The sequence below is a fragment of the Planctomycetia bacterium genome (genome assembly GCA_016795155.1).
Classification (GTDB): Bacteria; Planctomycetota; Planctomycetia; order Gemmatales; family HRBIN36; genus JAEUIE01.
The window spans coordinates 1-57,671 of sequence record JAEUIE010000045.1 but is presented as its reverse complement, the minus strand read 5'-3'; the positions used below and the strand labels follow the sequence as shown (position 1 = coordinate 57,671).

Below are 57,671 nucleotides of genomic sequence, written 5' to 3'. Positions count from 1 at the left end.
AGCCACCCACCGTTTAATGGATAGCCACGGTACAGCACTTTTCCAGTAATGGTAACAGGCGTCGAATCTTCCTCGAAAAGATCGACTCCTCCGCATCCAGAAACGCACAATAGCCCTGTAAAACCCAGCAGAATCGAGCAAACCATGCGTAGCATGAAACAGCCTCTGCGATGTTGTTACCATCGACAGGGAACCCTTGAATCAACTTCTTATTTTCATCGAAGTGAACTCGACAAAAGGACCCATTAAAGCCCACACAGCACAATCGGAATAAGTTCACTCCGGGGGCTTCTTGCAGCAAACTGATCTGCCCATACACTTTGTTTATCCCGTATTTATGGTGATCCGTGAGCGATATTCCCAAAACTGCCTTGTATCAGCAACATGTCGATCTGGGCGCCCGCATGGTGGAGTTTGCGGGCTGGATGATGCCCGTGGTTTATACCAGCATCGTAGACGAACATCACGCCGTACGCAGTCATGCAGGTTTGTTTGATATTGGTCATATGGCACGACTCAGTTTCAGCGGCACCGATGCTTTAGCTCTTCTGGAAAAAGTCTGCACCAATAACATCAGCACCATGAAAGATGGCCAGGTGCGTTACAGCCTGATCTGCAACGAACTAGGCTGCATCCTGGACGATGTCCTGGTCTACAAGTGGCCATATGGATATTCCATGGTGGTCAATGCCAGCAACCGAACCAAGATTGTGGAATGGTTGAACAGGCACCGTGAGGGAATGAAAGTTGAACTCAACGATCAGACGATGCACACAGCCATGATTGCTGTCCAAGGTCCTCGAGCGATTGAGATCGTTCGCGGTCTGACTGAAGTAGACCCAGCCAGCCTGAAGTATTACTTCGCCGCAGCAACACGATGCATGGGACAGCAATGTGTGCTGAGCCGCACGGGATACACCGGAGAAGATGGCGTAGAGATCATGATCGGCAATGATCATGCCAACAGCTTGTGGGACGAACTGGAAACGCTGGGTGGTAAGCCTGCAGGCCTGGGTGCTCGCGATACGCTTCGCCTGGAAGCCTCCATGCCCCTCTACGGTCATGAACTGAGTGAATCCATTGACCCAATCCAGGCTGGTTTATCGTGGGCTGTCAAATTTGATAAGGGAGCCTTCATCGGCAAGACCGCCATCATGGAGCGGCAACAGAAAAAGGATCTGCCGGTCAGAGTTGGATTGGAACTGGAAGGCAAACGGCCTGCACGCGAAGGATGCAACATTCAATTGCAGGGACAGACCATTGGCACTGTAACGAGTGGCACCTTCACTCCGACGCTGCAAAAATCAATCGCCATGGGCTACGTGCCTCAGGCACAATCCAGTCTGGGAACCGTGGTATCGATTGATATTCGAGGCCAATTGCAGCCGGCTACTGTTGTTAAAATGCCGTTTTATTCTAGGCCAAAATCGTAAAACTGTCACCGAAAAACAACCTCTCTAAGGACGACCGCATGAACCTTGCAACCTATCGCTTCAGCCCTTCCCATGAATGGTGCAACAAGGAAGCCTCCGGTAATGTTGCCGTCGGTATTACCCAGCATGCGGTCGATATGCTAAAAGACCTGCTCTACGTGCAGCTACCCAAAGTAGGCAGCGCCACCAAGGCAGGTGAAAGTTGTGCTGAGATTGAATCAGTCAAATCGGTGGGCAACTTGTATGCTCCCTGCGATGGCACCGTGGTTGAAGTGAACGAAAAACTATCAGGCGATCCCATGCTGATTGCAGAAAGCCCCTATGAAAAAGGCTGGATCGTCAAAATCAAACCAAGCGGATCACTGGCTGATACCCTGATGAATCAATCGGAGTATGACAAACTGCTTGCAGAAGAAAACGCTTAATAACTATCTCAAGAAACCTGAGACTTATCAGGTTGCACAGTTGTATTTCATTTTCGGAGTTACTTCCTTTGTCGTACGTGCTTAATACCCAGGCTGATCAGGCTGCGATGCTGAAAGCTATTGGCGTCACCTCGCTGGATGCACTGTTTGCACCCATCCCTGAATCATGTCGACTTGACAGGCCATTGAACGTGCCTGCTGCACTGGCTGAAATGCCGATGACCAGCGAGATGACCAGACTGGCTCGCAAGAATATCTCTCCTGAGCAGGCAGTCTGTTTCCTGGGTGGTGGCAGCTACGATCACTTCATACCAGCCGTGGTCGATCAGGTGGCAGGGCGCGGAGAATTTTACACAGCTTACACCCCTTATCAGGCTGAAGCCAGCCAGGGCAGCCTGCAGGCATTCTTCGAATTCCAGACATTGATCTGTCAGCTGACTGGCATGGATATCGCCAACGCCAGTCTGTACGAAGCAGGATCAGGTGTCGTGGAAGCAGCATTGATGGCGCATGCTTCGGTTGATGGCAAATCAAATATCCTGATTGCTGAGAGTGTTCATCCACAATATCGTCAAACCCTGGATACCTATCTGGAGAACTTGCCTCCCCAAGCAGTGCTGATCCCTACTCCTGGTGGAACGATTGATTCAAAAACGTTCCAGTCTCAACTCAACGATAATGTTTCATGCGTTGTGGTTCAAAGCCCCAACTTCTTTGGACACTTGGAAGACATTGAAACACTGGCCCGCATGGCATATGAGAAGGGCATTTTCTTCATTGTTGCTACAGATCCAGTGGGCTTGGGTATTCTCAAACGGCCAGGTGATGTTGGAGCAGATATTGTGGTGGCTGAAGGCCAGGGAATTGGAACACCTATGCAATATGGTGGACCTTACCTCGGACTGTTGGCCTGCAAGGAACCCTTCATCCGCAAGATTCCAGGCCGACTGGTCGGGCAAACCATAGACAAAAACGGAAAAACCTGCTGGGCGCTGACACTGCAGACCCGCGAACAGCATATTCGCCGCGACAAGGCAACCAGTAACATCTGCTCCAATCAGGGACTTATTGCCCTCAGGGCCACCGTGCATCTCGCAGCACTCGGACCAAAGGGACTCAAGGAAACTGCCGAGCTATGTCTGCAGAAAGCTCACTACGCTGCCAGTGAGTTAGCAAAGGTTCCTGGGATCAAACTCAAGTTTCCTGACAAGCCCTTCTTCAAGGAATTCACTATCGAAGTCCCAGGTAATACCGAATCGCTCTTGGCAAAACTGCTTCATCAAGGCTACCATGCCGGTTTGTCACTCGGTCGATGGTACCCCCAGCTTGAAAACTGCATCAGTGTGGCAGTAACCGAGAAGCGAACCAAGGCCGAGATCGATGGCCTGGTGCAAGCCTATCGATCTGTTCTTGCCGTCTGATTCATTTCGTCATATTTCAACGTACCACTCAAAGCCATGGAGGGCTGAGCCATGTGGTTGCTGCTTTGTCTGATCCTTCTGCCTGACCAGAACGATAATGAAAAGCGCGTGCAAAAACATGCCAACGAATTGGCAAAGCAGTTTTACACCGCTTACGAAAATGGGCAGGCTGATAGCATGCTGCCCTTAGCAAGTATTCCATGGTATCACGATGGAAAACTGGTGGTTCAGCAACAGGATGCTTTAAAGCAAGAACTGCAGAAATGGATTGAACAGCGAAACACATCTTATGGCGTCAGGCAAATTGAAGTCAAATTGGTGGCAACGATGGCAGCGATGAAATCACGCATGCCAGCGAAAGACCGCAGCATGCTCGAGCAAGTTGTTCACGATGACGACTATCTTGTTCTGGTTATGCTCAAGCCCACAGACGCCACAATCAAAGTAACAGAGAATGTAGTTCTCCTCATGCGAATCCGTGATGGCAAACCACAAGCCATCGGAGTGAAGCATACTCCCTGATGCATCACCATTTTTGCCTGTCCTGGCAAACGGTCCATCGATTGTAACGAAACATTTCACAGTCTGTCACGGAAGAGATGCATGAAGTCAATTACCTGGCTATACCGCCCCGGCATGGAGTCGATGGCTGCCTTGCAACAACAGGCCATCAGAGAGACTTTGCAGTACTACGGCTTTCATGTCACCGTGCAGCCCTGGATGGCTCGATCTCCCTGGAGACACCAGGGCACCTGCGAATGGTTGGTCTGGAGTTTCGTTCCCACTCAACTGGAAGTCTGGTCTGCCCGCTTGAAAGCAAGTCATCAGTTGGGTGTCCTGCATGAATTGCCTTCTGCCAATACACGATTGCCCGACCTTAACCACTGGATGGTTGCATCAGAATCTCTTCGAATGCACTGTCTCGATGTTGGGATTGCCGCTGAGAAAATCACAGTCAGCACTGCTTTTAATCCACCTCGTTCCAGCCAATCATCAATACTTCGGCAGAAATACAACATCGTAGAGCAAACTCCGCTGATCTACGTTGGCGGCCCAATGCAAACGCCTCAAGGTAATCGCATGGCAGTCTGGGCGTTGAGCATTCTTCAATACCTTCATCCCCATGTACGCATGATTCTGCATGGTAGCGGAGAAGCCACTGCCAGTGTTGATCTCTGGGCACAGGGCATTGTCAACGGCGATGTGATTTACCACGAGCCTTGCGAGACATGTGTCCATGAACTGGTCAGCCAATGCGATGCAGTCTGGTTGCCACGAGAAACCGATGGCGTACCCGACGCACTGCTGTCTGGTTTAACTGCAGGCAAACCAATACTTACCAGCCGACAGCCATCGATGTCAGAATATATCAGACATCGTCACAATGGCATCTTGATTGAGAATAACACTGCACCAGCCTGGGCCTCGGCCATGCACCAGTTGTTACAGGATGATGCATTACGAATGAACATCTCAGCACAGGCAGCCAAAACCAGTATCGCTAAATCAGTTGCTTTACCCGACTGCCTGATCGACCATTCGTATCAACGTGCCTTTTCAGCGGCATGAGGAAACAAGAGTGTGATCGTGGTGCCTTGATGCTCCGCACTGACAATCTGCATGCTACCTCGATGCTGCTCCATGACCCACGACACAAAGGATAAACCCAGCCCCAGCCCGCTGGCGAGTCCTTCATGAAGTGCATTGTTCCGCTTCGTAGTAAAGCGAGCCTGCGTGCATTGATTCAGAACTTCCTCACTCATGCCTATACCGTTATCGGTTACCACGATCCTGACATATTTATCATCTTGCTCAACTCTGATCGAAACCGTCCCCTGCCACGCTGTTGCATGCAATAGTTTCTCTTTTTTATTTTCACTGCCTGATGCATCGTACAATCGCGCCTGATCACGACGAAATGTTCTTTCTTCAAAGGTGGCATCTCGGGCATTGCAAAGCAGATTTTCGAGCACCTGGGTCAAATGCGACTTGTCCCCCTGGATGACAACAGGTTGCGTAAACAGTTCCTCCCTGATTTCCATTTTCCACTGCTGCCTGGCCATAGGCTGCCACTGATGTGAGAGCACTGAAACCAGTTCATTGAGTTCAACAGAACAGAAAACCGGCTTGGAGAGATCACGGTGCACTGTTCTCAATATCTGTTGGGTTCGCTCTGACACAGCACGAAGACTTTCGCGTGCTTCACCAATCAAATGCCTGGCATCCTCAGGCGTAACTGGTTCTGTCATGAATCGGTTCAGCAGATCATTCGGACGTACCAGGAGATTCTTGATGTTGTGAGCGTACGACCCAGCCAGCACATTGATATCTGAGTATATCTTGGTTTGGGCTTCAAGGACTTGCTTTTCAGCTTCCTGTCGTTTCAGTTCTTCCTCTTCGCGTAGCAACTGTTCCTTGAGCCGATTGCGTTCCAGCATATCTAGCTGCTCACGCGATTGATAATCTTTCAGTTCGAGCATACGCTCATGTCGCAGAAACAGCACAACCCAGAATAATGCCACACCAGCGGCGAGGATGGCTAGCAGGCTCAATGCATGCCTCATTGTGGTCTGGCGCTGGATGATTTCTTCCTGGCGGTTGGCAAACGCCCGCAACTGCACATAGATATGCAGGCTCGACTGAACACCGTCGACCTCAATGATCGGGAACACCTGAGGTTTGATATCACGCGGAATGGGGCTGTTTGAATTCCAGAGAATGTCCAACTCACGATCCGGAACAAATCTCATCTCCATTCGATACACAAATGGAAAAAGAGGCATCAGTCCCTGATTGATTTTCGTCAATTCGCCCAGGACTGTCATGTGGGTCAGGATGGCATCTCGTTTTTCGTCTTTATCCTGCGGCGATGACGTCAGTAACTGCTTCACCAGCTCTGGAAGTGTTGATTGGCCCACGCGGGTTTCCGTTACCCACTCCTTGAGAATATTGTCTTCGAACTCCATTTCATCGCGAAGCCGATTTTCCACCGCATAAATGATGATTCCAACAACTAACGCAAGTAGTATGGCAGCCGGGGTTAATCCACGAAGATATCGCCACCAGCGGCTGGAGGTCGATTTCATGGTTTACCTCGCACTAATCTGTCATTGCTGTATGTCGCTTGCAGTTGGATGATTCGCTGCCAGGATTTCGCCTGCGACTTGCGTACATACACTTCAATTCGACTGAGCGGTGCAATCCGCAATTCTTCGTGTACAGGTCGCAAAAGGGTGATGTATTCCCCCGCCATATCGGGACGATTACCGTCTTCATCAAACAGCGGCTGCTGATTCTCGTTCACTTCCGCGCGAAGCGATTGACGCAAAATGTCTGGCTGTGATGCCAGTTGCTGGTTCCGAAAACAAGCTGTAACCAGCGAATGCCCAATATCGCGATATAGCAACAGGTCATCAGTGCCGGAAGGATTGGGCGTTTGCTCTGTCGAATCATCAGCCACAAATCCCCGTCCAAGCTTCAATTGCATTTCTACCGGATTACGGTGCATGAAGGCAATCAGAGGAAACGGAACATCCACCACAGGCCACGTTAAACGACGATCACGATAAAGTGTATTCCAATCAATCGCATCTCCCACGGTAACCACCCACAGGAATCGTTCATTCGGATCGGTATGGTACAGTGATCGGAGAAATCGTCGTGCCGGTGCAGGCCCAGCGGGCAATACCAGGAGTTCACGACCTCTCACTGCAACGGATTCACCACTGACTTCACGTACCAGTTTCTCCACAGTTGCCATTTCCAGCTTGTTAGGCTGATTCAATGCACCCACACTGTGAGCGATGGCATAGGATGCCACTTGTGGTTGAGGCACCTGCTCGCTGGGTATACGCCAAGATGCTTCAAATTGCTCTACTAAATCGTGCGAGAATGGATCGTCCTTCCACGATATCAGACTGATGCGTGAAGAGGTAATCTGCAGTTCTCTATCCTGGCTGATCTGTTCGCGAACGAAGTGGTGGATCGCTTCCGCCATCTGTCGGTTGGTGAAACAATACCGAAACGATCTTTGTGGATAAATCTGCATCAGGTCAACAATTCCCAATTCGGGGTGTTGTACTTTCTCTGCAGTTGCAGTCGTGATGAGAAAAACCGGAAGCAGCTGGCGATCGACCAGCTTCTGCCTGGCCAGTTGGAGGGCAATGTCTCTAGCCCTTTCGCTGTTGCCACCACCCACCACTGCTAACGGGCGTGGCTGGCGTTGACACAGCTCGGACACCCATTTTTCAATGGTTCGTAACCCGGTGAGCTTATACCAGCGAATCCATAATGTGCCTGAATAGCCAGGTTTCGATAATCCTACCACCGGCAACTTCATGCTGTCTTCAGGAAATGCTGCACTTTCATCAACCACGACATCAGGCAGTTCTTTCAATCCCACAACAAAGCGTTCCCAAGTTGCAAAATTGGTGGCCGGATGAAGCCAGGCTACTTCCTGATCACCAGGTGCAATCACAGCTACGTTGATGGCTGACAGCTTATCTACCGGCCCCAGGATCACCACATATAGACCGGCAGCGACTAGTATTATCCCTGACAGGATGATCAGAACCGTAAACAGACGTTGCATAGTATCCATAGCATCAGGTTGGCTTAACAAGTTTAACCTGTAGATGCTCTGGCTAACAAGACTTGTCTGAAGAAACCGGCTAGGAACCCTTTATTTCATGAACCGGTAGTACGTTCTTTCCCGGTTTGATGATACATCGCCACGGCGTTTTTTGCGGATCAGCATAATGAGCTGGCAACTGATTTCTTCCCGAGCGTTCTTTTTCCTCACCCCGCTGGACTAATTGTCTCCAGGTAATGGTCACGGCGTATTCGCCTACTGGAGCACCATCCCCCTGCTTCAACCAACTGACATCAAATTGCCCATCGGCACGGGTATATGCAATCGGCATCGGAGTTACGTCGTTCTTCACGGAGTGCAGTGTAACCATGGCATCGGCAATGGGTCTTCCATTGAAAAGCACTTTACCCGCAACAGGATGTGGCTCAGGCCGCGCTCTGCTACACCCCGCCAGGGATATAACCACGGTGATGAGAATGATTCTTCGGATCATTCTTGATTCACCACAACTTCACCGCCTGAACGGGTTGATAACGCTCCCAATGTCCACAAGCTGGTCGATTCACCCAGGAATCTCACTGAACCATCAGCGAATGCGAAGTTGGCGCCGGTTGGATGAAAACTATAGAAGCAGTGCCCCCACTCGTTGGAATTGTTGATTTTGATTTCACCGGGGATTGGGCCGAAAGCAACATCCCAAGCCTTGCGTGAACCAATCATGTAGGCATTATCGGTGGTTGCCCAGGCGCCGCCACGGGCACGAACACGTGGAGTGCTAGTGTAATTAACTGGATAAAACATTCGTCCACGATACACATCTTCTCGGCCTGCACATTCACCAATGATAAACGAGTTGGCTGTGCCATCACGCACATCAGCAATGCGGTTCTGCTTGTTGACTGCTGAATCGTACCAGCAAATCACTCCGCGAAGATCCGTAGTGATGTTAAATTGTTGCGTGGGAGGCAGAGAAGTATTGATGTCGGGATGAACACCCGCTACTGCAAAGTAATCGCCACAACTGCCCGTTTTGTTGGGCGGAGTTGTTTCAGGCTTATCCTGAATACGATCCGGGTTTGGAGTTGAAGGACACTGAACCAGTTTAATACGCTTGATGACAATATCCCGATTGGTGCCAACCCACCAGGGAAGGCTGGTGTTATAGTCTTTCGCCAGGTTCTGCCCTTCAACATAAGGCAGAGTGTAGGCCATCCAGTTATGCCAGGCTTCAGGCGATGTCACGTCGGTGTAGGCGAGCGGAAATTTGTTATGGTCATTGTGGTAATGGTGCAAGGCAATAACCAACTGGTGCATGTTGCTGCCACATATCATTTTGTCTGCTGTAGCTCTTACTTTCTGAATGGCTGGCAAAAGCAACGCCATCAGAAGCGAAATAATAGCTATTACAACGAGTAGTTCGATCAGAGTGAATGCCCGTCGGTTGTCCAAATGGTTCATATATGGGCCTTTAAGGCGTTGAGGTTGAGCCTACAGCAGAATACTGTTCAATAAAAAGTAAATCCGGTTAAGTTGAAGAGTTCAACTCTGGATTTGCTTGGCAAATCCTGATTGTACTTTACACTGATAGTATAACTGTACTATTGTAGTGTTTGTCAATGCTCGATGGGCATACCTGTTTTCTGCAAGAGAGTTAGAATATTGTTCTTATGACTCGCACGCCCATCGAATCATTTCTGGATTTGACGCGTAAAAGCGGGCTGGTTGATCCCACCCGGCTCGGATTGTATCTGGATCGGCTCGAAGCAGCTCAGCCTATTCCCGAAGACCCAAAGGAAATGGCGAATGTCCTGGTTCGCGATGCCGTCTTGAGCAGATTTCAGGCAGATCAACTGCTATCAGGCAAATGGCGTGGATTCTATGTCGGCAAGTATCGTGTTATCGAAAGAATTGGAATAGGTGGAATGGGTCAGGTTTACCTGGCTGAACACCGAACCATGAAACGTCGCTACGCCATCAAGGTATTGCCTCGTGCCAAAGCTTCCGATCCCGCTGCATTGGAACGCTTCGAACGCGAAGCTCGCGCTGGTGGAAGTATTGATCATCCCAATATTGTGCGTGCTTACGATAAAGACCAGGATGGTGACCTGCATTACCTGGTTATGGATTTCGTGGATGGCTGCAGCCTGTCCGAAATTGTCCATGCCAGTGGCCCGCTCGACCCTCAACGGGCAGGCCATTACATGTACCAGTCTGCACTGGGACTGCAGCATGCTCACGATTCCGGGTTGATCCACCGCGATATTAAACCTGCGAATATCCTTATTGATCGCGAAGGCACTGTCAAAATTCTTGACATGGGCCTCGCTCGATTCTTCAACGATCACGAAGACATCATTACCAAGAAATATGATGAAACAGTTCTTGGCACCGCCGATTACCTGTCGCCCGAGCAGGCCATAGACAGCCACAGCGTTGATATTCGATCAGATATCTACAGCCTGGGATGTACGTTCTTTTACACCTTAACCGGGCAGCCACCATTTGGTGATGGTTCGGTTGCTCAAAAATTAATATGGCATCAGACCCGCACCCCCCGACCTGTACATGAGTTACGTGCTGGCGTGCCTGCTGAACTGGAAGCTATCCTCGCTAGATGCATGATGAAGAAAGTGCAAGATCGCTTTGGCAGCCCCGAAGAACTGCTTGAGGCACTTCAACCATATGCAAACTTCAGTTACCCCCCAACCGAAGATGAGCTTGCTGAACTAAGCCCCATGGCGCGAGGTGTTCCATTCGGTGGGGAGATATTATCTGGCGTCACTGCCGCCAGCATTCCAGTAATTCTTGAGCCACTGAGCCGCGATCCTGATTCCAGATCACCCATTTTTGATTCACAGGTCGCTCAGCGTGGAACCGACGACAGTACGGTAAGCATCCGGAGTGGCGATAGTTCAGTCAAAGGGCTGAATAAAGGAACAGATTCAACAGCCCCCGTGATTTCCGCCGTGGCTCCTGCCCCTACCATTCCCATGATGGTTACACCAGCCAAAGCTGCTGGCATCGCACCCAGACCGCAGTCATCGCCACCGATTGTGATTGGTAAAGATCCACCATCACCTATGGTTTCTGCTCGCAAAAACTGGGATCAATACCCATCACCTGTTCTCGATTCAAAAAACGCTGGTGATCGTGTAGTAACAGTCATGCAAGCCAAGGAAGGCCCCAGAAAGCAGAAAAAGAAACAGGCTGATGCAATAGAACAGGTACAGGAAGAAAAACAGGGCTGGCCGCTATGGGTCTGGCTGACCCTGGTTATAGCAGGACTTGCCATCTTTTTCGCTGTTGCACTTTTTCTGGTTTTGAAAAATCGTTCTGCTGCTGGCGCGGGTCCCTCATCCCCGGCAACTGCAAGCAATACTGCTCAGAAACCGGCCGGTCCGCGAACCTGGTATGTTGCACGCAACAAACTCGATGGAATTGACCACACCACTATCACACAAGCCCTGCAGCAGGCTGGGCCGGGCGATACCATAGTGATTACTGATCGACAGACCTATCAGGAGTCACTCCATCTTACGCCAAAAACCAGTTCGCAGGGTTTAATTAATATCACTTTGAAAGCTGAAGTGGGAGACGATGGCAAGCGTGCTCGGCTGGTTCCACCTCCGGGACATCCACCTGTTAAATCCCTTGTGACAATTGATCAGGTCGAAGGATTTAAACTTTCAGGTTTCCTGCTGGATGGTGATGATGCTGTTCAGACAACGCTCTTAGTCAATGGGCGATGTAGCGGGCTTCAACTGGACGATGTTCGCCTGGAAGGATTTCAACAGCATGGCATAGTAGTAGACAACCTGACAGGCAGCGGTCGTCGGGAAGTTCGGTTTGATCGTGTCCACGTTAAACAGAACGCGTCCCAGCCTGCCTCTGCTGCAATCCGCATTCAAGGAGCCTCCTGCGATGGCCTGCAGTTACGCCATTGCCGCATCCAGGGGGCCTTCCAGTCAGCCATCTGGTTCGGTGCCCCAACCCAAAGATTTCTCATGGAACAATGCCGTCTGTTTGGCGGCCAAGGCCGGGCAATGCTCTGGTCTGATACTATAGGCGCCAATCCACGAATGAATGCCATGATCCAGCAGAATACCTTCTGGAATTTTGAAACTGGCTTTGCTTTGGATGTGCCCGTCAAAACAAGCGACATTTATATGACAGTTCGCAACAATCTTTTCTTTCAGGTAAAAAACCTGTTGCAGGTGGATGCAACTAAGACCAAAATAAAGCCTGAGGCACTCTCTGGTGGCTGGGTTGGAAGCGGTAATGTTTTCGACAACGCAGGCAGCAAGCCCGGGATGGGGGCAATGATTCCCAAATTTGTCGTCAAGGGTCTGGATTTCACCTTGAATACCAGTCCGACTCCTCCCAATGATTTCCTGCGTTACCCCGCCAACAGTCCGCTGGCCACTGCTGGCGAACGAAAAGATGCAGTCGGTGCCACTGAATAAGGGGAAATAGAGCCATGGATATTGTTCCCATTTTTGGCCCTATGAACCCGGGCGACTTAAATTCAGCATTGACCATCCTCACCCCGCCTGAATTGCCACCAGGCCATGTATCCTGGACTTCCAAAGACATCTCAACCGCTGATCAGACATTTGCCAGCGCAGCACTGCCACCTGTTCATACCTTCCTGCTGGCAAGCGCCTGCCTGGTTGCCTGGAAAGAAACCACCTTTAACGAAAAGAAAAAGAGACCTGAAGATGATCAAGACACTGAGCCTGCTGACAGTAAGTCTGTTGACGATAACCACCATCGCCGCAGCAGATGATTTTTATGGCAGCATTGATGATTTGAAACTGGCGAAGCCTGAAGACAAAGTCGATATGCCCAGTGTTCCTGCACCTGAAGGTGCTCTGGTATTGTTCGATGGCAAATCTCTTGATAACTGGCGTCGCAAGGCGAATGATGAAGTTGCCAAATGGAAACTGCTCGATGGCGGCTTCATGCAGGTCAATGGCACTGGCGACATCATGACCAAAGAGGAATTCACCGGCCACTTCAAGCTTCATGTCGAGTTCCGTGTTCCCTACATGCCTAAAGCCAAGGGCCAGGCTCGAGGCAACAGCGGTGTTTATGTGCAAGGCAGATATGAAGTACAAGTACTCGACAGCTATGGCCTGGATAGCAAGTGGGATGATTGTTCCGGTATCTATTCCATTGCCAAGCCACTGGTGAATGCATGCAAAGCGCCAACCGTCTGGCAAACCTACGACATCGAATTCCATGCACCCGTTTTTGTCGATGGTAAGAAAACAGCACCCGCTTGGATTACCGTCTGGCACAACGGCATCAAGGTACACGACAAAGTACAACTCACCAAAGACAACACCCCCGCCGGCCGAGGCGGCGACCCCAGCCTGCCAGGACCGATACTGCTCCAGGATCATGGTAACCCCGTACAGTACCGGAACATCTGGCTGGTGAAGTTGGGGAAGTGATAGTTAGTCAGAATCTTTTTTGATATCCGTAGCCCCATTAAATTCTTTATCTTTTATTGTCGTGTTAATATCATCTTTGTTAACTATTGTTCGCTTGTCTGTTTTGCCATCAAGCTCAAACTGTACTTTTGTCTTATCAAACAAGAATTTACACACTTTGGTAATCATTGCATCTGTATAAGTCATAACATAGTGCGGACTAGTGTCCATAACAATGAAAATACAGGGCTTGTCCCCAGCAAACGGATACCCTCCAGTTGCGACTTCTACATGCTCAATCACAGGCATTGCTCATACTCCACGTTTTGCAATCACTGTATGTCAAACCGTTTGACTCACAGATTTCGCTGGTTGCTTTAATGATTTCATGACTTGGTTTATTCTGCCCCTTGATTCGGTACAGGGGAGACCCCAGCCTGCTGGACCGATGTTGCTTCAGGATTATGGCCACCATGTACAGTACCGTAACATCTGGCAAGTGAAGATGCGGAAGTGAAAACAAATGCAATCGTCGAATCGCTATTGTTTAGTAAACAATTCAATTTAAATTGATAATTGCATCCGCATCTATTGGTACCTTATCATGTTCGATCAATCTTTGCTGGAATAAATGTCTCTTCCCCTAAACTATCAACCTTCACTGTATCATCAAAGTATACATACCGATGGCCATTTTTCCCTGAACCTAATTCTTTAATCTTAACATCGCTTTTTCCAATCATAGCAACTGTAAGTGTCATAAGATCATCGAGTGAAAAATCAAGTAAGTAATGCTTATTCCCAGGCTCATACGTACCATCGGCCTTTTGTTGTATTGTAACTACATAGATTACTGCCTCGATGAAGCGCCCGACGAGTGGCGGAAATCCACCTGCAACAACTTCGACGTGTTCGATCTGAGGCATCTTACTTTCTCCGGTTTGTGACATGGCTGCAACAACTAACTGTAAGCTATCGCAGTTTCTGTCGTGTGATTTGTAATGCATCATAAGCCTTTGCCCGTTCTTTCCCCGGAAGGTACTCAGAAGGCCTGGGTTTTTTCTCAATGTCTTTTTTCTCTTCCTGCTTATCTTCTTGGAAGAGCCCCTCGCTTTTCTCGGCAGCCATTTTGGCTAAACTTTTGTCACCCATGGCAAGGTAATATTCAGCCTGATAGTAATGATGGACAGCCTTTCGCCATAATGGTATTTTGGAGTAAGCTGGACTTTTATCGTTGAGTTCAAGCAACTCTTTGCATGATTTTAGTTTGTTGATTGCATGCCTTACCCTGACGATATTCAGCCTGTTTTCGAACAGATTAACCTCAGAAGGCGGTGTTACTTTGCTGTTGATCGTCAATACTTCCTCAAACAGGCGTTCTGCCTCCGTTTGCTTTCCTGCTCGAAATTCACATTCGGCCATCGAATTGGTGAACTTCATATAGTCATGGTTATCTGGGCCATATTTTTTACGTGCCGCTTCTCTTGCATAATTGAACAACTCTGCTGCAGTACTAAAATTACCTCTTCGAAACTGAATTCCTCCCAATCCAGCTTTGGCAGCCATCAGTCCATCGTATTCATACTCTTGCACACCATATCTGCTTTTGTATTTGCTGCAAACATCATTCAGGATTTTATCGGCCTCATCCAGTCGTCCCGTGTTTACATATAAGGTGGCCAGGTTATTTCGCGCAATGAGTACGGAGTCATGATCATCATCTAAAACTGACTGATAATGTTTTATCAGTTCGTGCCGAATTTCTTCAGCTTCCTTAAACATCTTCCATCGAGATAAAAAGACTGCCTGATCATTCATGGCTTCCAGGAATTCTGGATGTTGAGTTCCCCGCAATTGCTTAAGTAGTGGCATATTCACTTCAAACTGTTTTCTTGCAGTCTCCTGCTGTTCTTTTGACTGATGTTTGACTGAAACTGTCCCCAATGTGCTTGCTAAACTGACATTACTGATCACCGTTTCCAGATGTTGTGGGCCGAAATGCCTTCTACAGTCTTCAGCCAACCCCTCCAGTAATTTCTGTGCCACTTCGTATTGATCCAGTTTCTGTTTCGCCAACGCCTGTAACCTTCTGGCAGTAATGACAAGCGGTGCATGTTCAGGCAACTGTTGTCTGAGTGAGACCAGACTTTCTTGAGCCAGCGCATCTGCCTCCTTATTGGAACCCATTTCCAGCATCGCTCTCACGCGATAGAGTTGGCTCTCCAGCAATACCAGATCCTGGCTGCCTCCAATCTCTCTTCGAAGTTCTTCTGATTTCTGCAAATGAGGCAGAGCCTCCTTATAATCTCCCAGCGCAACCATCGCTCGACCAATTGTTCGATGCAGCACAGCTCTTACGGCAGGCTCTTTGTCCAGTTTCCCCTGCATCAGCAAAGCACCAGCCCGGTGAACTGCATCTCGCAGTTTAATGTCTTTGTTAACAAGAAGCCCCGCCTCCGCCTGCACGCTGACGTCTGCCAGTTTCAACAGATCATTTTCCAGATAATGGATAACTGCTTTGGCTGTTTCTGCTTCGGTCTTCGCTTCCTTCTCTGCTTTTTGTGCCTTGAGCAATCCCCAGGTGGTACCAATCAGCCCGGCTATGAGCGCAAGTGCTATCAGCGAAGCAGCCGCCATCTTGGCTCGATGCCGTTTCAAAAACTTCTTGAACCGGTAAGCAGCACTGGGTGGACCAGCCTGTACAGGCTTATCCGACAAGTAGTTTCTAATATCCTGTGCCAGTTGCGAAGGTACTTCATAACGCCTGGCACGTTCTTTCTCCAGGCACTTCATCACGATCCAGTCGATTTCACCCTGCAATTTCCGTGTGAGCGCACTGGGCTCGATCTTTCTCACTGCAGCTACGCTCGGCAATGATCCCGATGCAGACAGCTTCGTGCTGGGCTTATCAGGCTCTTCCTCCCGAATAACCTGCAACATATGCAGCATGGCGGCTGCACTCAGTTCTTTCCGCGAAAACGGCACTGTGCCCGTCAGCAATTCATACAGGATAATGCCCAGCGAGTAGATGTCTGAACGCGTATCGATATCCAAGTTATCAACTTTGGCCTGCTCAGGTGACATATACTCCAGCGTACCAATGACAGCTCCCAACTCGGAAAAGATGCTTTTCTCCGTCAGTGGAGCAATAGTTGCCTTGGCTACACCGAAGTCGATGATCTTGGGCACTGGTTTGCCGTCGTACAGCCCGACCAGGATATTCCCCGGTTTCAGGTCGCGATGGATAATGCCCTTCTGGTGAGCATGCTGAACTGCCATGCACACTGGAATAATCAGTTCCAGTCGTTCATCGACAGTAAGCTTTTCCTGATCGCAGTATTTGGTGATGGGTATGCCTTTGATTAATTCCATCACAAAATAGGGCTGGCCAGATGGGGTCGACCCGGCATCAAGAAACTTGGCAATATTGGGGTGATCCATATACGCCAAAGCCTGGCGTTCCTGTTCAAATCGCGCCAGGACTGATTTCGAATCAAAACCTGGCTTGATGATTTTTACAGCTACCTGATGCTTAACATCTCGGATAGTTTCCGCGAGATAGACGGCCCCCATTCCACCTTCACCGAGCTTTTGTCGCAGCCGGTATTTTCCATCCAAAATAGTGTCGATAGTGATTACATCAGGTTCATCAAACGCTTTGGTAGATGGCTCCCCTGCACTTTTTTCGAGAAAATGGGCAGCCCGTTCATCAGCACGCAGCAAAGATTCAATTCTTTCACGGAGCTTATCATCTCCAGCACAGGCACGATCAAGGTAAGCCGCCCTTTCCTGCGGATCAGGTATTTCAATAGCAGACTCAAAGATTTCCTTCTCGTTCATAGCAGATCCTGATTCCTGGCTCTAACCAATAAGCGTAAAAACGACTTCGATTGTGCCAGAATTATTTATTTTCGCTGATAAATTTAAATAACCAGGCTTTAGCATATCTCCAGTGCCGTTGCGCTGTTCGCAGTGATATCCCCATGACTTCCGCAACCTGTTGCAGCGTCATACCCACAAAGAAATGGAGATTCACCAGTTCTGCCGATTCCGGATCATGTTTGCCCAGGCACTCAACCGCTTCAGCCAACGCTGTAAGCTCTGCTGCTGTTTTGGGATTGGCAATTTCGGAAATCGGGAATTCAATTCGCAATGCATTCCCACCACGTTTTTTAGCTTTTTCCTTGCGGACCACATCGATCAGAATGCGCGGCATAGCTTTGGCAGCACATGCATAAAACTGTCGCTTATCAACCTGTTTGAGCAGGTGAGGGTAACTCACCTGTATCTTGAGAAACGCTTCATGCACCAGTGCTGTGGGTTGCAAGACAAATCCTGCATTTTCATGCTTCAGCAAATTGGCTGCAAGCCGTCGCAACTCCGCATATAGATCACGATCAAAATCAGTTTCAGCCATAGTATTGTGATAATCTTGGCAACCTGATGAACTCAGGCAATTCTACATTGATGTATTTTTTCTATCAAGCAATAAATAACAGTTTCAAGTTCTTACTTTTGTAACACAGCTGTCGCAGCGTTGCGACCTGCTGCACCCATCACTCCGCCACCTGGGTGTGCTGCAGCACCACACAAGTAGAGCCCATCAATCGGCGTCTTGTACTTAGCCCAGCCCGGAACCGGCCGCATGAAAAACAGTGACGACAGGTTCATGGTTCCCTGCATGATGTTACCACCGGTCAGACCGAAGGTCTGTTCGAGATCAAGGGGAGTCAGCACCTGGTAATCCTGAACGGTTGACGAAAAACCGGGTGCATATTCGTCCATCACCTTAAAGCAGCGCTCAGCGAAAGCCTTTCTTGATGCAGTATCCCAGGCACCTTCCTTCAACGCATAAGGAACATACTGAACGAACATTCCCATGAGATGAACGCCGGGCGGCGCCAGCGAATCATCCAGCGCTGTGGGTAGCGTAGCTTCGATCATCGGTGTACTGGATGGCCTGCCCAACTTTGCTTCTGCATAACCGCGTTCAATGGTTTCCAGTGTTGGACAGATATGCATGGTCCCATGATGCTGAGGCCCGATTTTTCCAAATGATCTAAGTGCTGAGAAATCGGGAGGGACACTCAGTTTCACATTAATCTTTACTGTCATGCTGGTGTAATCAAGGCTTCTCACACTGGCTTCAAACGAATCAGGCAAGTGACCGTGCGGTGTCAATTTCAGAAATGTCGTATGGGCATCCAGGCAGGAAAGCACGGTATCTGTCAATACTTCCTCGCCCGAAGACAAGACCACGCCCCGAACTTCGTTATCTTTGATGATAAACTGCGAGACTGGCGCATCACAACGAATAACAGCTCCGTAGCTTTTCGCAGCACTGGCGAGAGCATTGCTGATGGAGCCCATGCCACCACGCACATAACCCCATACACCACGTGCCCCTTCACATTCTCCCATGACATGATGAAAGAGAACATAAGCCGTGCCGGGCATGGAGGGCGTAGCCGCAGCGCCAATGACAGCATCGGTTGCCAGCGTTACTTTGACTTCTTCAGTTTCAAACCATCGATCCAGGATAGGCAATGCAGCCCCTGTCAGAATTTCGAGAACATCCTGGCTTGCCTTGCCGAGCTTTGCCAGCCGCATTCCGAGCTTGCCCATCTGCCAAAGGTCAGACAATTTATACGACCAGGGATCAGGTGGAATTTCATCCAGAGTCGGTTCTAGAAATTCCGCTGCACGCAACAACATGGCTTCATAACGAGGCAAGGCATCCGCATCTTTCCTGCTGAACTTGCTGATTTCCCGATGATTGAGTACCTCATCCGGCCCCATCATCAGCGATCGGCCATCAGGAAACGGCGTAAACGACGAAGGGTTGCGTGGCAGCATGGAAAATCCATGCTTTTTCAATTGCAGTTCCTCAATGATCTGCGGTCTCAGCAGGCTGTTCACATAGGAAGCTGTTGAAACCTTGCAGCCTGGCCAGAGTTCTTCTGTGACACAGCAGCCTCCCACCATAGGACGGCGTTCGAGAACGAGCACCTTTCGTCCAGCCTTGGCCAGGTAAGCAGCTGCCGTTAATCCATTATGACCAGCCCCCACAACGACTGCATCGTATCGCTGGCTCACATCTGCTCCTTGAGAAACGCCAGGATGCATTCCTTAAATACAGGCAATTCAAATGCATTCATATGGTGTGCACCATGAATGTAGTGCATCTTCAGTCTTGGCCTTTGCCCATCAAGCAGGCGAGCCGTTTCACAGAGCGGATCTCGCTCGCCCACAATACATAGTGTCGGAGCTTTTACTGACTTCATTTCATCTTCATTTAGCTTTAACTGCTTCATACCTTTGGCAACATGTGATAAAGCAACAGGGTCGTTGATCAGCAATGCCATCTTGCTCGATGCTTCCAGTGCCTGAGGCGTAATCGGCCTCGCGCCAGGAGGATGCAACGCACGGAACAGTGGTTCCAGGCTTTTTCTGGTACGCAGCGATTCGCTGATTTCATCCATGATGTCTGTCGCCTGGCCATCACGCAGCCAGCCTGCTCCACCCAGCACGATAGATTTCACCCTGTCCGGATAAGTAGCAGCAAACTTATGTGTTAGAAATGCGCCCATCGAATAGCCAACAATATGCGCCTGTTTGATTTGCAGATGATCCATCAAACGGGCGATGTCATGTACCATTTCCATCCCATACTGATCAGCTTCCTTAGGCCGTTCGCTTCTGCCATGTCCTCGATTATCAAACTGAATCACTCGGTAGCGATCACTTAACGTTCTGGTGATGCCCGGCAACGACCATTGCAATGTTGCATTCACCGCGAAGCCATGAACTAAAATGACAGGCTCACCCGCAGGAATGCCTGATTCCAGAAACTGTAGTTTGACTCCATTGGAAACAAACTGCCCTTCGCCTGCAAAGGCAAGAACTGCAGACAGCAGCATGCCCCCCACCGTCAGAAAACCTTTCATCATTAACCTCTTCATGAGCGTTTATTCCTCTCTTACTTCGACCTCTGCAAGATAAATTGAAGTCTTACCTTCATGGGAAGAGTAGTAACTGATCCATAGCTTCTGCTGATGCCAGACCATGCCAGCATAACTGCAATCGCCTCCCGAAGGAAGTGTCAGCAATTCCTTGAGATGACCTTTCTCCATATCAAGCTGACAAAGCACCGTACGCACCTTGGGAGAATACAGCCTGACAGTAGCCAGAAACTGCCCGGAAGGCAACCGCAGCATGCTGGGCCCACCAATTCTGACTCCAAGATCGCGCCATGTCCATACGGTAAACGGTTCGAGCGATGTACCAAGAAGTCCTGTATTGGATGGAGCATTGCCATCACGCCGCAGCAGGCACCATGCATGTTTCTGATCCATGACCATAGCCGTTTCATTGGCGTAACCTTTGTCCTGCAACAGGGGTGGAGTAACCGAAGTGAAGTCCCGGCCCTGATTGCTCTTGAACAACTGTAAGAATCGGTTTTTCCCGGTTCCATAACCCCAGCCATAATAGCCAGAGACATGTCGCGTTACACGCCAAAGCCAGTTGTCTGACTCACCTGTTTCCTTTGGTTCACTCCATTTCTTGCCCTCCACGCTGGTCCAGACATAATTGCGATGGGTTGTCTTGGTTTTATCATGCATCGCACCCGCAGCATAAACGAGCAACTCGCCTGCTGGCCCCACGGCCAGCTTTGGATCACGCAAATCTGCAACTGGTGAAGCTATGCGTGCCAGTGGCAACCAATGATTGCCATCAGTCGAAGTCAGCAGTTGCAGTGCACCATCAGGGGATATATGGCCCTTGCCGACGCGAAAAATGCAGACAAACTGATCCTTCCAGTGGATCAAATCAGTAAAAGCACTGTGCGGATCCTGATTCCAGATAACCTGAGCATTCACGATTCTGGCCTGTATCGGCGAGTCTTTGACATTACCCGACGGCAACAAACACATGAAGAGCCAAACGCATACCAGCATTATTTAGTCTCTGATTGGTTAACCTTGCTGTGGTTTACTTTATCAAAGAATTGAAAAACTTCTGGCAAGGCATCCTGAACTATGATCATATGCTCCAATCCCTTATACTCATTGAACGTGACAGAATCGATTCCTAATTGCTTTAACTGTCGCTCCAGATTCTTTGCATTGTTGCGTGCAAAATCATGCTCGCCTACGCCAATATAAAATGAGATGCGATGAAACAGTTTTTTGTCATCCTTTACGGGCCTGGCAGAACCACCGCCACCTAAAGCTGCCACTGCAGCAAACGCGCCTGGGTTCTGACTTGCTTCACGCAATGCTTCAGATGCTCCCATTGAATGTCCAACGACAAATACACGGGTCAGGTCCATTTCGGGATAACGCTCTGCCAACGATTTAAGCGTCTGATCATGGCCAGGCTTACTGAATGAATTCCTGGGTGCGACCACGAACCATCCTCGCTCTGCAGCCAGTCGAGCTATTTTCCCGTTGCCATAACCATCGAAAAAAAGATTCTCGCTACCGCCAGCGCCATGCAACGCCAAGACTACCGGCACTTTGCTGTCTTTACCTGGCTGAACAGTCTGAATACGCAGCGGAACCACTCCTTTCGCCGCTGTTTTTACACCCATCCAGTGCTGCTCCATTCTGCCTGATTGGTAAAACGGTTCATTCCTGTTAATCTTATCCAGCACTTGTTCACATTCGGTCAGCCACTTTTGTGCAGGATAATCTGTCTCCAATATTTCGCCTTTTGCCAGTCGATTGAGTTGCCTGATGTTTAACTGCAAGCTGACTTTGTCAATCGAATCCTGCAAAAACTTGTCTTGCATGACCAGTTGATTAATCAACCTCAATCTTTCATCTCGATTCTCGGAAATGGATAACCTGAAATATTCAATGCTGACGGAACTTGAGCCATCTGACCAATGCATACGCAACATGTAATCGCCAGACTGTGGTGGAACAGCAAGCGAAAGCTTATCTGGAATCCGCAGCTTTCCTTCGCCCCCGGGTATTGCCTTCATTTCAGAAGCGGATGTTGACAACCATTCGGCCCGGTATTGCACCTGGTCGCTGACGGATACTTTCAATGGATAAAACCGTTCTACTTTGATCGGAAGCTTGTTGTCTTTGGAATCGAGCCATACTCCTTCGGGCTTGAGCCAGATGGATGTCAGATTTTCTAACTTGGAATTCCCCACATTTCCCTTCAACAATAATATGCCTCGATCCATGGCTTGGCCTGCATCCATCAACTTCAGACTGAAGAAAGAGTTTACCGCCTGGTTCATCTGTTCAGCTGCCTGCTGACGCAAGCCAGCGTCGGTAGTTTGCTCCCATGTCGTTTCAAAGTTCCTGAGCCTTCTCCCCAATTCATGTCGCTCGGCTTGTGCCAAACCATAAAGGGGCAACATCAGCAGGAACATCAGAGGCAACGTCTTTCGTTTCATGGATACCTCATGCTCAATAATCTGTTGACCCAGAGCTGCTGCCAGCGATTCCGGGACTGTCTTAACTGTTCTGCCTCTTGCAGGTTCACCAGTTGAAATCGAATGGCCTCGCCTGCTTTCAGTTGACCTAAAGCATCCATGTCCGCAGAGACGACATGTCCATACCGAGGATACCCACCAATGCTCTGGGCATCCACTCCCAGCAGAATCGGCGCACCGCCATTTGGCCACTGCAATGTGCCGGGAACAACCGGTGAAGAAAGCATGGTGTCAGATTTTTGCTGGCGCTTCAGATTGGTTGTCAATCTGATCCCCATCCGGCTGCTGTCTTTCGAGACTGTAAAAGTTGCTTGCAATAATTGCTGTAGCCATTTCTTCTCGCAATGAGTACCTGACAGCATGCGCAGAGTTCCTAGTGGCGATTGATCAGGCCAAACTTCAGGTTCAATCCATCTGTTGTGGAATCGATTTCTCGCGATACTATGCGTTAAAAGCATATCTGCTGGTTTCAACGGTGCTCGTACAATGCCACCATTCAATTCAGTAGATTGGAAGCCTCCAGGAGTGCAAAGATAAGCTCTCATACCCTGCTTACACTCTGCAATATCCAGTATGTCACCCTCGTGCATCTCAAACACATGTCCAGGTTGGAGCAATCGTGAACCCCGGTTGCTTTCCAGTTTCATGTCGAACGCGCTTCCCGCAAGAACCAGCGTAACAGGTTGCATTGCCTGCAACAGTGGACCAGTTAAAGTTATTTCCAGTGCAATGCAGGCATCTGATTCTGTGCCGGATTCATTGCCTACCAATGCATTTCCGATGATCCAAGAATGTCTATCTGCCGGTCCGCCGCGTGGCACTCCTTGATGCATTGATCCAAGCCGTAGCGGTCCTGTCAAAATACTGTACGTTCCTGGTCGCAGTATTTTCAGCGTCATGACTTGCTCTCAGATAATAACTGTATGACCTGCTTGAGGAAGACAACCGCGTTATCTCCATCGCCGTGAATGCAGATGGTGTCAACTTTGACTGATTGCACTAACCAGTGAATTTGAGCAACCGCCTCAACAGGATCGTCGATCATCGCACCAGGCTGATCGCGAGGCACAAGGCTACGATCAGGTAGATAGCACCGGTCCGCAAACCCTTCTCTCCAATAGGTAACCTCTGCTTTCCTGCACTCTTTTTCCAGTATCGAATCGGGCAACCCGACGATTGCCAACTCCCATTGGTCTGCAATCCTGACAAGTGTCTCCGCAAGGCGCTGATCGCGGTTCACCTGATGATACATTGCACCATGTGGTTTGATGTAAGATACTTTCGCTCCAACATCATCAGCCAGCGCCTTGAGTGCTCCCATCTGGTAGAGAACAACCTGGCACAACTCTTCTGGGGCAACAGCCCTTTCAACCCTTCCAAAATTATCTCGATCAAAATACCCTGGATGAGCACCGATGCGTTTTCGGAGTTGATGCGCCAACCGCAGGCTTTTCGCCATTAACTGCGGATTGCCTGCATGCGCACCACAGGCGAGGTTCACCGAACTGACCAGTTGCATCAATCCCTCGTCGTGAGGAAAACCTTCGGCAAGGTCAGCGTTGATATCAATCTGCATGGTTCTTCATCCATGTTGGTTGGGTACCCCCATTGGCACGTATTCACCCTAAGTGTGCCCATTCACCGCATCGTTCATTTTGGGAGAAAACTTCGACCAATTCCACGCCTATTTTAACTCATGCAGAATTGTACGAGAACTGAAAACTGACAACTTGCTGAGGGTGCCCTAACCTGTATGGTGAACCTTATAGGGAGGCACAACACGCCAATGGCCAAGAAAGCCACTGCCAAAACAGAGACAGCCAAACCCATGGGCGGACAGAACTATACCGTACTAGCCAGGCGGTATCGACCCCAGCAGTTTGATGATCTGATCGGCCAAGAACCCATTGCACAGGCATTGAAAAATGCCATTACTGCCAACCGCATTGCACATGCTTATCTGTTTACTGGGGTGCGTGGTGTCGGAAAAACTTCGACAGCACGCATCCTTGCCAAGTCACTCAATTGCGTCAATGGCCCCACCATCACGCCCTGCAACGAATGCTCTTCCTGTAAAGCCATCTCGATCGGTGAAGATATCGATGTTCTGGAAATAGATGGTGCCAGCAACCGTGGCATCGACAATATCCGCGAACTGCGAGGCAACACACAATATCGACCGCAAAGCTCTCGCTTCAAGATTTACATCATTGACGAAGTGCACATGCTCTCCAAAGAGGCATTCAATGCCTTACTGAAAACATTGGAAGAGCCACCGCCACATGTGAAGTTCATTTTTGCTACGACCGACGTTCACAAAATCCCCATCACCATATTGTCTCGTTGCCAGCGGTTTGATCTGAGCGGCATTCCGCGAGAGAGCATTCAGCAAAGGCTGAACGGCATTGTCAAAGCCGAAGGACATTCTGCGGAAGAAGCAGCGCTCCAGTTAATTGCACGCCGTGCAGGCGGCTCTATGCGTGATGCACAATCTCTGATGGATCAGGCACTCGCCTTTTCGCAGGGTTCATTGTCACTCGATCTAGTGCAGAAACTTCTTGGACTTTCCAACGATGAGGACAGCAGCAACCTGGTCCTCGCCATCCTGAAACGCGATTGTTCTGGTGCACTTAAGGCACTGCATCATTGCCTCGATAAAAGTGTTCAATTAGCTGAACTCCTCGACCAATGGATGGAACTCTGGCGGCAACTGCTGCTCCGCGTTACACTGGGAGATGTTCCCGAAGTCAAAGATCTGTGCGAGGCTGATCTGAAACCGTTTCAATCTGCATTATCCGGCTGGAATGCCGAAGCGATGATGGCAGGCCTGGATGTCTTGATCACCACTCGTACTCGATTACGTTCAACCGGTCAGACACAGGTATTGATGGAACTCGCGGTCATCCGCCTATGCCGACTGGCAGACTTGTTGCCTGTCTCGGAAATCGCCAAGCAACTGGAAGGCATGGCTAAAGGCGCAGCACGAGGAGGCTCGATGACCGGAGCCTCACGAGGCACGGCACTATCGATAGCAAAACCCATTCCGGCACCTTCCACATCACGCCTGATTTCGGAACTACCAGCACTGGCCAAAATAGAATTAATTCCACCTCAACAACATGAAGTGGTATGGGCCGCATTACTGGAACAACTGGGCAATCAATCGCAGATACGATTCCAGTTGGAACGAGCTGTCCGAACCAGTTTCCAGCCTCCCACTGCTTTACTGGTAAGCTTTCCACCGGGCTGCGAAAGCTCGCGTGACTATTGCTCTGATGCCAATCGATGTGCCAAACTGGAGGAGATGCTGAAAAAAATCACAGGCGAATCAGTCGCCTTGAGATTCGACATTGCCAACGACATGGAAACCAAAGCATTCGTTCCCAAGGCAGTGCAGCAGCGTATGGATGTCATGTCTGTCCCACTGGCTAAAGCCGTGGTGGAACAACTCGGCGGACAACTGGTACACATGGATGAAGGCTTCGGCCAGAAAACAGGTACATAACAACAGGTGTAATCATGTTCAAGCAGATGGGCGAAGTCATGGGGTTGTTGAAAAATCTCCCCAAGATGCAGGCTGAGATGGAAAAGTTACAGCAGCGCATTGCGCAGATCACTGCCGAAGGTGTGGCGGGTGGCGATATGGTTATCGTCAAAATGAACGGCAAAATGGAAGTGCTCAGTTGCATGATCAGTGAATCTGCCTGGAATCTGCAGGACAGGGAATTGATTGAAGACCTGATACGCGGAGCTACCAATCTAGCCATTGAAAAAGTGAAACAATTGGTCGCTGAGGAAACAGGCAAAATGACGCAAAACCTGGGCATGCCTGGCGGCGGCTCATTACCGGGGCTGGGTGATTTATCCGGATTAATGGGATCATAGTTGATGGCACTGACACCTGAAGCAACTGGTGTTCCTGCTCTGGATCGCCTGGTACAACAGCTCAGCAAACTGCCTGGCATTGGCCCCAAATCGGCAGATCGGCTGATGCATCACCTCCTCTCCTGCGAAACTGGTGATGTCCTGGCATTATCGGAAGCACTGCGAGCCATCAAGGAAAAAGTGCACTTGTGCCGTCAGTGCAGCCATATCACTGAAAACGAACTCTGCCATATCTGCAGCGATCCGCGTCGTGAACAAAGCATCATCTGCATCGTTGAAGAGAGCCGTCATGTGATGGCATTGGAACGGACGGCACATTATCGCGGCGTTTACCATGTTCTTCGTGGGCGACTCGCCCCGCTCGATAACATGGGGCCTGAAAAACTTACCGTAGACCAACTCCTGCGACGCATCGAAGCTGGCAACATTCGTGAAATCATCATGGCAACCAACCCTACCATGGAAGGTGATGGCACTGCACTCTATCTCTCCAACATCCTGGCGAATCATCGCCTGAAAATAACTCGCCTGGCTCGCGGACTATCTTCAGGCCTGAGTCTCGAATTCGCCAACAGAGATATGCTGTCTGATGCACTCGAAGGCAGACGAGATTTTTAGCAGTTAGTTCGCCATTGGCATAATAATTGCATTGATATTTCCACCATCTTGGACTATCATGTCGGCATAGAAGTTGCTCTCGCTTTACACTCTTCGCGGCTATCTCTCCTTCTAAAGGTATGGCGTTCATGCGTTTTGACACTTCGCTCCAGCAACGAATGTCGATGAAGCAGATTCTGGCTCCACGCATGATTCAGTCCATGGAGATTCTGCAGCTTCCCACCATGGAGTTGTCGGAACACATTGAACAGGAATGGGAAGAAAACCCGGTATTGGGTATTCACGACGGCGCGATGGACAGTGTCATCGAGCATACTCCCCTGGAAGCGGAAACGCCTGCTGAAGAAACCCGGGAAATTGAAAACGAGTATGAAGAGTTTGCAGACGATTGGGATGATGACCGTGCCGAGTTTCGTTCCACCCGATCGCAAGGCAGCCTGGATGAAGAAGGCGACCGCAAGCTCGATGCCATGCAGAACATGGTCAGCAGACCCCAATCGCTGCAGGATTATCTCATCGAGCAGTTAAACTTTCAGGAACTGGAACCCCACCTGGAAAACCTGGTCAGGCACCTCATTTCCCATTTACGGGATAATGGATTTCTGCCTGAACTTCAACAGGTCATCAGTACCTATCCGGAAGAGTTAAAGCCCGGTGAGCTTGAAGCGGCGCTCAAGATTCTGCAGCAATTCGAACCACCTGGCGTTGGAGCGCGAGACTTGAAGGAATGTCTGCTGCTGCAGCTCGATCAGGAAACTCCTCACCGGGAGACCATTCGTAACCTGATTCTGAATCATCTCGACGATGTCATGAACAATCGTCTGCCGCTCATCCACAAAAAGACCGGCCTCAAACTGGAAGCTATCCAGGAAGCCATTGAAGTACTCAAGCAGTTAAATCCTAATCCGGGTGCCGGGTTTGATACTGCCAGCATCCCTTATGTTACTCCCGATGTTCGGGCGGAACTGAAGGATGATGGAGAGTTTCAGGTTTCTGTTGTCGATGATTACCTGCCTGATGTCTACATCAAGCGAAGCTGGCTGGAGCGTGTAAAGCGCAAGGATATCGATCCCAAGGAACGTGAATATCTGCGCAAGAAAATACAATCAGCACAATGGTTGATTGAGGCCATTCTGCAACGCCGCAGCACGCTTTCCAAAGTGACCCAGGCAATTGTCGAACATCAGCGACCCTTTCTCGAAAAGAAGGTCGAGCATATCAATCCCTTGAAGATGCAACAGATCGCAGATCAGGTAGGTGTGCATGTAACCACCATCAGCCGGGCTGTTGATGACAAATGGGTCGAGACGCCACGAGGCATTTTTCCACTCAAACGGTTCTTCGGCGGTGGCACCGTAACAGCCCAGGGCGAAGAAGTGGCCTGGGAACTGATCAAATCCAAGCTGACCGAACTCATCAATACGGAAGAGAAAGCAAATCCCTGGAGTGATGATGACCTCGTCAAAAAGCTCAAGGAAGCTGGCTACCCTGTTGCCCGGCGAACAGTTACCAAGTACCGCAAACTGCTGAATATTCCTTCCTCACGCCAGCGACGCGACTGGGTTGAGCATTCATAAAAACACCCACCATTGATTGCTGGTGGGTGAAGGCTGATTCTCCTGATCAGATGTTTTACTTCTTTTCCATTTCCTTGTCTTTACCTTTGGAATCGCGGCTCTTTTTCAGTTCTTCTAACTGTTCCCGCTGGGATTTAGTCAGTTCTTTCAGGTACTTCGCGTTGCGTTCCGCTTTCATGTCTTCCAGTTTCTTTTCCAGTTCCTCCAGCTTGTCAGCATAATCATGCTGAATCTTGTATATATTCTGACGCTGTTCATCTGACAAACCCAACTGGCGATAATACTGTGGCAACACACCACGAATCTTACTTTCCTTGGCTTCCGATTTGGAACTGGATGACTTCGACCCTGATTTTGAACCAGATTTACTACTGCCCTTGTCCTGAGCTGCCAGATTACCCGATAAAGTGCACAGAATAGCAACCGCTAACAATCCACTCAACCAGCGCATGATATTTCTCCAGAGTTATTGATGGGGTTACTACATCATGGGTTATACCCGGAAAAGTTCCAAGTAAAATCTGATAAATTTCCAGTTTGCAGCGTATTTCAGCACTGATACCGAGAATTCTAATGATTGACTGTGGTGATCATTTCAGAGTTGCAGTAAATTAGGTCAAACCTATGTTCTTTGGAGATTCAGCCATGCCGCAAATTGATTGGATTGAAATTGGAACTGGCTCCTATCCCATGATTCGTGGAGGAAAAAAGAAAATCAAACTTCCCGCAACTATCACCTCCATAATCTTTATTGTAACGAAAGGTTCTACTGCAACTTATGAATACTATCTACGATACACTGACGCCGACATGGCTGCTCTCGCAAGCCATATGGCAAATGGTGATGATGTGACTTTTGTTACAGACAGCCTGACCAAGACAAGAAGAATCAAAAACAAACAACTGACGGGCACCACAAAGAATGTCACTTTCAAGCATGTGACAAGCTATGCCTGATGATTCTCGCCAAAGTTCACTGAGCCAGTGACAATCGTTATTCCTGCGGACCTGTTGCTGGCTTAACCTTTCAGCAGCTTCCTGAAGAAATTGCCCATACTGTCGAAGAGTGAATAAAGTACGGGCGTAATCAGCAAGGTCAGAATTAGACTCAATAATTGGCCACCCAATATCACTTTAGCCATCGATGCCCTAGTACCAGTTCCAGGCCCCTGCCCCATCGCCATTGGAACCATAGCCGCCACGAGCATAATGGTTGTCATTAAAATCGGTCGCAAACGCGCCCGGTTCGCTTCCAGTATTGCCTCATCCCGTTCCATGCCCTGGACACGAAGCTGATTGGTGTAATCCACTTGAAGAATGCCATTCTTCTTCACGATGCCGAACAACATAAACAACCCCAGCATGGCGAAGATATCGAGATTGGTGCGTAATAAAATCAGAGACATTACCGCAAAGGGTATGGTTAATGGCAACGCAGACAGAATACTGATCGGATGCACTAGGCTTTCAAACTGCGCTGCCAGAATCATGTACATGAACACCAGTGCAAGCACAAAGCCCGTCAGAAAGTTGGCATTGGAATCCTTCAGCATCTTGGCTCTACCAATAAACTCATAACGATATTCTGTCGGCAAGTTGATGCTGTCGAGATAAACCGTCAATTCTTCAATTGCCTTGCTCAGATCCTTACCCTGCAGATTAGCAGACACGACTACCTGCCGCTGTCTGCTGAACCGGTCAATAGTGTTAGGCCCCATGGCCTTCTCGAAATGCACTACGTTGCCAAGCTGTGTTACACCACCCGGAGCAAGCCTGGCTGGCACTGCCATGCGGGCAATGCGCTCCTGATCATCTCGGGCATTCCTCTGAGCACGCAGCCAGACATCATATTGCTCATCCTGCTCCTTGTATTTGCTGACAGGCGTGCCACCCACCAGGATGTTAGTGGTGCTGCTGACGTCTGCTAACGATACGCCTAGATCGCTTAACCGTTCCCGATCAGGACGGATGCGTAATTCCGGCTTCTGGAGAGAAATGGACGTATCTACATCCACGTAACCTCCCTTTTGTTTCATCCACTGGGCCACTGTGCCAGAATACTCTTTCAGCTTCTGCATATCCGGGCCAAGAATGTTCAAATCAACATCTACTTGTCTGAAACCCGAAGCTCCAATCGCAGCTACATCCTGAACGCCTGCACGTAAATCAGGGTATTCGGCAAGAATGGCACGAGCCTGCTTCATTACGGAAAACTGCGAATAATCCCGTTCTTCTAATGGCACCATGCGAAAATAGAGGGAAGCACGTGTCACGTCTCCCTGTGCCTTGGTCACTCGACCAGTTGTATCTCCGATTACAATAAACGAATGCGTGATCCCCGGAAGTTGTCTGATTCTAAGATCAATCTCATTGCAAATTGCATCCGTACGCTCCAGAGTAAAACCCTCTGGATAGGTGATAACTACTTCAAATTCGCTTTGATCATCTTTGGGTACAAAATCAAAACCCACCACAGCCATCAGAATCGGTGTACTGAAGATAATACCCAGTGCAACGAGGATCAGCACCCAGCGATGTTTGAGCGACCACGCCAGCATACCAATATATGCACCTTCGATCATTCTCCAGATCAATCCGCTCTTGCTGCCAGCGCCATGTCCTGATTCGAGTTTCAAGAACCGCGAGCACAGCATGGGAGTCATCGTGAAAGAAATGGCCATACTGAGCAGTACGGAAAACCCAACGACATAACCAAAGCACGAAAAGAATCGGCCAATTTGCCCACCCATGAAGGCAATAGGTGCAAAGACCACCACTAGCGACATGGTAGTTGCCACAACTGCCATTGCTATTTCTGCGGTCGCCGTTTTCGCTGCTTCCCAGCCCGTTCTGCCGAATTCTTCCATATGGCGGAAAATGTTCTCATGCACCACTACAGCATCATCCACCACGATGCCCACAGCCAGAATAAGACCGATCATGGTGAAGTTGTTGATGGTAAAACCCATCCCATACATAAAGGCAAATGCGCCAACCATCGACGTGGGTATCGCCAGTGTTGCGATAATGGTCGTTCGCCAATCTCGCAGGAACAACAGAATAGATGCACTCACCAGAACAACAGCAAGAAGAAGATGGACTTTTACTTCTTCCATCGACAGCCTGATGAAACGGGATTGATCCCGAATGGTCTGCACCTGGATATCAGGTGGCAACGACGGCATCAACTCTGCCAATCGCTTGTTGATGGTATCAACCACTGCCACGGTGTTGAAACCTGCCTGCTTGGAGATCACCACGCTGATTGCAGTATCTCCAGGCGCAGTTTCTGGCTGTTGACCTTTGATCCACAGCCTGCTGATGCCGCGAGGTTCTTCATAACTGTCTTCCACCGTGCCCACATCTTCCAATCGAATGGGTTGACCATTGCGATTGCCCACAATCAGCTTGGCAAAATCACGAGGATGATCGACTCGGCCTAGAGTTCGCAGCACCAGTTCTGTCTGGCCACGGTCAACTCGGCCACCCGGCTGTTCCTGATTTTCTCGCACCAGGGCTAGCCGAATGTCTTCGACTGTCAGATTCTCGTACTTCATCAGCTTGTCGGGATCGAGCACGATCTGGATCGCACGAGGCCGGCCACCCACCAGAACCACTGAACCAATTCCGTTAATGGTTTCGAGATCTTCCTTGATTCTTTTCTTGGCAATCTCGGTGATTTCGCGAAAATCGCGCCTTCCCGATATCGCCAGTGTCATCACTGGAGCTGCATCGATGGCTAGCTTATCGATAATGGGCGAATCCGTGCCTTGAGGCAACTGACTTAAAATAGTACGGACCTTGGCATCAACTTCCTGCGCACCCACATTGCCATTTTTCTCCAGCACAAACTGAACAATGACCTGGGAAAAACCCTCCTTGGTAGATGATCGCAGTTCATCAATGCCCGACACTTGATTCACTGCTTCTTCGATGACTTTGGTAACGCCAGTTTCCATTTCCTCGACACTGGCGCCACGCAACGTAGTTGTCACCGTAACAACGGGAAAATCAACATTGGGAAAAAGCTCGACGCCTAATCGAGAGTAACTAGCTACGCCAAGCACGATCGGCATGCTCACCAGCATGATGGTGAACACAGGCCGTTTGATGCACAATTCCCAGATTTTCATTGCTTGACTCCGGTATCCTTGCGCAATTGCACCGGAGTTCCTTCACTCAGTTGGTTAAATCCGCTGGTGATGACTTGTGCGTTTTCTGAAATCGATCCCGTTACTTCAGCCCATGTACGTGAATAAGGTTTCTCATCTACACGAGCCTTTTCTCCGACTTGAACCGATACAGCATGTGCCTTGCCATCCTTTATGATGTAGACTTTCACCACACCAGCAAACTGAAGGATCGCTTCCTCAGGCACGGTCAATGCCTTTGCCTGTTCCTGAGTAATAATGCGAGCCTTGGCAAAGCTGCCAGCACTCAACTTGCGATCTGGATTGGGGATAGCAATTTCAACCGTGAAGGTACGCGAGGCGCGGTCAACCGTGGTATTGACGCGGCTGACTGTTCCGGAAAAATGATTACCCGGATACGCTTCGATATTAATTTTGACGTTTTGTCCCTGCTTGACTTCGCCCAGGTGTCGCTCTGGGATAGCCGCCTGTAACTTCAATTGATCTGCAATAACAAGTCTGAACAAGCTGGTACCCGAGTTGCCTTGCATGCGAACCATTTCACCAATCGAGATATTACGCTGAGCCACCACAAACTCGATCTGTTCATTCTGCTTGGTCGCAACTTGAGGCTGCGGAACATAAACCTTCGTTTCTTTCAATCTTTGCTGGGCGCTATTGAGTAATGCCAACCGGTAGCGAACTGCTGCCAGCGTTGATTGAGCTTCCAGAATCATCTGTTGATGATTGGCCTGGGCTACGCTGAAATCTGTCTCAATCCGTTCACGTTCTTCTTCCGTACGTGCCCCCTCACTCAGCTTGCGATAGCGTTCTCGCACACTGGCCGCATTCTTCATCAACGCTTCGGTGCGCCGAGTGGATGGCAATTCGCGAACGTCAAAATCGGGAGGCGGAGGAGTTCTTAAACCCAGCTTAGCCAGTTCAAGATCGAGTGCTCGCTGTGCTTCATCCACTGCAAGTCGGAATTCAGTATCTTCAATTTCAAGCAGCAAATCGCCAGGCTTTACTTTGTCCCCCATATCGTGGTAGATGCGTTTAACACGCCCCTCTACCTTGGGAGCAACCGTGATTTCTTCTCTCCCCCAGAGTGAACCAACGATAGCAACATTTCGCTCAACAGGCCGTATTGTCACCGGAGCAACAGTCACCGTAACAGTTTCAGGGGTAGTTGCGATGGCGACAGTACTTGTAGTTTTAGATGCCGCAACAGGACCAACTACTTTCCACGCAACTACGCCGGCAACGAGTAATATTCCTACCCAAACCAAGCTCCGTACCCACCTTCTTGGTGGTTTGACGTGCGGTTTGCTGGCTGTAGCTTTGGCAGCTATTTGTTCGTTCGACGCCGAAGCAGTTCGTTGTACGAATGTTTCGATCTGCGAAGTATTAGACATGATGTTTCTTAGCCTTCCAGTTGTTCAACACTAGAAACCGCTGGTCGTTTACTTGCACTTCGTGCTATCTTTCTCATTAGTACCATCAGAATATCCTGCTCATCTTCATTGAGTGAACCAAGCATTTTTGAACAGAATTGAAAGTGAATAGCGGTAATGGCATCGTAGAGTTGCTTGCCTTGATCGGTTAACTTTACATGGATCACGCGGCGATCTTCGGTGCTTCGAATTCGTTCCGCAAGTTGTTTTCTCTCAAGATGATCGACGAGATTGGTAACCGTATTCACGGCTACAAACAAGTGTTCGGAAAGTTCCCGCATCATCTGCGGACCAAGATCTCCCAAGAGCTCTATTACATGCAACTCCTGAACGGACACATTTAAGCTTTCATCGTTCGCGCAAAGAGCATCATTCAGTTTGAAACCATTTACAATTTCTCTGAAATGTAGTCTCAACTCTGAAGATCGTGGATGGTAACTCAATTTATTCATCCGTCGTATAGTTCGATAATCGAAATATACGGTTTCTACCTTTAATAGTAAAGTGCAAATATCGTTTAATCTACAAATGCTTCAATTAAACCAGTTGTATGCCAGATCAGCCTTGCAAACTTGCCTCTAATGGCTAAAAGCATCCTGCCTGAGGGGGGGTAATCATGGCTGCTTTTCCGCAACATATGCAGTTTTCGACTGTACTGGGTGTTGGTTACACTGCCGCCACTTATTTCGGCTTGGGTTACGAGTTGCCTCACTGCGTTGTTGCCGGCGGACTATGCAGTTTGTGTGGCATGCTGCCTGACCTCGATAGCGATAGCGGCAGACCCTTGCGGGAACTCATTCCATTACTGGCAGCCATCGGTGCCCTGGTCTGTTTTCATCGACTGGGTAATCAAGACCCGGATATGCGGTTGCTACTGGCATCAGGAACTTACATTCTGATCCGTTACGGCGTTTCGTTCATCATAAAACGATGGAGTGAACATCGTGGCATGTTTCACAGCATACCTGCTATGCTCATACCCACACTGATAGTCTACCTGGCCTGGACAAAAAAAACGAATACGGATGGGCTGGTGATTGCTGGCGGCGTAGCCCTGGGCTACTTCTCCCACCTGCTCCTCGATGAAATCTACGCCATCGATTTCAACGGGCTATCCATCAAGGCCAATCAATTCTCGGGAACTGCCTTCAAACTGTTTCATCCCAAAAGCTGGGTTGCCAACATTTTCTGCTGGTCAATATGCCTGCTCCTGAGTTCCAGGGTTGCAGTGAACGAAGGCTACCTACAGGAATATTTTCCCACTATCCAGCAAATGAGGAGTTGGAAAAAAGACTTGATGAGTTTTACAGGACTGGAAGTTCCCCAGGAACCAGCAAGCAATGCCACAATGCACCAGACCATGAAACCGAAGCAGTAAGTGAACAACCATAACCATCCATTATTCGTATAGCTGCCACAACTTCGTTCCATACTTTGCACGAGGATCAAGTTTCCGGGCAGCATCAGCAGCATCCTTTATCGACCACACCTGCGAATCGGGCAACCGCCATTGATATTGCAGAAAATAGAAGAAGCTCATCACAAACATCATGCCGCTGGAATCATCAGAATAATCACCTGGCCCCAGGTATGCTTTGCAACCAGCTTTGAGAAACGCTTTTCCTAGAGGTTCTCTGCCTGATTCGCATGCCATCGAAACCAGCACTCCGCGAAAACCCTTGAGCTTCGCGGAAATGTTCTCAGTCGTCAATTCATAATCGACCATTTCACCCAGTTCGAGATTTTCCTTCTTGGGAACGATCACTTCAAATTTGATTCGAAGTTTCGGTCGATCCGTACCATGACAACAGATGATGACATAATCATACTCTGCCATGTGTTTCTGAAAGAACTGTTCCGCTTGCCAATGCTGCACAAGACGATGCAGATCAACTCTCAGCCGCCAGGCTTCGAGCGTTGCACGCAGTGCATTTGCGTGTTCCACCATGGTATGATCGCAGACAATGCCAACTCTGCCTCCAAGTTTCAGTCCCTGTTGCTTGGGTTTTGGTTGTGGCTCATCCAACTCTGCCGTACAAGATGCCGTTGTACCACAATCAAACGCCACGCAACCAATAACTAACACTGCGAAAACTGCCGTGGAATGCAAGCTGTGTAACATGTCACTGCCTTGATCAACAATTGGATAAATAACTACTCTACTATAGTTGACGTTATCAAGCAGGTTTTATCCCAAATCTCATTTCACAATTGTTTTTTGCTGTGCCATCTTTACAAACTGTTCCCAACCGATCAGGAATTCCTTTTCACTGATTTCAAGCACTTTCATCGCATCTTCCTGCCTGGTCACTTTCATGAGTGCATCCAGGCTCGCTCTGCCCCATTTCTGATCGATCCATTGCACCATGGAACCACAAACACCATAACGGTACTTCCCGCTCCATGCGTTTGCCAGTGTGCGTGGCCCTTTGCCTAACCGAATAGCATCCTGTGCAGCTAGCCGATGTGATCTATCCAATTGACCTGAAACGTATACCGCAAGACCTTCAACCAGCCAGCCCAAGTCATCCATGCCTTCAAAGTCGCCGGTTGGATTGCGCTGCCCGTGATACACATGCACCAGTTCATGGCCAATCAGTTCACGATAATGCGGCTCATCTTCAGGCTTGTGCTCACTGGCCTGCGTCTTCCATACTTTCCTGGACAACATGGTGAGCTTATCACCCACTCCAGATGCTACCATCCATGATTGTGTTTTGGGAACCTTCCAGCGTTTTGCAAAATACTGATCAAATACAGTCCTGTCAGGAAATACTTCTACCTCGAATGAATTGAGAAACGGCTTACCAAAAAAATGCTCAATCCGTTTCCGCCCAGTCTCCAGACTCTCCTGCAATAAATCCAATTCCTGCTTGTCAGGCAATGTGCCAACAATTTTCCAGATGGGTTGCTGAGTATTCTGCACGGAAGGATTTGCACACACTACACACAAAAGCAAGACGGCCATGAAATCACCCATTTTTGGAGAGCCATTTCAGATAACAACTGGGATATACCCAATTAACTGTCGCAAAGATTCAAAATGATGACTCGCTGGCTATCTCAATTACTTGACTGGCTTGGTAAGCGCATCCAACACTGCGTTCCATTTCTTGACTTCATCGGGTTTCTGCCATGCCTCGTAGAGGTTCAAAAATGCCTGGCAGGTGCGCTTTCGGGTTAGAACTGACGACCTTTTGCTGGCTTTCTGAACATTCCATGCATCCAGCAACTGTTTCTCGGCATCGGCATACTGCTTGTTGTGGGTTAAACAAACTCCCTGTACGTATTGAGCAATCGCTGCTGCATCCAGGCTTTTCAATGCTGGATATTTCGTTGTGAGATCAAGATACTGCTTAGCCCGCTGACTGGCTTCAGGGTATTTTTTCAACTGACAAAGAGTGTTGCAATAGATGATCAGGGCATTAAGAGTATAGATATCGTTGGGCGTTTTTAACTCTTCGCGTTTCCTGATCACTCGCTCAAGGCACTTTTCAGCTTCTTCATATTTTTCCAAACCAAAATAATTGATGCCCAGGTTAGCAATTGAAATGAGTGTATCCGGATGTTCTAATCCGAGCACTTCTTCCAGTAATTGTGAAGCTTCGCCCTGATACCGGGCAGCAGTTTCCTTATCGTTCAATGCAGAATGCACCGCTCCCATGTCGTTCATCAACATAATGGTATGCGGATGAAACTCTCCCAGAACAGACTTGAACAAGGGGAGTATTCTTTCGCCAATCTGCTTAGCTTCGGGATACTGAGCTTGAAGGAAATAAACCTTCAACAGATTGTGCTCGGCTGTCAGACAGGCTGGCTGTTTTTCCTGATTACTCTCATTCAATGTGCTAATTGCTTTTTCCAGAGTAGCCTTAGCATCTTTCAACCGACCTACCTGCATGAGGAAATAACCGTAATTCACCTGCGTTGTCAGCGTATCAAGATGATCCGGGCCTAAGCGATCCCGACGATCATCGTAAACCTGTTTATAAATGGTCTCAGCTTCTTTGAGTTTCAATGCCTTGGTCAGGATGGTGGCATAATTCTGCTGAGCGAGTTCGCGATCATTCACATGATAATCAGGGATTGAATTGATTAGTTCGACATAGCGTTGATAACAGTGCTCGGCTTCTTTCAGCTTGCCCAGTTCCGCCAACACATTCACCAGGTTGCCCAGCGTGGTGGCCTCCGATTTGGGTGAATCAATCACTTTAGACTGGTGCATCTCCATAGCGAGTTTTAATTGTTTTTCCGATTCCTGGAATTTTCCCAAGCTGCGGAAAGTCTCACCAAGCCAGCTTCGCACGACAATTTCAACAGCAGGCACATGTCCAAACCGTTTTGCAATACTGGCTTCAGATTTCTCCAAAGCCTGAGCCAGGGTAATGTTTCTCTTGCCGGTTCCAGGCCGGGCAGCTCCCAGCAATTCTTCACGAAAGTACTTGTTTAATGCTTCCGATTCATCGCGTGCCGTCAGGGCTTGCTTAGCTGAGGTTTGCGCCTGTTCTGCTGCAAGCTTTTCCTTTTCCCTGGCACCTTCCGCCTGAATGCGGTGATAGTCGGCATCTTTCCACAAGATAGTTGAGGCCGTAAATCCCGTCGCCAATGTCAGGAATATCAGCGCTATCAAGCCCGCAACGACCTTGTTCTTTCGGGCCCATCGTAAGCCTTTTTCCCACCATCGTAGCGGCCTGGCTTGAATGGGATCACCCGCCAGCCATCGCTGCAGATCATCAGCAAGAATGCGGGCAGTGGCATACCTTTGCTCAGGCAATTTCGCCAGGCATTTCATGATGATCGTATTCAAATCGCGTGGCGTATTTTTTTCGACTTCAAGGAGCGATTTTGGTTCTTCATTCTGAATTTGATGAATCAGTTGTGCATGGTCTGTTGTGCTATATGGGCACTCTAATACTACCAGTTCATACAGCGTCATGCCTAATGCATAGATATCGCCCGCTGGCTCTGAGACCCCGCGCAACCGTTCCGGAGGCAGATAACGTAGCGTTCCCATCACCTGCCCTGAAGCAGTCAAATCGGTTCCATCACTAACCTGTGCCAGACCAAAATCATTGAGCCACGGATGCAGCTGGTGATCGAGAAGAATGTTTCCAGGCTTCACATCACGATGCACAATCCCCTGATCGTGGGCATATGCCAGTGCATCTGCAATCTGAAAACCGATGCGAGCCACCAACCTGCAGCAATCTTGAAAGCTGAGATCCTGCCAATGGTTAGCGAGCTGCTGTGGGGTTAACGAAGCAGATTGAGTTGACACATTTTCTGCTGGCAGGGCAAGGGTCTGATGCGGCGCAGTGCTCGCTTTCATTCGTGCATGATCGGTGGAACTGGCAGTGTGAATGGCATGCCGAAGGTGATGCAGAATGCGATCCAGTCCGATGCCATCTATCTTCTGCATGACAAAGTAACAGATACCCTCCTGCTCACCCACTCCATGGACCGGCACAATGTGCGAATGATGCAATCCTGCTGCTGTTCTCGCCTCACGCAAGAATCGTTCCTTCATGGAAGGCACAGAAGTCGAAGAGCTGGCCAGCACTTTAATAGCAACATGCCTGTTCAGCGATGATTGCAGTGCATCGTAAACTACTCCCATCCCACCACGACCAATTTCACCCAGAATGCGATATTCGCCAAACTGTTTTGGAACAGCTGCTTGAATCTTGTATTTGCTGCTCGATTGCTTATCGTTTAATTTCTCGATAAACAAAAGTGCTTCGATGTATGATGCTACTTCGTTAGCGAGTTCGGGGTACTGCTTGACGTATAGATCTACTTCGATGCGATCGCCCTTGCGATAGCGGTTGACGAAATCCTCAGCCAGCTTGACGACTGCTTCCGAATGCACTGCTTGCGAATTCATGATACGGTCCCGCTCGATAATCCCTTAATCTCGGAAATAATCGTTTTCAGTCTCTTCAGGGCACGGGCATATCGCTGACTGGCTGCAGGTTCAGTCAGCCCTAAAACATTGGCGGTTTCCAGGTTGGTGAGCTGTTCAAAATGACGCAAAGCCAGCACCTCCCTGTCCATCGGTTCCATTTCTTCCAGCTTCCCCTGTACCTTAAGAAACAATTCATGTTGCTGCACAGCTTCACTCGGGCTGACCGCATGATCCAGAATAGCGATTGCTATTGCCGATGAACTGTCATCCTGCCTGATCTGAACTTCCTTCATGACTGTTCTTTTGTCACGTTCCAGATGTTCCCGCCTGAGCATCCCCAGCCTTTGCTGTGCCAGTGCCCTCAGCCAGACAAAAAACGGTACACCCGGATTACTGACAAACGCAGGCAATCGTTGCCAGGCTTCCAGAAAAGTTTCCTGAATTACATCGGAAGGGTCAATTCTGCCTTGCAATCGCATATCCATCCGAAATGCGATAATCCGTTTCAACTTGTCCCGATGCGGTGTGATCAAGCCTTCCCAACTGCTTTGATCACCAGCTGCAGCCGACTGAAGAGACAATAGTTCAGATTGAGGTGTTGTATTATCCATCTTTCAACAATATGGGCTGTATTCAGATACTTCACAAGGCCGATTCTCCCCATTTTGCATCAAATTCATGATCATGCATCAAAAGCCATGCGGATCGGGTGTCACGGTTTGCGTGTACACACGCTAACCGTGCCAACTCACCGTATTGTTACTTTTGCAGTTAACTCCCCGATACCAAACTCGCACGGTTCAACCGATACCTGCTAAATGCATCTTCAATAATAGGATAAGCTGCTTCAGCAGAATGAAACTCATCTACTTCAACAACTTTGTTTTCCAGAAGCTTATAATCCAGAAAGAATCGCTTTAACATGGCCAACCGATGGCTGGGCAAATCTCTTACCGATTGATAACAGTTGTATTCAGGATCGCTGATGGCCACGCCCAGAACTTTATGATCCCGTTTTCCGGTATCGATCATATCCATCAACCCGATAACACGAGCGTATATGATGGTTAAAGGAAACACAGGCTCCTGGCAAAACACCAGTATGTCCAACGGGTCACCATCTTCACCCAGTGTTTGCGGAATGAACCCATAGTTCGCAGGGTAATGCACAGCACTGTGCAGCATGCGATCCAGCTTGATCAATCCACTGGGCTTGTCAATTTCATACTTCACCTTGGAACCCATCGGTATTTCAATTACGCCTCGGAATTCTGCAGGCAACTTGTCGCCCGGTGAAACATCATGCCAGGGATGAGACATGTTTGAACTCCTGTTTCATCACTATCTTACCAAAAGCGAAGTATGGATTGACTCGTTTTCTCCCCTCTCCCCCGGTAGGAAGAGGGGCCGTGGGTGAGGGGGCAGTGTTAAACATATTAAGCCTGATTGGCAACACACCGCTGGTTCAATTGAACCGCATCGGCGATGGCTTGCCCTATCCTATCTTCGCCAAATGCGAGTTTCTCAACCCCGGCGGAAGTGTCAAAGACAGAATTGCACAAGCCATCGTCAACCATGCTGAAAAAGCCGGACAACTTAAACCCGGCGACACCCTGATCGAGGCAACTGCAGGGAACACCGGCATCGGTCTCGCGCTGATGGCTGTTCAACGAGGCTATAAGCTGGTTTGCGTCATGCCTGAAAAAATGTCATTGGATAAAAGGCAGGCTCTCGCCTCCCTTGGCGCTAAGGTTGTGGTAACTCCTAACGCTCCACTGGCGGATGATAACAACTTTCGTCAGGTTGCCAAACGGTTGGCCATTGAAAATGGCTGGTTCAACACTCAGCAATTCTCACACCACGCCAACCCGCAAATTCATTTTGACACCACCGGACCTGAAATTCTCCAGCAATGCAATGGTCAGATCGGCGCTTTCGTAACAGGTGTGGGCACAGGCGGAACCATTACCGGCGTGGGCAGATATCTGAAACAGCATGTGCCGAATGTCAAAATCATCCTGGCTGATCCGATAGGTTCACGTCTGGCTCATCTCTGCAACCCTGCATTGCCTGATGTAGATTCCAGTTACCTGGTGGAAGGAATCGGAGGCAGCGCTGCACCCGATAACTTTGATCTCTCTGTTGTAGATGATGTTGAACAAATCAGCGATGAAGAGTCGTTTGCCACCGCTAGACGACTTATCCTTGAAGAAGGTCTACTCTGTGGCGGCTCCACCGGCACCAACATCGCAGCAGCACTACGAGTAGCCCTATACCCTGACTGCACCGGCCCAGTCGTCACCATCATCTGCGATTCATGGGATCGGTATTTCACACAACCTTGGCTGAAAGAGGTATGCAAATAAATGGCTTTGGTTCGCGGCTTGGGAATTTCCAGATGGCGGATTCTTGATTGACGATTTCAGGAGCCCGTGCGAATACAGCGTTTGGCCAGTGGGTAAATCATTAAATGGTTGGCTGTTTACGGGCATTGAAACTATGGTCGTTACTCTTTTGCAGTTGGTTTCTCTGAGTGTCCTCGCATTCGGTGACATTGGGTTCGACCATCCGGGGCAATACGGTCTGGATTTTGTACATGGGTCATACTTGCGGCAGTGTACTTCATCTCATTTCTGTCAAGTGTAATTTATTGCATCCTCAGGGAGAAGTTTCTACTAATTGGAATACAGGCTCTTATTTCGGTGATAGTGTTCGTATTATTTCCAGTTATGAGATCATTGATTTCTACTTTGTAATCGCAAATTCGTTGAAGCTCGCTGCCCGGTGCTCAGGAGTTGATAATGTTGCAGTGCCACGAAGGAGTTATACTCATCTTATCGGATCTGGACTTGCATTCACATCATTTTCTCCACGGAATAGCGGTGTTCCAAGTTCATTAGCACGCCTTCTCTGTAGAGTAATATCCTCCCACCAATCTTTCGGAGATTCCTCATGCGTCTCGCTTTTCTCCTCACCTTAGCCTTTTTCACTATTCTTTACACGCAATCGCTTTCATCACAACAGCAACCGGGGGTTGAGTATGATGCTAGGCTGGCTGCCAGTCTAGGAGCGGATGATTATGGCATGAGGCAGTATGTGCTCGTCATCCTTAAGACGGGGCCAAAGAAAATGGCTGCTGGCAAAGAACGGGATGAGATGTTCAAGGGTCACATGGCCAATATCAACCGGCTGGCTAAAGAAGGCAAGCTGGCCCTAGCAGGGCCGCTTGATGGGAGGGAAGGCTGGAGGGGACTGTTTATCCTTTCAGTTAAGTCAATTGATGAAGCCAAGAATTTGACCGAAACCGATCCAGTCATCAAAGAAGGTGAAATGGTTGCCGAGTATCACACCTACTACGGCTCAGCTGCATTGATGCAGGTGAATGAGATTCACCGCAAAGTGCAGAAGAAGTCTTTTTAATTGTGTCGAACGAGGTGTATTTCCTTTGCGTGAACCCGTCACCGGCTTGAACAGCCGGTGTCTTAATAAAAGAAATCTTTGCAGCATTATTGTGATGAATAGACTTTTTGTCCGGTGCCTTGGCGTTTCACCATCTCGTTGATCCAGATTGGCGCGAAGGGGGAAGTGCAACCAGGAGAGCAAGGGTAGTCGCGGTAAATGCCAAGTTTCTCGCCGATGGCAATGGCACGTTCGCGAAGCTTGGGAAAGTTGATGCCGATCTCAGCCAGGCAGGTGTTCATCGTCCATTGAATGAGCGGATCAGCGGTGCCCATTTCTCTTTCGATACGCTGTAACAGCGCTTCAATATCAAGGCCTTCCGGATTCCTGGCGACACGACCTGCAGTGAGCCTCCAGCCGGCACGGGCTGCCATCGGGTCTTTGGTATTCATCCACTTCTGTCGGAGTGTTTCCTTATCAGGGTGATCTTTGGTCACATAGGAATGGAGCCATTCTGCCAATTGAACCGCTTTAACAGATTTCACCAGGCGTTCCATCTCAGCAGCGGATAAATCGTTCGCCTTGAAAATCAACGTGGCGACGAGTTGAGCTTCGAAGTTGCCAGTATCCCAAAGAGCCATGGCCAGTTCATGATTAGGTTTGATCTTTTTTGCAACATTGCGAACATCGCCAAGCTTGACACCAAACTGATTATCGCCAACGCCTCTGCCAGCATTGAATTTCCGCATCTTTTCATCGCCTAACTTTTTGAGTTGGGCGAGAATGTCCTTAACCATTGTCGTGGTGTTCAAGACTGCAGTCGGCTTCTTCCGTGCTGCAGTTGCTTTGGTTTTGACCTTATTAGCAGAAGTTTTAGGTTTAGTTGATTTATTGGCGGGTTTAGCTGTTTTGGCCATGGGTGATGCTGCAGAAAGGAGTAGTAACCGATACTAATCGTACTGTTGATGAAGGATGCATGCAAGCTTTTGGTTAACGTGTTCTGGATGAATCGAAATGTGTTCACTTTAAAGATGCCATATCAATCACGAAACGGTATTTCACGTCGCCCTTGAGCATTCGGGAATAAGCCTCGTTAATTTTCTGTATCGGGATCAGTTCAATATCAGAAGTGATGTTCTTTTCAGCGCAGTAATCGAGCATCTCCTGCGTTTCTTTGATGCCACCGATGCCGGAGCCTGCCAATGCACGGCGGGCAAGGATCAGATTGAATACTGAAGGCGAAGGATGCGGATGTTCCGGAGCACCTACTAGCACCAGTGTGCCATCACGTTTGAGCAGCGAAAGGAATGGGTCGAGGTTGTGAGAGGCGGCAACTGTGTTCACAATAAGATCAAAACTGCGGTCGTGCATCTTCATTTGTGCTTCGTCTTTTGAAATGACCACCTGATCAGCGCCGAGCCTTTTCCCATCCTCGATCTTCGAAGGGGAAGTAGTGAAAAGGACAGTTTGAGCACCGAAGGCGTGAGCAAACTTGACACCCATATGACCAAGCCCACCAAGACCGACAATGCCAACCTTTTTTCCGGGGCCAGCGTTCCAGTGCCGCAATGGTGAATAGAGAGTGATGCCGGCACACAGCAACGGGGCAGTAGCTGCCAGGTTTAGCTTGGGCGAGACCTTCAGCACGAACTTCTCGTTGGCAACGATCTTCTGAGAGTAGCCGCCGTAGGTGGTGGGTGCCGTTCCATGAGGATCGTTTGAGTTGTAGGTGAAGACGGTCTGATAGTTGTCGCAATACTGTTCCAGATGTTCACGACAACTGGCACACTTTCCACAGGAATCGACCATGCAACCGACAGCTGCGAGATCGCCGGGCTTGAAGCTGGTCACCTTGTTTCCAACTTTGGTAACTTTGCCAACGATTTCATGACCAGGTACACAGGGGTAAACGGTAGGCCATGCGGACCATTCGTTTCGAACCGTGTGCAGATCAGAATGACACACCCCACAATAGAGAATGTCAAATTCCACATCATGTGGGCCTGGTTCACGTCGTTTGATATCGAAAGGCACAAGGGGAGATATGGAACTCTGGGCTGCGAAAGCTTTGGTCATGATGTTCCTGACAAATATTGAAAGACCTATGAAGAAGTACAACTTCATTTTACTTGAAGCGGGTATGTTGACCATGAGCTGGCACATGAGGAAGTTTCTTGAATTCAGTTCCCTGGTATGCTCCAATGACTACTTCTAAGCTACTAAGTACATAGGTGATCAATGAGAGTTATCACAACACTGCTGGTATTGGTCTGCTTGTCCACCAGTTTGGGATGCAAAGGTGCCAAAGTTCAAAAGCGCGAAATGTTTCTGCAGCAACTGGTAGACAATCAGGAAAAGTATGCGATGCTAGCCAAGAGCCAGGAAGTGGATGGCGAGCGTGCGGGGGAAGCAGCGAATTGGCTTGAATTCACCAATACCCAGAATGTATTACCCAATACAGGCCGCCAGCAGACGCAGGGTTATGTCAGTCTGTTATACCGTGCCGGCGCTGCCAGGGTCTGGTGCATTTATGTCACCAAGGATGCAACTTTCAAAGCCAATATGTGCAATTCTCTTCTTATTGAAATGCCTCGCGAACCCGAGAAGCGAAAGAACGTTCTGAAAGCCTTTGCAAAAATTGAAAAGGAATTCTGGGGAGAAACTGCCAGTCAACAGCCAGATGAAAGCCTCAAGTACCTGTTGTTGAATATGGATCCATAACCTCACCATTGATACACGACAAGGGGTTTACACCATGAAACCAATCATGAAAGTTCTGCTCTGCCTGGGAACTGCGCTCTTGATAATGTCTCCTGCAGCAGGTCAACAGCGTGACAAGGTCGCAAAGTCGGATGCTGTTGCTGTCGTGGATGGGGCTGTCAGGGAAATATTTCGAAGCCCGCGGCAAAATCGTGTAGATATCCTCGTGCAGATCGATGTCAGTCGCTGTGAAGCGAGAAAACGAATCAATGGCAATCAACGGGTCAGTATTCCTGCTCCAGGTGAGTCGGTCTACGTACACATTTATCAGCTCAATACTTCTATCAATCCCGTTGCAGCTCTCGATAGTTATGCTGCGGTGCCTGCTGAGCGGTCACAGGTGCGTGCTTACCTGATTCCTCGAGAGACTGGTGGTTGGGAAGGTGTATTCCCAGACTGGTTCGAGGTAACAGCAGAACGCTTGAACGAGAGCAGTCCGAGTGATCCTTCTCCGGAGATTCCAGACTCTCCCAAAACACCTGTAAATGTACTTGGAATGACCAGCGAAGTGATACGTGTCAGCAATCGCACTGCATTGAAAGTAACCAGCGTGGAACGTGGCGGGCCGGCGCAGAAAGCCGGATTGGAAATTGGTGATGTTATTGTTGCAGCCAACAGCTTGCCGATTACCAGTGCAGAACAACTGACTACTCTTGCGAAAGAAAAATCGGCATTCCCGTTACATGTAGTAGATGTCAATACAGGGCGAGTTGCTCAAATCGAACTTCGGATTGAGCAGGCTGCTGCGGGAAATCTACCTCCTGCAGCAGATGATAAACCCAATACCACACCACCCTCTGCAGCGGGTAGATCATTGGGTGTCATGGCTGAACCAGTTACTATTGGTTCCCGGACTGCCATGAAAGTGACACGTGTTGAACCTGACAGTCCCGCAGCAAAAGCCGGATTGGAAGTCAATGATGTCATCGTGGATGCCAATGGCCAACCTGTCACAGGTGTTGAACAGTTGACAGCAGCAGTACGCAAAAGCGGTTCGACCCTCATGCTGACCGTGCGTGATACACGCACTGGCCGCAATACTCCTGTCAAAGTGGAGATGGGCGGAAACATGCCTGAAATCAACTTGCCCGGTGGAGGTTTGCCTGCCAATGATGCAAAACAGCAGGCCAATAAACTGGGCGTTGTAACTGAATTGGCATTCTTTAATGTAGAAGCTGCCGTCAAAATAACGGAAGTGGAGCCAGGCAGTTCTGCCCAACGAGCAGGATTGCGAGTTGGAATGCTTATTCTTGAAGCAAATGGAACGCCAATACTTCATCCCAACACTTTGAACGAAGTGGTTCGCAAGAGCGGTGCAACGCTCAAACTCAAAGTCGTTTCTTCAGATCAGGGAAGTCCGAGCAGTATTAACGTGAATCTTCAATAGCATGATGTTTGTCAATCCAAATGAAAACCCCTGCTTCGCCTGAGAGCAAAGCAGGGGTAATTGTTTATCGACCCGTGTTAAACAAGGTAATGGATATTGCTCTTCCTGCCGCCCAGCACTTTCACATATTCGGTAATCCACAACTGATCGCGAGAATCAGCGAGGATGGAAGCACTGGTTTTACCAGCACCTGTGCCGTAAGGAAAAGCAGCCAATGTGATGTAATCTGTGCCAGAATCGCCTTTCACTCGGATTCTGAAGTAAGCATCAGTGGTGTCAGCAGCGAGCCCGACAGTACCATTAATATTGTCATTGCCGCTTCCACCCGAAACGGAAATGCTGATCTTGCCTTCGTTATAAAGAGCACTGAACAGATCAGCATTGCTGAATAGTCGGATCACATCGTTGCCGGAACTGCCATCCACATTCAAATCAAAAGTGCCATAGTTTTCAACAACGGCACCCTGGCTGAGACTGAAATCGCCAACTTCAATGGTATCATTACCATTGCCTCCCTGCATGCCAACTTGAATTGTGCCATCATTAACCAGAATGGATCCATCTGCCAAAGTAGCATTCATCAACAGATCGTCATGCCCTGAGTCGCCATCAAAAGCAAAAGAGATAGTGCCGCGATTGGTCATGCTGATGGGTTCATTTGGATCACCACCGAGAATACCGGTCAGCAAATCATTTCCAGAACCTCCTTTGAGCCTCGAACGCACGGTACCATCATTGTCTCCCGAGAAGAAAACAGCAATGTTATCATCGCCTTTTTCCCCGTCGAAATTGGCGGAAACGGCACTCTGTGAATTGATATACGTGTCAAGGTTCAAGCTGAGGTTATCGTTACCATTACCACCCTTGACCTGGAAATTGAGAAAATACCTGCTGGTGGTCCCTGAAGAGAACGATTCAACCACATCACCGGTAATGATGGAGGCGGCAAAGGTGTCGTCACCTGATCCCATATCAGCATAGATACTCATCTGTGGCGAGATACCATTGGCTCTGGATGCCAGGTATAAGATCGAATCATTTCCGCTGCGAGCATCAATCTTGATGCGATTGACACCAAAGAAATCCTGAAACACTGTCGGAACATTGTTGTTATCGAAGAGTGTAATGTTGATGTTATTGCTGCCCAAGTCAAGAATCTGAGCAGAATCGTAATCTGGTGTGCCTTTCATGAACAACGTTGAGCCGCTTTGCCATACGGAAAAAGCTGGAACCAGTCGATCTTCCAGTGCTTCCAGCTTGGGGCGGTAAATTGATCCAAGTCGAGGTGTGCGCTGCGATCTCATGATGTACTCCTTGATCAGTTGGTCGGCATAACCAGGTCTAGCAACCTTGACAACAGATACCCTATGACACTCCATAGTCACATTGGCAAGGTTGTGTCATTCTAGTTTGACATCTGGGATGTGCCAGTATGAAATAGAGAAACACATGAAACCCATAATTGATGATTCAGTGAATTTTCAGTAAGCAACTTTTCTGAAGCAGTCTTATGTATTTTTCTCACTGCGAGAGTTCCGGTTTCCAAGCTTGTCTTGATCTGCTACTATCGCCGCTAATGGATTGAAGCTGGAGAACGCATGCCACGATGGCTCATACTGACCCTATTGATTTTCATCAGTTCCATTGCAGCCGTACGAACGCTCAGCTGGAACGATTTGGAGTATGATGAAGCAGAACAGTTGGCTCTGGTGCAGTCGCTGCAGTGGTATTACTTTTATCAGCCGCCTCTTTATACATGGCTGCTGTGGCCTTTGGTGAAACTATTCGGCCCTACTGTTTATCCGTTGATCATTATCCGTTGTCTGCTCTTTCCAGCCATCTTTTTCATGATGTACCGGATTGCCATTCGTGTGTGTCAGCATGAGACTCTTGCTGGTCTGTTTTCGCTTTCAGTTGCCATAGTGCCCGAAATATTTCATGGGCTGATGGGAATGTGGCCACACACGACACTGATGGCCTTCTTCTGCCTGTGTTTATTGCTGATCGTAATGCGTTTACATGAAAAGAAAGACTGGCTGAACTATTCACTACTCGGAATCTGCGTGGGGTTGGGATTGTTGTCGAAGTATAATTTTTTGCATTTCGGAGGGGCATTGGCACTTGCTCTATTACTATTGCCTGGATGGAGAGGCATTCTCATCAATAATAAAATATTCCTTGCTGTTTTGCTCGCATCGCTTATCGTGCTTCCGCATGCCTGGGAGATGTATCGAAATCTCGATGAAGTGCGTTACGGGATGGTTCGTTATACGCTCGATAAGCAAACACAATTCAGCAGTTTTGGGGCAAGTTTCAAACACATTGCCACCAACCTCTTTCAGAATCTTGCCCGTAGCAATGGTTTTCTCCTGTTGCCATTGCTTCTTCTTTTTCTGCCTGCATGGAAAACCACCAGGCGAGAAAGTGATGAACCGATACCCGGCTTCCATCAACTTCTTATCAACCTGTATATGGTTGCAGCAATCTTGCTGGCACTGGCTATGATCATAGGTGGCATTCATCATATCCGCCAGCATTGGCTGACGATCTTTGCCATGCTGTTACCCCTGTTCTTCGCTGGCCGAATCGATCCAGCAAAAATGCTGCCATGGCAGTGGCGAGGCTACCGTACACTAATCGTATTTGTCCTCAGCGGACTGATCTGCTGGCGTCTGGGGTTGGTCTATTTCAAAGGAGAAGCTGGCTGCTTGAGCATCTATTCCTTTCTGCATGCGAAGCATGCGATGCAGCTAGAGGCTTCTCAATGGGACCAGCGTTATACAATAACTGACAGTGCTCATGCAGCGGGACTGATCCGATTGCATTTTCCTCAAACGCAGGTGCATTGTATCTATATGCCCTCGCTTCCATTTTCCTGGACGAAGAATCAGCCTCTGCTGTTGACAGGCTGGAGTGAACAGCCTGATCAGTTTCGAAAACGTCTGGTTCAGTACGTTGAACAGCAACTTGGGCTCAAGCCTGAATCATTCAAGCCTCCGTTCATGATAACTGAAATAGACAACAGCAGTGTGAAGGTGTTATCCAAAGTGGTATCAGAGTAGAGCGTCATGATCAGCGGTGTCTGTGTCTGGACGAATGCTGGATATGAAGATGGGCAGCAGAAAATCAACAATGATCGAAATGAAATAGGACATGGGAAACTCATAGCAACTCCCCTATAAGTAAAAATGAGCCAGGCGACTTATCCACCTGCAAGTTCAATTGCTCATTCAGCATCCGGAGTGAGTTGTGACAGAAATCGTGTTGATTTCTGTCCAATTTCCCGCTGCGTGCAGCTTCTCCGTTGATTTGAGTGGGAAAAACGCTGATTATCTCCCACTCGCTGGCAAAACGGCGTCGCCCGAAAGAGTGAGCTTTTTCGCATTACCATATCCAGACCATCATGCCGCCGGTGTAGTAGACGCTGCCACCGGGCACATCGATGGAGGGTTGATCTTTAAAGGTAACAGTGAAGTACTCAAACCGGGAGGTGCCGCCTGACAGCGTTTCGTAGGAATAGTTTTTGCCGAGTCCGCCTTTGTAATTCCAGCCTCGGGCGTTGATGTCCAGTTGTGTCAGACTGCGGGCACTAAAAGGCTGACTGACCGTGACTGGTTCCCACGTGGCACTTGCAGCACGGCCGAGAATGAATCCCATGCCCAGCCCACGCATGATATTTCTTACTAGTTTGGGAAAGTTCCCGAAGGGATCGACCCCGAAGCCTGCACCGGCGCGGAGAAGCACATAGTAGTACTTCGTGCCTGTATCGAGATTTTTGGGCCGCCTGCCAGTTGCTCGTCTTGACGTTTTCGGGTTTTTCCGGTGTCTTTGGCTTGGGGCGAGGTTTCTGGACAGGCTTCCCCTGCCGTTCCATCCAGTCAAAATAGGTAGGGACATGAATGAGAATCTCACCAGCTTCAATCGCATCCTTGTTGTCGATTTCCTTGATGCCCTTGATTTCATCGTTGAGTGATTTGAGTTTGGGTTCCGGGCGGACAAATACATCCAATACGAAATAGTCGCCATAAAGTGCCCACGAATACTTGCTGAGCCAGTCGTCCTTTCGAACCTGGATTTTGCCATCTGCGGCAATGACAACATCGTAAGGTTTGGGTGGTTTTTGAAAACGGCCCGGGCCAACTGGCTTGTCAGTATTGATAGACATGGGAAATTCCTACAAGGGACTATTGCAGGTATCCGATGGCGAGGATGATCTTTCAGGGATTTTTTCAATTACATTTTTTTTGCTTCTGGTGCTGGTTGGCAAACTAAGTCGGGGCACGGCTTCGCTATTCCTGAATGATCTGGGCACCCGGCTGATTTATGTCACGGGTTATCGGTACAACGATAACCTGTGAACGTTTAACCTGTACGCTGGTGTGAATCTCAGGTAACTGGAGTACCAGTTACCTGTGGCACGCCGTTGTAATTATCGGGGGACCCGACAGTTAGATAGAATAGCTTTAGCGTGAACTCATCTCAACATCTGGATGATTGCTATGAAACTGGGATTCAAGGCTGAGAACTTCGTTGAATGGATTGCCATGAAACTCAACCTGGCTCCCAAGCCGCTGCTGGAGACGCAAGTAGCATTCACGGCGGCGCGGGCCATTATGGCTGGTGCTGACTTGGGGCTATTTGAAGCAATTGGGAAGACTTCGAAGACAGCGGACGAAGTCGCAAATGCCTGTAAGACCCATCCGCAAAGTACGGCCCAGCTTTTGAATTGCCTGGTGGGTGTGGGTTACCTGCAATGCAGCGACAACCGCTATTCGCTCAAGAAGATCTACCATAAATGGCTGCTCAAAAGCAGCGACTCGAACCTGGTGGAAAAGCTGCGGTTTCAGATCATGGAATGGAACTGGGTAGCGAAGCTGGAAGACTATGTGCGGAGCGGGAAGCCACTGGATATCCACGAATCGGCGACGAAAGTGGAATGGGAGAGATATCAGGAAGGCATGCGGGATCTTTCGATCAATGCCGCGAGGGAACTGTCCGGAAAGCTGCCGATGCCAGCCGGGGCTACAGCGATGCTGGACATTGGCGGATCGCATGGGTTGTACTCCATCGAATTGTGCAAGCGGTATCCCAGCTTATCGAGTACCATTCTGGATTTGCCTGGCGCCATCGAGAGCGCCAGTGCGATTGCCAAACGGTATGACCAGACGGGCCGGGTGAAGTATGAAGCGGGAAATGCGCTCGCGGATGATCTGGGGACTGCAAGGTACGACCTGGTGCTGATCAACAACCTGGTGCATCATTTTTCCGCAGAACAGAACCGGATGCTTGCAGCCAAGGTGGCCCGGACACTGAAGCCAGGTGGAGTGTATGCGATCGGCGATTTGATTCGAGCCGAGAAGCCAGGCGAAGGCGGCGTGGTGGCTTCGACACTAAGCCTCTATTTTTCTCTCACCAGTTCCTCGGGCAACTGGTCGAGCACGGAGATGTCCTCCTGGCAGCAGGCAGCAGGCCTGGTTCCCGTCAAAACAATATCGCTCATGTCGCTTCCCGGCTGGAAGATGGTGATGGGGAAGAAGGGGTGAGGATAGACGCGCTGTGAAGCAGGGGCTAATGGATGTGGCACTCTACTCGGTATGCCCGAGTGCAGTGCATGGCACGCGGAAGCTTGGCATGATCCAGCACTGCCTTCGAGTACGAAAACAGTGCCACAACGATCTATGCATCAAATCAGAGCCACCCCGACGCTATGTCGCCAATGGATGTCCTTTAAAAAGAATAAAGCAACTCATCAAGATGGATGTGTATGATCTGAAACCATGATGGTTAATGTGGCACTGTACTCGGTATGCCCGAGTGCAGTGCATGGCACGCGGAGACATCGCTCGATTCAGCACTGCTTTCGAGTACGAAAACAGTGCCACAGCAGTCGGTCTTTTTGAGCAGTGCCATCCTGCCCACCGGCTTAAAGAGCCGGGGGCTAACTGAGGTGTAGCATATCTGCAGGGTTGAGTGGAGTACCACACGACACTTGCACAGCTTTTGGTAGTTCTGGAGTGATGCGGGTGTGGATGAGGTACCACGGAAATGCGGTATGTCCGCTTTTCGTGGTGGACTGACGGTGGTTGCACGTACCAGCACGGATGAGATGTGAGTACACATCACATCCGTGGCACGCGATTATCATAAACCTCCAGGGCACCTGGCGAGCATGCCGGTGGAAAGCCCGAAGATCGAGGTTGAGGCGTAGACATCCGCGACAGTCACTTCTATCGTTGCGGAATGGTAAAAGGGAACCAGAGAACCTATCCTCACTGTTCGAAGTGTCGAATAGTAGAATCCGTGCAGCATCATCGTCTCCCCAAGGAAGTTGGCAACGAGGTGATTGTACAGCGTAAATGGGTTGATGGTATTCCATCGATCAGTGCCCAGACGTGCAATCGTCGCGAGGTTCCGCACTGATCTGCGGAGTACAGGAGTTCACTGGCACCCACCCTTTAATGATGGTGCACCGTCTAGTGAGCACTTTCGATAACTAAGCCACTCATCGAAAAGCCAATCTCACAGGAAACCGATTGTCCAAGTTGGTAAAGTTGGGGATTGGGAACTTTGACATGCGCGGTCTCCGAATTCTCTAAGAGTACATAGATTCTGTTAAACCTATGTCTCAGCACTTTTCCTTGCAGTGTTAAACGGTTGCCCGCCTGCCCAGGAGCATTTGGTCTATAATTGATCTTATTTCGTTCGCTATAAGTGAATCTTGAGGCGGACCCTTTTCTAAAGGTATCAGCTGCATCATTACTTTCTCCTGCAAGCATCAACATACCTCCTAACGTCGCAATGTACTTGGGGTCTCGCCATCCAAGCAGATCACTTAAACGTAGAACCGATATTCCCTTCCTGTAATCCCCCCTTAATTCTGCGTAGGCTCTTGCTAGCAAAACTGCTGACCGGAATTCATTTGGATCTGACTTCAAAATTGGTTCAAGGCACTCTATTACTTTGGCAATTTCTCCGGCACTGTAATAGTGGCGAGCGAGAAGGTACATTGCTACAGGGCTAGTTCGAGCCTTGCTTAAATTTGCAAGCACTTGAGGACTGTCTCCCAAGAGGCGATTTACTTTTGCTGAGGCGATCCAAAGACCTTCGCGCTCATTCACATTCTTTAGTCCATCCCGAATCACTTCTTCAGCTTTAGAAATGTAAATAGCTCTTTCATCCTCGTCGACGGACTTTTCCGCCCAGATGGTGTAGAGTTCAGCCAACGATTGATAGGAATACGCATCATTTGGTCCAAGTCGCATCGCCTCTCTAAGTGCTGATTCTGCCTGAGCTAGTCTTTTCTTTGCAATATCCTTATTATCAGAAGCGAATGTCATGTCTGTAAGTATGACTCCTCGTGTATGATGGAAAACCTTCACGCGCTTTCGCAAAGAAATAGCCTTATCAATTATCTCCAAAGCAAGTACTAAATGCTTTTCTCTTCTAAGCATTCTTGAATAGTGTTGCAGCACATACGGGTTGTCAGGGTGTCGTTCGCAAGCAATATCAAAGAATCTGATCTTGGCTTCAAGTCCACTGAGCGAATCGATTTGCGAGTCGGATTGTATTATTCTCTCTACGTAGTTCTTGTCCTGAAGATAATTGATGTTCGCCATGTCGACTAACTTGCACATTATTTCGTCGCGAATATGCGGTGCTACACATCGCTCCCAAATTATCTGCGCAATAACTTGATGTCTGCAACGGGCACCTTGTGCGCGAGTGAATGGATCAATTTCCTCAAACTCCACTACGCCATCCAAAGAGTGTTTCGTGTTCTGATACAATTCAACAACGTTGCTGTTTATCATGTCAGCTAATAGCATGTCTCGGATCGGAAGTCGTACTTGGCTAACTGCCGAAACAATTGAGTATACTTCTCGATCTAGATCACTAGCCAGGTGAGAATATTCATTCTCTATGATTGCAGAAAACAGCGCCCCCTCTGTTGCTTCTCGCATTGTCACAAGCAGTTGGCGATCATGCTTTTCACGAATTGCAGCCTGTCGGAGTTCGATCGTAAGCCCCTCTAGAACGCCAAGAGCATTCTCTGCCTCAAGTAGATGAATTAATTTGTCGATTTCACCTTCTGATAGTCGTTCGATAGTATACTCATCCGCATCTCTGATAATTGAGTTTGATCGCCATTCGTTTTTGCGATCCCCACACAGAAAGCAATATGATAGTTTTTGGCTTTTCGCCAGATTGAGTGCGCTGGCAATAGAGCGGGTGTGCATTGACGCTTGATCAACTATGAAAATTGGCCTATTCTTTAAATACCTACAAGCAAAGAGAATATCGCCTTCGTTTACTATCCCTCCTTCGCGCAGATATAAAACAGGGTTTAACTTCTCATGAGCTAATTTCGCTGCGGTGGATTTAAGAACTGTTGTTGTTCCGTAACCAGCTGGGGCTATGAGTGTTACGACATCGTATCGGCGTGCAGTATCTGTCCAGTAATCCAAGATAGACTCATATAGATCATGCTCAACATCGCGTTCAAAGCAGTGTTTTCCCGCGACCGTACCCCAATTGGGGCGGTCGCCATTTAGAAAAGCGCGTGTGTTCGGAACTTGGTCGAAGGGTGCCGAGTTAACATACTCCCATGACTGCAAGAGGCGCACTGTTGCAATTGGGCTAGCATCAAAGGCGTCATGTAAATCAACTGGGACATGCTCTTTTTCGTATTCCATCTTAATCAGTGGGCCTGGTGACTTAATGTGATCAATGTGCGCTTGCTTCACAAAGTCTTGCAGGGTCAACTTTATGGTCTCAACTCCTTGACGTAATAGTATTTCATCCTCGATTGCATTGCTTCCTGGCGTTATTCTAAAAGATTGCGGTACCTTAGTTGGTAAGAAATAGGAGCGCAATTCCGTAAAGACCGTTTTCCAATTCGTGTCTCCATGGGAGTAGCCAACGTAGATAAATGGTGAAGTTGCAAACTCAGTCTTGAGGATATTAAACAACATCCGTCTTTGTTCTCGAAACAGTGCATAGTCTTCTTCTGTAAGTAATAATTCGGATTCAGGATCCTCTAGGTACCCATGCAAATGGTAGATAGGAACATCGAAGCGGGAATCTACTTGTGTAATGAGCCGGTCGCGAGAAATTACCACAGGTTTTTGCGGAGGTTCAACAAGTTGGCTGTATGCCTTTTCAATCACACTGTCATAATTAGTAGTGAAAATACCTCGCCAAGGTCGGTTCAAGAGCCACTTGATATTGTCGTCCGGCTCGAATCCTGTCAGCTCTGTTCTGATGTATGCTCTCACATCTTGTTTGCTGCTACGATATTGTGCAATTAATGCTATTTGGGCAAGGTTGACGTCCGCTTCATCGATCTTAATTGCGAACCTGTTTGCAATTCGTATCGCAAGGTCCCGAGCCGTTGGCATGGGATCGCCGGTCGAATTCAAGGCGCAAAAACCAATGCCAGACCCAATAAAAAGGACTGATTTACCTGACTCAAGGGCCTGTTGAATTGGAAGAGAGATCATGTTGCTTCCCGTTTGAATGCTGTGGAAATAATATCAGCATTAACAGCAATCACAAGTATGCAACTGTGTCAACTAAACACAACAACCCCCGTCACATTACTATGACGGGGGTTGTTGTTTTATCAACATGGCGAGAGAGGATGTACCAAAGTGAGGTGTGGTACCTGTAGGATATTTCCAACTACGTGAGTAGCTGAAGGTATTCCTTAGAAAGGAGGTGATCCAACCGCAGGTTCCCCTACGGTTACCTTGTTACGACTTAGTCCCAATCAGAAGTTTCGCCTTTGACGCTGACGC

Annotated in this window: 51 protein-coding genes and 1 rRNA gene (1 of these 52 running past the window's edge); 21 read left to right on the top strand and 31 right to left on the bottom strand. The window is 48.9% G+C overall.

Going from position 1 to position 57,671, the window contains the following annotated elements; all coding sequences use genetic code 11:
- Positions 1–155, bottom strand: partial view of a hypothetical protein gene (locus JNJ77_16300; protein MBL8824148.1) — the beginning only. It extends 253 nt beyond the left edge of the window; 155 of the gene's 408 nt are visible here — the first part of the coding sequence; it begins with the start codon at positions 153–155; the stop codon falls past the left edge of the window.
- Between the two features lie 192 nt (positions 156–347).
- On the opposite strand from JNJ77_16300, the gene gcvT reads away from it, so the two are divergent.
- The 5 genes from gcvT to JNJ77_16275 all read left to right on the top strand — a co-directional run bounded on the left by gcvT (position 348) and on the right by JNJ77_16275 (position 4,848).
- Positions 348–1,433 carry a glycine cleavage system aminomethyltransferase GcvT gene (gene gcvT / locus JNJ77_16295; GenBank protein MBL8824147.1) on the top strand — a complete coding sequence of 362 codons (1,086 nt, stop codon included), beginning with the start codon at positions 348–350 and terminating at the stop codon, positions 1,431–1,433.
- A 38-nt stretch (positions 1,434–1,471) separates the two neighbouring features.
- Positions 1,472–1,858, top strand: a complete 387-nt coding sequence (gcvH, locus tag JNJ77_16290; GenBank protein MBL8824146.1) for a glycine cleavage system protein GcvH — start codon at positions 1,472–1,474, stop codon at positions 1,856–1,858.
- A 68-nt stretch (positions 1,859–1,926) separates the two neighbouring features.
- A complete protein-coding gene (gcvPA, locus tag JNJ77_16285) occupies positions 1,927–3,279 on the top strand; it encodes an aminomethyl-transferring glycine dehydrogenase subunit GcvPA (protein ID MBL8824145.1) in 1,353 nt (450 codons plus the stop codon).
- 51 nt (positions 3,280–3,330) lie between these two features.
- Positions 3,331–3,801 carry a hypothetical protein gene (locus JNJ77_16280; GenBank protein ID MBL8824144.1) on the top strand — a complete coding sequence of 157 codons (471 nt, stop codon included), beginning with the start codon at positions 3,331–3,333 and terminating at the stop codon, positions 3,799–3,801.
- Between the two features lie 81 nt (positions 3,802–3,882).
- Positions 3,883–4,848, top strand: a complete 966-nt coding sequence (locus JNJ77_16275) for a glycosyltransferase (protein ID MBL8824143.1) — start codon at positions 3,883–3,885, stop codon at positions 4,846–4,848.
- Here the strand turns inward: JNJ77_16275 and JNJ77_16270 are convergent.
- The 4 genes from JNJ77_16270 to JNJ77_16255 form a co-directional block, all read right to left on the bottom strand.
- Positions 4,824–6,365 (bottom strand): HAMP domain-containing histidine kinase, encoded by a 1,542-nt coding sequence (locus JNJ77_16270; protein MBL8824142.1) that lies wholly within the window; start codon positions 6,363–6,365, stop codon positions 4,824–4,826. The genes JNJ77_16275 and JNJ77_16270 overlap by 25 nt on opposite strands.
- Positions 6,362–7,870: a hypothetical protein gene (locus JNJ77_16265; protein ID MBL8824141.1), complete on the bottom strand. Its 1,509-nt coding sequence runs from the start codon at positions 7,868–7,870 to the stop codon at positions 6,362–6,364. Before JNJ77_16265 ends, JNJ77_16270 begins: the two co-directional genes overlap by 4 nt.
- Positions 7,871–7,949: 79 nt before the next feature.
- A complete protein-coding gene (locus tag JNJ77_16260) occupies positions 7,950–8,363 on the bottom strand; it encodes a hypothetical protein (GenBank protein MBL8824140.1) in 414 nt (137 codons plus the stop codon).
- Positions 8,360–9,328, bottom strand: a complete 969-nt coding sequence (locus tag JNJ77_16255; GenBank protein MBL8824139.1) for a DUF1559 domain-containing protein — start codon at positions 9,326–9,328, stop codon at positions 8,360–8,362. The genes JNJ77_16260 and JNJ77_16255 overlap by 4 nt, the downstream gene beginning before the upstream one ends.
- 209 nt (positions 9,329–9,537) lie before the next feature.
- Here JNJ77_16255 and JNJ77_16250 point away from each other — a divergent pair, with 209 nt between their 5' ends.
- From JNJ77_16250 to JNJ77_16240, 3 genes are read left to right on the top strand one after another with little or no spacing between them, the layout of a single operon-like run.
- Entirely contained in the window at positions 9,538–12,333 is a 2,796-nt protein-coding gene (locus JNJ77_16250; GenBank protein ID MBL8824138.1) for a serine/threonine protein kinase, read from the top strand.
- A gap of 14 nt (positions 12,334–12,347) precedes the next feature.
- The gene (locus JNJ77_16245) at positions 12,348–12,656 is read left to right on the top strand and encodes a hypothetical protein (GenBank protein MBL8824137.1); all 309 of its coding nucleotides are present in this window, start codon (positions 12,348–12,350) and stop codon (positions 12,654–12,656) included.
- Positions 12,589–13,326 carry a DUF1080 domain-containing protein gene (locus tag JNJ77_16240; GenBank protein MBL8824136.1) on the top strand — a complete coding sequence of 246 codons (738 nt, stop codon included), beginning with the start codon at positions 12,589–12,591 and terminating at the stop codon, positions 13,324–13,326. Before JNJ77_16245 ends, JNJ77_16240 begins: the two co-directional genes overlap by 68 nt.
- Positions 13,327–13,329: 3 nt before the next feature.
- Here the strand turns inward: JNJ77_16240 and JNJ77_16235 are convergent, their stop codons facing one another.
- The 10 genes from JNJ77_16235 to JNJ77_16190 all read right to left on the bottom strand — a co-directional run bounded on the left by JNJ77_16235 (position 13,330) and on the right by JNJ77_16190 (position 24,335).
- The gene (locus tag JNJ77_16235; GenBank protein ID MBL8824135.1) at positions 13,330–13,614 is read right to left on the bottom strand and encodes a hypothetical protein; all 285 of its coding nucleotides are present in this window, start codon (positions 13,612–13,614) and stop codon (positions 13,330–13,332) included.
- A gap of 293 nt (positions 13,615–13,907) precedes the next feature.
- Positions 13,908–14,231, bottom strand: coding sequence for a hypothetical protein (locus JNJ77_16230; protein MBL8824134.1), 324 nt, complete (start codon positions 14,229–14,231; stop codon positions 13,908–13,910).
- Positions 14,232–14,277: 46 nt separating this feature from the next.
- Entirely contained in the window at positions 14,278–17,145 is a 2,868-nt protein-coding gene (locus JNJ77_16225) for a serine/threonine protein kinase (protein MBL8824133.1), read from the bottom strand.
- Between the two features lie 61 nt (positions 17,146–17,206).
- Positions 17,207–17,722 carry a sigma-70 family RNA polymerase sigma factor gene (locus JNJ77_16220; GenBank protein ID MBL8824132.1) on the bottom strand — a complete coding sequence of 172 codons (516 nt, stop codon included), beginning with the start codon at positions 17,720–17,722 and terminating at the stop codon, positions 17,207–17,209.
- 92 nt (positions 17,723–17,814) lie between these two features.
- Entirely contained in the window at positions 17,815–19,431 is a 1,617-nt protein-coding gene (locus JNJ77_16215; GenBank protein MBL8824131.1) for an NAD(P)/FAD-dependent oxidoreductase, read from the bottom strand.
- Positions 19,398–20,267: an alpha/beta hydrolase gene (locus tag JNJ77_16210; protein MBL8824130.1), complete on the bottom strand. Its 870-nt coding sequence runs from the start codon at positions 20,265–20,267 to the stop codon at positions 19,398–19,400. Before JNJ77_16210 ends, JNJ77_16215 begins: the two co-directional genes overlap by 34 nt.
- Positions 20,268–20,273: 6 nt before the next feature.
- Positions 20,274–21,263: an exo-alpha-sialidase gene (locus tag JNJ77_16205; GenBank protein MBL8824129.1), complete on the bottom strand. Its 990-nt coding sequence runs from the start codon at positions 21,261–21,263 to the stop codon at positions 20,274–20,276.
- On the bottom strand, positions 21,263–22,720 hold the full coding sequence (locus JNJ77_16200; GenBank protein MBL8824128.1) for a dienelactone hydrolase family protein: 1,458 nt from the start codon (positions 22,718–22,720) through the stop codon (positions 21,263–21,265). The genes JNJ77_16205 and JNJ77_16200 overlap by 1 nt, the downstream gene beginning before the upstream one ends.
- Positions 22,717–23,658, bottom strand: coding sequence for a biotin-dependent carboxyltransferase family protein (locus JNJ77_16195; protein MBL8824127.1), 942 nt, complete (start codon positions 23,656–23,658; stop codon positions 22,717–22,719). The genes JNJ77_16200 and JNJ77_16195 overlap by 4 nt, the downstream gene beginning before the upstream one ends.
- The gene (locus JNJ77_16190) at positions 23,655–24,335 is read right to left on the bottom strand and encodes a LamB/YcsF family protein (protein ID MBL8824126.1); all 681 of its coding nucleotides are present in this window, start codon (positions 24,333–24,335) and stop codon (positions 23,655–23,657) included. Before JNJ77_16190 ends, JNJ77_16195 begins: the two co-directional genes overlap by 4 nt.
- Before the next feature lie 252 nt (positions 24,336–24,587).
- Here JNJ77_16190 and dnaX point away from each other — a divergent pair, with 252 nt between their 5' ends.
- The 4 genes from dnaX to rpoN all read left to right on the top strand — a co-directional run bounded on the left by dnaX (position 24,588) and on the right by rpoN (position 28,839).
- Positions 24,588–26,264 carry a DNA polymerase III subunit gamma/tau gene (dnaX, locus tag JNJ77_16185; protein ID MBL8824125.1) on the top strand — a complete coding sequence of 559 codons (1,677 nt, stop codon included), beginning with the start codon at positions 24,588–24,590 and terminating at the stop codon, positions 26,262–26,264.
- 14 nt (positions 26,265–26,278) lie between these two features.
- Positions 26,279–26,644, top strand: a complete 366-nt coding sequence (locus tag JNJ77_16180) for a YbaB/EbfC family nucleoid-associated protein (protein MBL8824124.1) — start codon at positions 26,279–26,281, stop codon at positions 26,642–26,644.
- A gap of 3 nt (positions 26,645–26,647) precedes the next feature.
- Complete coding sequence (gene recR, locus JNJ77_16175; GenBank protein MBL8824123.1) at positions 26,648–27,262, top strand: recombination protein RecR; 615 nt, start codon at positions 26,648–26,650, stop codon at positions 27,260–27,262.
- Between the two features lie 128 nt (positions 27,263–27,390).
- On the top strand, positions 27,391–28,839 hold the full coding sequence (gene rpoN, locus JNJ77_16170) for an RNA polymerase factor sigma-54 (GenBank protein MBL8824122.1): 1,449 nt from the start codon (positions 27,391–27,393) through the stop codon (positions 28,837–28,839).
- A gap of 55 nt (positions 28,840–28,894) precedes the next feature.
- On the opposite strand, the gene JNJ77_16165 is transcribed toward rpoN, so the two are convergent.
- Positions 28,895–29,290 carry a hypothetical protein gene (locus JNJ77_16165; protein MBL8824121.1) on the bottom strand — a complete coding sequence of 132 codons (396 nt, stop codon included), beginning with the start codon at positions 29,288–29,290 and terminating at the stop codon, positions 28,895–28,897.
- A 194-nt stretch (positions 29,291–29,484) separates the two neighbouring features.
- On the opposite strand from JNJ77_16165, the gene JNJ77_16160 reads away from it, so the two are divergent.
- Entirely contained in the window at positions 29,485–29,796 is a 312-nt protein-coding gene (locus tag JNJ77_16160; protein MBL8824120.1) for a hypothetical protein, read from the top strand.
- Between the two features lie 62 nt (positions 29,797–29,858).
- Here the strand turns inward: JNJ77_16160 and JNJ77_16155 are convergent, their stop codons facing one another.
- From JNJ77_16155 to JNJ77_16145, 3 genes are read right to left on the bottom strand one after another with little or no spacing between them, the layout of a single operon-like run.
- A complete protein-coding gene (locus tag JNJ77_16155; GenBank protein ID MBL8824119.1) occupies positions 29,859–32,972 on the bottom strand; it encodes an efflux RND transporter permease subunit in 3,114 nt (1,037 codons plus the stop codon).
- The gene (locus JNJ77_16150; protein MBL8824118.1) at positions 32,969–34,384 is read right to left on the bottom strand and encodes an efflux RND transporter periplasmic adaptor subunit; all 1,416 of its coding nucleotides are present in this window, start codon (positions 34,382–34,384) and stop codon (positions 32,969–32,971) included. The genes JNJ77_16155 and JNJ77_16150 overlap by 4 nt, the downstream gene beginning before the upstream one ends.
- A gap of 8 nt (positions 34,385–34,392) precedes the next feature.
- On the bottom strand, positions 34,393–34,707 hold the full coding sequence (locus tag JNJ77_16145; GenBank protein ID MBL8824117.1) for a MarR family transcriptional regulator: 315 nt from the start codon (positions 34,705–34,707) through the stop codon (positions 34,393–34,395).
- 332 nt (positions 34,708–35,039) lie between these two features.
- Here JNJ77_16145 and JNJ77_16140 point away from each other — a divergent pair, with 332 nt between their 5' ends.
- The gene (locus tag JNJ77_16140; GenBank protein ID MBL8824116.1) at positions 35,040–35,801 is read left to right on the top strand and encodes a metal-dependent hydrolase; all 762 of its coding nucleotides are present in this window, start codon (positions 35,040–35,042) and stop codon (positions 35,799–35,801) included.
- Positions 35,802–35,822: 21 nt separating this feature from the next.
- Here JNJ77_16140 and JNJ77_16135 read toward each other — a convergent pair whose 3' ends face one another.
- The 5 genes from JNJ77_16135 to JNJ77_16115 form a co-directional block, all read right to left on the bottom strand.
- Positions 35,823–36,545 carry a hypothetical protein gene (locus JNJ77_16135; protein MBL8824115.1) on the bottom strand — a complete coding sequence of 241 codons (723 nt, stop codon included), beginning with the start codon at positions 36,543–36,545 and terminating at the stop codon, positions 35,823–35,825.
- A 78-nt stretch (positions 36,546–36,623) separates the two neighbouring features.
- Positions 36,624–37,391, bottom strand: coding sequence for a hypothetical protein (locus JNJ77_16130; GenBank protein MBL8824114.1), 768 nt, complete (start codon positions 37,389–37,391; stop codon positions 36,624–36,626).
- Between the two features lie 99 nt (positions 37,392–37,490).
- On the bottom strand, positions 37,491–40,307 hold the full coding sequence (locus JNJ77_16125; protein ID MBL8824113.1) for a serine/threonine protein kinase: 2,817 nt from the start codon (positions 40,305–40,307) through the stop codon (positions 37,491–37,493).
- Positions 40,304–40,939, bottom strand: coding sequence for a sigma-70 family RNA polymerase sigma factor (locus tag JNJ77_16120; GenBank protein ID MBL8824112.1), 636 nt, complete (start codon positions 40,937–40,939; stop codon positions 40,304–40,306). The genes JNJ77_16125 and JNJ77_16120 overlap by 4 nt, the downstream gene beginning before the upstream one ends.
- Before the next feature lie 160 nt (positions 40,940–41,099).
- Positions 41,100–41,648 carry an inorganic diphosphatase gene (locus tag JNJ77_16115; GenBank protein ID MBL8824111.1) on the bottom strand — a complete coding sequence of 183 codons (549 nt, stop codon included), beginning with the start codon at positions 41,646–41,648 and terminating at the stop codon, positions 41,100–41,102.
- Positions 41,649–41,752: 104 nt separating this feature from the next.
- Here JNJ77_16115 and JNJ77_16110 point away from each other — a divergent pair, with 104 nt between their 5' ends.
- Positions 41,753–42,694 carry a cysteine synthase family protein gene (locus JNJ77_16110; protein ID MBL8824110.1) on the top strand — a complete coding sequence of 314 codons (942 nt, stop codon included), beginning with the start codon at positions 41,753–41,755 and terminating at the stop codon, positions 42,692–42,694.
- A gap of 586 nt (positions 42,695–43,280) precedes the next feature.
- The gene (locus JNJ77_16105) at positions 43,281–43,748 is read left to right on the top strand and encodes a hypothetical protein (GenBank protein ID MBL8824109.1); all 468 of its coding nucleotides are present in this window, start codon (positions 43,281–43,283) and stop codon (positions 43,746–43,748) included.
- Between the two features lie 86 nt (positions 43,749–43,834).
- Here the strand turns inward: JNJ77_16105 and JNJ77_16100 are convergent, their stop codons facing one another.
- Both JNJ77_16100 and JNJ77_16095 read right to left on the bottom strand, forming a co-directional pair.
- Complete coding sequence (locus JNJ77_16100) at positions 43,835–44,524, bottom strand: DNA alkylation repair protein (GenBank protein MBL8824108.1); 690 nt, start codon at positions 44,522–44,524, stop codon at positions 43,835–43,837.
- Positions 44,525–44,747: 223 nt separating this feature from the next.
- A complete protein-coding gene (locus tag JNJ77_16095; GenBank protein MBL8824107.1) occupies positions 44,748–45,806 on the bottom strand; it encodes an NAD(P)-dependent alcohol dehydrogenase in 1,059 nt (352 codons plus the stop codon).
- Between the two features lie 159 nt (positions 45,807–45,965).
- Between JNJ77_16095 and JNJ77_16090 the strand changes: the two genes are divergently transcribed.
- Both JNJ77_16090 and JNJ77_16085 read left to right on the top strand, forming a co-directional pair.
- Positions 45,966–46,448: a hypothetical protein gene (locus tag JNJ77_16090; GenBank protein MBL8824106.1), complete on the top strand. Its 483-nt coding sequence runs from the start codon at positions 45,966–45,968 to the stop codon at positions 46,446–46,448.
- A gap of 34 nt (positions 46,449–46,482) precedes the next feature.
- Positions 46,483–47,874, top strand: coding sequence for a PDZ domain-containing protein (locus tag JNJ77_16085; protein MBL8824105.1), 1,392 nt, complete (start codon positions 46,483–46,485; stop codon positions 47,872–47,874).
- Positions 47,875–47,951: 77 nt separating this feature from the next.
- On the opposite strand, the gene JNJ77_16080 is transcribed toward JNJ77_16085, so the two are convergent.
- Positions 47,952–49,178: a hypothetical protein gene (locus JNJ77_16080; GenBank protein ID MBL8824104.1), complete on the bottom strand. Its 1,227-nt coding sequence runs from the start codon at positions 49,176–49,178 to the stop codon at positions 47,952–47,954.
- A gap of 294 nt (positions 49,179–49,472) precedes the next feature.
- On the opposite strand from JNJ77_16080, the gene JNJ77_16075 reads away from it, so the two are divergent.
- Positions 49,473–50,936: a glycosyltransferase family 39 protein gene (locus JNJ77_16075; protein ID MBL8824103.1), complete on the top strand. Its 1,464-nt coding sequence runs from the start codon at positions 49,473–49,475 to the stop codon at positions 50,934–50,936.
- Between the two features lie 322 nt (positions 50,937–51,258).
- On the opposite strand, the gene JNJ77_16070 is transcribed toward JNJ77_16075, so the two are convergent.
- Together JNJ77_16070 and JNJ77_16065 are read right to left on the bottom strand one after the other, a co-directional pair.
- Positions 51,259–51,531 carry a hypothetical protein gene (locus JNJ77_16070; protein MBL8824102.1) on the bottom strand — a complete coding sequence of 91 codons (273 nt, stop codon included), beginning with the start codon at positions 51,529–51,531 and terminating at the stop codon, positions 51,259–51,261.
- Positions 51,464–52,039 carry a hypothetical protein gene (locus JNJ77_16065; protein ID MBL8824101.1) on the bottom strand — a complete coding sequence of 192 codons (576 nt, stop codon included), beginning with the start codon at positions 52,037–52,039 and terminating at the stop codon, positions 51,464–51,466. The genes JNJ77_16070 and JNJ77_16065 overlap by 68 nt, the downstream gene beginning before the upstream one ends.
- Between JNJ77_16065 and JNJ77_16060 the strand changes: the two genes are divergently transcribed.
- Both JNJ77_16060 and JNJ77_16055 read left to right on the top strand, forming a co-directional pair.
- On the top strand, positions 52,038–52,232 hold the full coding sequence (locus JNJ77_16060; protein ID MBL8824100.1) for a hypothetical protein: 195 nt from the start codon (positions 52,038–52,040) through the stop codon (positions 52,230–52,232). The genes JNJ77_16065 and JNJ77_16060 overlap by 2 nt on opposite strands.
- A gap of 141 nt (positions 52,233–52,373) precedes the next feature.
- The gene (locus JNJ77_16055) at positions 52,374–53,417 is read left to right on the top strand and encodes a methyltransferase domain-containing protein (protein ID MBL8824099.1); all 1,044 of its coding nucleotides are present in this window, start codon (positions 52,374–52,376) and stop codon (positions 53,415–53,417) included.
- A gap of 930 nt (positions 53,418–54,347) precedes the next feature.
- Here the strand turns inward: JNJ77_16055 and JNJ77_16050 are convergent.
- Together JNJ77_16050 and JNJ77_16045 are read right to left on the bottom strand one after the other, a co-directional pair.
- A complete protein-coding gene (locus tag JNJ77_16050; GenBank protein ID MBL8824098.1) occupies positions 54,348–57,374 on the bottom strand; it encodes an SIR2 family protein in 3,027 nt (1,008 codons plus the stop codon).
- 210 nt (positions 57,375–57,584) lie between these two features.
- Positions 57,585–57,671, bottom strand: a 16S ribosomal RNA gene (locus JNJ77_16045); the annotation flags it as partial.

What these genes read in the sequence shown, in the direction of transcription:
- gcvH (MBL8824146.1), top strand. Translation starts at nt 1,472, where the DNA reads ATGAACCTTGCAACCTATCGCTTCAGCCCTTCCCATGAATGGTGCAAC.
- JNJ77_16280 (MBL8824144.1), top strand. Translation starts at nt 3,331, where the DNA reads ATGTGGTTGCTGCTTTGTCTGATCCTTCTGCCTGACCAGAACGATAAT.
- JNJ77_16275 (MBL8824143.1), top strand. Translation starts at nt 3,883, where the DNA reads ATGAAGTCAATTACCTGGCTATACCGCCCCGGCATGGAGTCGATGGCT.
- JNJ77_16270 (MBL8824142.1), bottom strand. Translation starts at nt 6,365, where the DNA reads ATGAAATCGACCTCCAGCCGCTGGTGGCGATATCTTCGTGGATTAACC.
- JNJ77_16265 (MBL8824141.1), bottom strand. Translation starts at nt 7,870, where the DNA reads ATGCAACGTCTGTTTACGGTTCTGATCATCCTGTCAGGGATAATACTA.
- JNJ77_16260 (MBL8824140.1), bottom strand. Translation starts at nt 8,363, where the DNA reads ATGATCCGAAGAATCATTCTCATCACCGTGGTTATATCCCTGGCGGGG.
- JNJ77_16255 (MBL8824139.1), bottom strand. Translation starts at nt 9,328, where the DNA reads ATGAACCATTTGGACAACCGACGGGCATTCACTCTGATCGAACTACTC.
- JNJ77_16250 (MBL8824138.1), top strand. Translation starts at nt 9,538, where the DNA reads ATGACTCGCACGCCCATCGAATCATTTCTGGATTTGACGCGTAAAAGC.
- JNJ77_16245 (MBL8824137.1), top strand. Translation starts at nt 12,348, where the DNA reads ATGGATATTGTTCCCATTTTTGGCCCTATGAACCCGGGCGACTTAAAT.
- JNJ77_16240 (MBL8824136.1), top strand. Translation starts at nt 12,589, where the DNA reads ATGATCAAGACACTGAGCCTGCTGACAGTAAGTCTGTTGACGATAACC.
- JNJ77_16235 (MBL8824135.1), bottom strand. Translation starts at nt 13,614, where the DNA reads ATGCCTGTGATTGAGCATGTAGAAGTCGCAACTGGAGGGTATCCGTTT.
- JNJ77_16230 (MBL8824134.1), bottom strand. Translation starts at nt 14,231, where the DNA reads ATGCCTCAGATCGAACACGTCGAAGTTGTTGCAGGTGGATTTCCGCCA.
- JNJ77_16225 (MBL8824133.1), bottom strand. Translation starts at nt 17,145, where the DNA reads ATGAACGAGAAGGAAATCTTTGAGTCTGCTATTGAAATACCTGATCCG.
- JNJ77_16220 (MBL8824132.1), bottom strand. Translation starts at nt 17,722, where the DNA reads ATGGCTGAAACTGATTTTGATCGTGATCTATATGCGGAGTTGCGACGG.
- JNJ77_16215 (MBL8824131.1), bottom strand. Translation starts at nt 19,431, where the DNA reads ATGCATCCTGGCGTTTCTCAAGGAGCAGATGTGAGCCAGCGATACGAT.
- JNJ77_16210 (MBL8824130.1), bottom strand. Translation starts at nt 20,267, where the DNA reads ATGAAGAGGTTAATGATGAAAGGTTTTCTGACGGTGGGGGGCATGCTG.
- JNJ77_16205 (MBL8824129.1), bottom strand. Translation starts at nt 21,263, where the DNA reads ATGCTGGTATGCGTTTGGCTCTTCATGTGTTTGTTGCCGTCGGGTAAT.
- JNJ77_16200 (MBL8824128.1), bottom strand. Translation starts at nt 22,720, where the DNA reads ATGAAACGAAAGACGTTGCCTCTGATGTTCCTGCTGATGTTGCCCCTT.
- JNJ77_16195 (MBL8824127.1), bottom strand. Translation starts at nt 23,658, where the DNA reads ATGACGCTGAAAATACTGCGACCAGGAACGTACAGTATTTTGACAGGA.
- JNJ77_16190 (MBL8824126.1), bottom strand. Translation starts at nt 24,335, where the DNA reads ATGCAGATTGATATCAACGCTGACCTTGCCGAAGGTTTTCCTCACGAC.
- dnaX (MBL8824125.1), top strand. Translation starts at nt 24,588, where the DNA reads ATGGGCGGACAGAACTATACCGTACTAGCCAGGCGGTATCGACCCCAG.
- JNJ77_16180 (MBL8824124.1), top strand. Translation starts at nt 26,279, where the DNA reads ATGTTCAAGCAGATGGGCGAAGTCATGGGGTTGTTGAAAAATCTCCCC.
- recR (MBL8824123.1), top strand. Translation starts at nt 26,648, where the DNA reads ATGGCACTGACACCTGAAGCAACTGGTGTTCCTGCTCTGGATCGCCTG.
- rpoN (MBL8824122.1), top strand. Translation starts at nt 27,391, where the DNA reads ATGCGTTTTGACACTTCGCTCCAGCAACGAATGTCGATGAAGCAGATT.
- JNJ77_16165 (MBL8824121.1), bottom strand. Translation starts at nt 29,290, where the DNA reads ATGCGCTGGTTGAGTGGATTGTTAGCGGTTGCTATTCTGTGCACTTTA.
- JNJ77_16160 (MBL8824120.1), top strand. Translation starts at nt 29,485, where the DNA reads ATGCCGCAAATTGATTGGATTGAAATTGGAACTGGCTCCTATCCCATG.
- JNJ77_16155 (MBL8824119.1), bottom strand. Translation starts at nt 32,972, where the DNA reads ATGAAAATCTGGGAATTGTGCATCAAACGGCCTGTGTTCACCATCATG.
- JNJ77_16150 (MBL8824118.1), bottom strand. Translation starts at nt 34,384, where the DNA reads ATGTCTAATACTTCGCAGATCGAAACATTCGTACAACGAACTGCTTCG.
- JNJ77_16145 (MBL8824117.1), bottom strand. Translation starts at nt 34,707, where the DNA reads ATGATGCGGGAACTTTCCGAACACTTGTTTGTAGCCGTGAATACGGTT.
- JNJ77_16140 (MBL8824116.1), top strand. Translation starts at nt 35,040, where the DNA reads ATGGCTGCTTTTCCGCAACATATGCAGTTTTCGACTGTACTGGGTGTT.
- JNJ77_16135 (MBL8824115.1), bottom strand. Translation starts at nt 36,545, where the DNA reads ATGTTACACAGCTTGCATTCCACGGCAGTTTTCGCAGTGTTAGTTATT.
- JNJ77_16130 (MBL8824114.1), bottom strand. Translation starts at nt 37,391, where the DNA reads ATGGCCGTCTTGCTTTTGTGTGTAGTGTGTGCAAATCCTTCCGTGCAG.
- JNJ77_16125 (MBL8824113.1), bottom strand. Translation starts at nt 40,307, where the DNA reads ATGAATTCGCAAGCAGTGCATTCGGAAGCAGTCGTCAAGCTGGCTGAG.
- JNJ77_16120 (MBL8824112.1), bottom strand. Translation starts at nt 40,939, where the DNA reads ATGGATAATACAACACCTCAATCTGAACTATTGTCTCTTCAGTCGGCT.
- JNJ77_16115 (MBL8824111.1), bottom strand. Translation starts at nt 41,648, where the DNA reads ATGTCTCATCCCTGGCATGATGTTTCACCGGGCGACAAGTTGCCTGCA.
- JNJ77_16105 (MBL8824109.1), top strand. Translation starts at nt 43,281, where the DNA reads ATGCGTCTCGCTTTTCTCCTCACCTTAGCCTTTTTCACTATTCTTTAC.
- JNJ77_16100 (MBL8824108.1), bottom strand. Translation starts at nt 44,524, where the DNA reads ATGGTTAAGGACATTCTCGCCCAACTCAAAAAGTTAGGCGATGAAAAG.
- JNJ77_16090 (MBL8824106.1), top strand. Translation starts at nt 45,966, where the DNA reads ATGAGAGTTATCACAACACTGCTGGTATTGGTCTGCTTGTCCACCAGT.
- JNJ77_16085 (MBL8824105.1), top strand. Translation starts at nt 46,483, where the DNA reads ATGAAACCAATCATGAAAGTTCTGCTCTGCCTGGGAACTGCGCTCTTG.
- JNJ77_16080 (MBL8824104.1), bottom strand. Translation starts at nt 49,178, where the DNA reads ATGAGATCGCAGCGCACACCTCGACTTGGATCAATTTACCGCCCCAAG.
- JNJ77_16075 (MBL8824103.1), top strand. Translation starts at nt 49,473, where the DNA reads ATGCCACGATGGCTCATACTGACCCTATTGATTTTCATCAGTTCCATT.
- JNJ77_16070 (MBL8824102.1), bottom strand. Translation starts at nt 51,531, where the DNA reads ATGGGATTCATTCTCGGCCGTGCTGCAAGTGCCACGTGGGAACCAGTC.
- JNJ77_16060 (MBL8824100.1), top strand. Translation starts at nt 52,038, where the DNA reads ATGGGAAATTCCTACAAGGGACTATTGCAGGTATCCGATGGCGAGGAT.
- JNJ77_16065 (MBL8824101.1), bottom strand. Translation starts at nt 52,039, where the DNA reads ATGTCTATCAATACTGACAAGCCAGTTGGCCCGGGCCGTTTTCAAAAA.
- JNJ77_16055 (MBL8824099.1), top strand. Translation starts at nt 52,374, where the DNA reads ATGAAACTGGGATTCAAGGCTGAGAACTTCGTTGAATGGATTGCCATG.
- JNJ77_16050 (MBL8824098.1), bottom strand. Translation starts at nt 57,374, where the DNA reads ATGATCTCTCTTCCAATTCAACAGGCCCTTGAGTCAGGTAAATCAGTC.